We start from the raw sequence: 55,043 nt of genomic DNA on the forward strand, positions 1-55,043 counted from the left end.
CGTTGCGCGGGGCAGATTCCGTTGCGCGGGGCAGATTCCGTTGCGCGGGGCAGATGATAAAATGCTTTGTATTCATTGATGGATTCCTGACGCGAATCCCGGAATCATATCCGAACAAACCAGGATATGAGGTATTTTCAATGTTAGGTGGACTTCTCAACCCGAAACCCGTCTTGCCGCTGTTGCCGCCGCCCGTGCCGGTGGTCGAACCCGTCGCGTCGGTGGTCAAGGACGTGGCGAATGGCGTCGGCGGATTGCTGGGCGGCTTTCTCGGCGCTGGCCGCGACCAGCAGGACGATGGCTATCGCTTCGATCTTTCGGATGAGGCGGTCAGGGCCGCCGCCGGGGATGCCGCGCAGGCGGATGGCGATGGGGACCCCGTCGCCGCGCGGCCCGAAACGGGGATGCCCGCTGTCCCGCCATCGGTGGGGGTTGCGGATTCCGGCCTGCCCTTGGCCCCGCCCGTCGCAACCGGGACGGCTGATCCCGATGGCCGGGCAAGGGGTGTGGGCGCGGCCCTTCCCGCGGGTGACGGCCTTGCCGCGCAATCCCGCGCCCCCGCTGCCGCCGAGCCTGATCTGGACGAAACCGCCCGCGCCCGTGCCCGCGCCATCCGGTTGCAGGAACGCGAAAGCATCCAGAACCTGATCGCACGGATCGGTCAGTCCAGCCAGGACGCCGCCAAGGCCTATGCGGTGGCCGAGGCGCAGACCGCGCCAGCCAACCCGCAGAACGCCCCGGCGATCCAGCGCACGGTGGCCCTCGTGTAAGCACGGGTGGCCCTCGTGTAAGGCCGCGCTCTCAGCGGTCGTGCATGCCCTTGCCCGCAAGGATGCGGGCGGCGGCCTTGTCGATGCGGGCGTTCCGGGTGGCGGATTGCCTGGCCGATCCGAAATGCAGCACCCAACCGCGACGGCGGCCCGGCGTCAGCGCCTCGAAGGCGGTGCGAAACTCGGGGTCGCCGTCCAGCCGGTCGGTCAGTTCGTCGGGATATTCCAGATCGTCCTTGGGCAGGTCGACCTTGCGGCCCGACTTCTCGACCTCGATCGCCTCGGCGATGCAGGTGCGCAGGGCGGCTTTGGCTTGCGCGATCTGGGCGGTATCGGTGAAATCCGCCACGCGCGAGGAACGCGAATTCGGACCCGGCGCCTTCAGGATGCCGTGGGGGTCCGCAAGCAGCACGCCCTTGAAAAAGCCGACCGTGGCGCGGTCCCTGAACCCCCAGAGCAGCGCCACATTCGCGCCCTCGAACGTATAGACCGGCGAGGACCACTTGAAATCCTCGGTCAGCGGACTGTCCAGCAGGATGGCGCGCAGGGCCAGCAACTCGTCGCGCCAATCCGTCAGACCGGCGAAAAAGCTTTCGGCTTTCGAGGGTGCGGGCGCCTTCGTCATGGCCCCAGTGTCGCGCGCACCGGGGGCGCTGTCCAGCGGCCCGGCGCTGTCCGCGGCTTTCCGCGCGTCGATGCGCGGGCCATCCTGCGCGCAAAAAGCTTTCCAAACGGCGTGATTTGGGGTAAGTGCCGCGCATCTGCGACGTGACGCCATGCCCCGTGGCACATGCGAAGGATAGGGGCGGCGGCAATGGGGCCGCCATTTGACATGGAACAGCCGGAGGGCCGGCGTGTTCCCAGAGGATATCAGATGTTTGATGAAGTGAAGAAATCCATCCAGTGGGGGCAGGAAACGCTTACGCTGGAAACGGGCAAGGTTGCCCGTCAGGCAGACGGCTCGGTCATTGCCACGCTGGGCGAAACCAGCGTCATGGCGAACGTGACCTTTGCCAAGGAACCCAAGCCCGGTCAGGACTTTTTCCCGCTGACCGTCCATTACCAGGAAAAATACTACGCCGCCGGCAAGATTCCGGGCGGCTTCTTCAAGCGCGAGGCACGGCCCTCCGAAAAGGAAACCCTGACTGCGCGCCTGATCGACCGGCCTTGCCGTCCGCTGTTCGCGCCGGGTTTCAAGCATGAAACCCTGGTCATGTGCACCGTGCTGTCGCATGATCTGGTCAACGACCCCGACATCGTCGCCATGATCGCCGCTTCGGCTGCGCTGACGATTTCCGGCGTGCCTTTCATGGGTCCGATCGGCGCCGCGCGCGTCGGTTTCTCGAACGGCGAATATGTGCTGAACCCCGAGGTTCAGGACATGGACAAGCTGCGCAACAACCCCGAACAGCGTCTCGATCTGGTCGTCGCGGGCACCAAGGACGCCGTGATGATGGTCGAATCCGAAGCCTATGAGCTGACGGAAGACGAAATGCTGGGCGCCGTGAAATTCGGGCATGAGCAGATGCAGCCGGTCATCGACCTGATCATCGCGCTGGCCGAGGACGCCGCGAAAGAGCCGTTCGACTTCCGCTCGCCCGACTATTCCGCGCTTTACGCTCGCGTCAAGGATCTGGGTGAGGCCGACATGCGCGCCGCCTATGCCATCCGAGACAAGGCCGAGCGCCGCGATGCCATCGAGGCCGCCCAGATCAAGATCAAGGCCGGCCTGTCCGAGGAAGAGCTGGCCGATGCGAACCTGGGTTCCGCGCTGAAAAAGCTGGAATCCGGCATCCTGCGCGGCGACATCATCAACGGCGGCGCCCGTATCGACGGACGCGACAACAAGACTGTGCGTCCCATCGTCAGCGAAGTCGGCATCCTGCCGCGCACCCACGGCTCGGCGCTGTTCACGCGCGGCGAGACGCAGGGTCTGGTCGTGACCACGCTGGGCACCGGCGACGATGAACAGATCATCGACGCGCTGCACGGCAACAGCCGCTCGAACTTCCTGCTGCATTACAACTTCCCGCCCTATTCGGTCGGTGAGGTTGGCCGCGTCGGCAGCCCCGGACGCCGCGAGATCGGCCACGGCAAGCTGGCATGGCGCGCGTTGCAGGCGGTGCTGCCCGCCGCCACCGACTTCCCCTATACCATCCGCGTCGTGTCCGAGATCACGGAATCGAACGGTTCGTCCTCGATGGCCTCGGTCTGCGGCGGTTCGCTGTCGATGATGGATGCGGGGGTGCCGCTGAAGGCGCCGGTCGCGGGCGTCGCGATGGGCCTGATCCTTGAAGACGACGGGCGCTATGCGGTCCTGACCGACATCCTGGGCGATGAGGATCACCTCGGCGACATGGACTTCAAGGTCGCGGGCACGGCGAACGGCATCACCAGCCTGCAAATGGACATCAAGGTCGCAGGCATCACCCCCGCGATCATGGAACAGGCGCTGGCGCAGGCGAAAGACGGCCGGATGCACATCCTGGACGAGATGGCCAAGGCGCTGACCGAAGGCCGCAACGAGTTTTCCGCCCACGCCCCGCGGATCGAGACGATGACCATCCCCACCGACAAGATCCGCGAAGTGATCGGCTCGGGCGGCAAGGTCATCCGCGAGATCGTGGAAACTTCGGGCGCCAAGGTCGATATCAACGACGACGGCGTGATCAAGATCGCATCCGCCAATGCCGATTCGATCAAGAAGGCCTATGACATGATCTATTCGATCGTGGCCGAGCCGGAAGAGGGCAAGATCTATGTCGGCAAGGTCGTCAAGCTGGTCGATTTCGGCGCTTTCGTGAACTTCTTCGGCAAGCGCGACGGGTTGGTCCATGTTAGCCAGATCGCGGCCCGCCGCCTTCAGCACCCCAACGAAGTGCTGAAAGAGGGCCAGGAGGTCCGCGTCAAGCTGCTGGGCTTCGACGACCGCGGCAAGGTCCGCCTTGGCATGAAGATGGTCGATCAGGAAACCGGCGAAGAGATCACCGAGAAGAAAGAGGAATCGGCGGAAAGCTGATTGCTATTGCCAAATCGCAGGAAATGCCCCCAATCCTTGGGGGCATTTTTCATGGAGGCCATGCGTGGCTGAACTTGCGTCGTTCTGGGTTGGTGATCGGCTTGGGCCGATCGAAATCGCCAGCCTGCGGTCGTTTCTGCGTCAGGGCGATCATGTCACGGTTTACTCACCCGCACCGATGGAAGGGCTGCCCGAGGGCGTCCTTTGGCGCGATGCGGCCGAAATCATGCCCTGCGACCGGATCATCCGGCACCGCAGGACACAAAGCCCGGCGCTGCATTCCGACCTGTTCCGCTATCAACTGTTGGCGAAAACAGACCAGATCTGGGTCGATCTTGACATGATCGCCCTGCGCCCCTTCGAGTTCGGGAGCGAATGGGTGTTCGGCCATGAAACCCCGCAGGAGGTGAATGGCGCGGTGCTGCACCTGCCCCGGCAGTCGGAGACGCTGCGCAAGCTGCTGCTTCTGACACCCGAAACGCGCGGCTTGCCGCCATTCCTGACCGGGATGCGACGTGCGAAATATTGGCTGCGCAGCTTCGGACGGGGGTTGCCGCTTGATCGTTGGCCTTGGGGCGGGATCGGGCCGCGCGCTTTGACCTATTACCTGAAGCAAACCGGCGAGATGTCCCATGCACTTCCGGTTTCGGCCTTCTATTTCGTTCCCATGCAGGAGGCTGCGCGTTTCGTTGAGCCGGGCGGTATAAGGCGTGCCGATCTGCCGCAGGACGCATGGGCGGTCCATCTATGGGGTAAGCAGTTGCGGCAGGCGATGGCCGCATATCATTCGGGCCAGGTTCCGCGCGGCAGCTTTCTGGACCTTGCCCTGCGTGAGGAGCTTTGATGAAATTTCCCGTCTATCTGATCAACCTCGACGGTTCGGACGAGCGGTTGCAGGAAGCCAGCGCCCAGCTTGAGGCGGCGGGCATCGCGTTTCAGCGCGTTCCCGCCTTTGACGGGCGCAAGCTGCGGGTCGAGGAGTTTCCCGATTACGACGCCAAAGGCGCGCGCTCTTACATGGGGCGCCCGCTGCGGGGCGGAGAGATCGGCTGCTATCTCAGTCACCTCGATTGCGCGCGGCGGTTTCTGGATAGCGATGCGCAGGTCTGCCTCGTTCTGGAAGACGACATGAAGCTGCAAGAAGGTTTCGGTGTGGGCGTCGAGGCCGTGATCGACTGGTTCGCCCGCAGCGGCGAGGATTGGGATATCGTCAATATCGGTGCGAACCGCCACAAAATCTATTCGCCGATGTTCGGCTTCGACGCCGGGGGGCGGCATTACGAATTGACCCACGCCCATTATTTCCCGATGACGACGACCGGGCTGATCTGGTCGCGGGCGGGGGCCAGCGCGTTCCTGCGCGAACATGATCGCATCTTTGCGCCGGTGGACAATTACATGCGCCATTGGCAGACGCGCCGCAATCGGGGCTGGGCCGTCTGGCCCGCGCTGGTGGCCACGACCGGGGCGGACAGCGTGATTACGCCAAGGGCGGGTCCACGGCGGCAGGCCGGTGACCGGCATCTGCTTTACGGCTATATCAAGCAGCGCCGCCTGATGCTGGACAAGCTGGTGGCGTGGTATCACAAGCGCAAGCGCGCGCGCAAAAAGCCGTCCTGAGAAAAGGCCGCGGGCGATGCCGCGGCCTTTCGGGTTCGGTCAGGCCGGATCCTTTGCAAAGCGCAGATAGGGCAGCTTCTTGTCCAGCGTGCCGTATTTTTCTTCAGCCGCCGCGTCGTCCAGCGCCAGCGCGACGATCACGTCCTGGCCGGGGACCCAGTTGGCCGGGGTGGCAAGCGGTGCGCCGTCGGTCTTTTGCACGGCGTCCAGCGCCCGCAGGATCTCGGCGAAGTTGCGGCCCACCGACATCGGATAGGTCATGGTCAGCCGCACCTTCTTGTCCGGCCCGATGATGAAGACGGTGCGCACGGTGGCGGAATGGGCGGGCGTGCGGCCCTCGGTCGGCAGGTAGTAGTCGGCGGGCAGCATGTCATAGGCCTTGGCGACCGTCAGCGAACTGTCGTCGATGATGGCGAAATTCGCGGGGCAGCCCGCGACCTGTTCGATGTCGTGCTTCCATTTGCCGTGATCGTCCACCGAATCGACCGAGACGCCCAGAACCTTGGTGCCCCGCTTTTCAAATTCGGGAACCAGTTGCGCGACTGCGCCGAACTCGGTCGTGCAGACCGGCGTGAAGTCGCGCGGATGCGAAAACAGGATGGCGTAGCTGTCGCCAAGCCAGTCGTGGAAACGAATCTCGCCCTCGGTCGAGGGGGCGGTGAAGTCGGGTGCGATATCGTTGATGCGCAGGGACATTCGGGGGCCTTTCGAATTGCGTTGCCGGCATAACATAAGTCAGCCGGGCACGGTTTCCAAGACGACCCGCCTTGTCGTTTTTGGCGGCTTTGCGGGGTCCTTGCGAATGGCGGGCGGCAATGCCACTGTGCCCGCAGCGACGAATAGGAGGTTCGAATGAGCGGACTCGCTGACAAGCGCAAGTTTTACATCGACGGCGAATGGGTCGATCCCGTGGTGCCGAACGATCTCGAGGTGATCGACCCCTCGACCGAAGAGCCTGTCGCCGTCATCTCGCTTGGCGGGCAGGCCGACACCGACCGGGCGGTCGCGGCGGCCAAGGCGGCCTTTCCCGAATGGTCGCGGACCGCGCCCGCAAAGCGGCTGGAACATGTCCAGAACATCCTGGACATCTACAACCGCCGCGCCCCCGACATGGCCGAGGCGATTACCCATGAAATGGGCGCGCCCCGCGACATGTCGCTGAACGACCAGGTCGCGGCCGGCACCTATCACATCGAGAATTTCATCACCGCCTTCAAGAGCTTCGAGTTCATCCGCCCGCTTGGCGCCCATGCCCCGACCTCGATGGTCGCATGGGAACCGATCGGCGTCGTGGGCCTGATCACGCCCTGGAACTGGCCCATGAACCAGGTGACGCTGAAGGTCATCCCGGCGATCCTGGCGGGCAATACCGTGGTGCTGAAGCCGTCCGAGATCGCGCCCCTGTCCTCGGTCGTCTGGACCGAGATCATGGACGAGGCGGGGCTGCCCAAGGGCGTCTACAACATGGTGAACGGCGATGGCGCGGGCGTGGGCACCCAGCTTTCGACCCATCCCGACGTCGAGATGATCAGCTTCACCGGCTCGACCCGCGCGGGCATCGCGATCACCAAGGCCTCGGCTGATTCGCTCAAGAAGGTCGCGCTGGAACTGGGCGGCAAGGGCGCGAACCTGATCTTTGCCGATGCCGATGAAAAGGCGGTGGCGCGGGGTGCGCGGCATTGCTTCTACAACTCGGGCCAAAGCTGCAACGCGCCGACGCGGATGCTGGTCGAGCGGTCGTTCTACGACAAGGCCGTGGAACAGGCGGCCAAGGTGGCGCAGGACACGCCCGTCGCGCCTGCCCACCAGCCCGGCAAGCATATCGGCCCGGTGGTCAGCAAGCAGCAATGGGACAAGATCCAGGACCTGATCCAGAAGGGCATCGACGAAGGCGCGCGCCTGGTCGCGGGCGGTCCCGGCCTGCCCGAAGGCGTCAATCGCGGCTATTTCGTGCGTCCGACGGTCTTTGCCGACGTGACGAACGACATGACCATCGCGCGGCAGGAAATCTTCGGCCCGGTGCTGTCGATCATCCCCTTCGACACCGAGCAAGAGGCCGTCGCCATCGCCAACGACACGATCTATGGCCTGACCAACTACGTCCAGACGCAGGACGGCGCGCGCCGCAACCGGCTGGCCCGGAAGCTGCGCGCCGGCATGGTCGAGATGAACGGCGTCAGCCGTGGCCGCGGCAGCGCCTTCGGCGGCGTCAAGGCCTCGGGCCGCGCGCGCGAGGGCGGCGTCTGGGGGCTGGAGGAGTTCATGGACAGCAAGCAGATCTCGGGCTGGGATCCCAACGCCTGAGGCGAAGGCAACGGGCCGCCGGGACCGCCCGGCGGCTTTCAGGGGGGAAGATGAGCAAGACCATCATCATAACGGGCAGTGGCAGCGGCATAGGCCGCGTGACTGCGCGGCGTTTTCTGGACGCGGGCTGGCGCGTCGGGCTGATCGGCCGGCGCGAGGCTGCCCTGCGCGAGACGGCGGCGGACAGCCCCGCCGCGCTGGTCCTGCCCTGCGACGTGACCGACGAATCGGCGGTGGACGCCGCCTTCGACCGTGCGGCGCGTGAATGGGGCCGCATCGACGTGCTGTTCAACAATGCGGGCGCGATCCTGATTTCCCGGCTGGTGGACGAGATTTCCGTGCAGGAATGGCGCGACGTCATCGAGGTGAACGTGACCGGCATGTTCATCTGCGCCCGCGCCGCCTTTCGCCACATGCGCCGCCAAAGCCCGATGGGCGGGCGGATCATCAACAACGGCTCGGTTTCCGCGCAGGCGCCCAGGCCGGGGTCGGCGGCCTATACGGTTTCCAAACACGCGGTGACGGGGCTGACCAGGACGCTCAGCCTGGACGGGCGGCCCTTCGATATCGCCTGCGGGCAGATCGACATCGGCAATGCGCTGACCGACATGGCGCAGGCGATGGTGCAGGGCGTGCCGCAGGCCGACGGCTCGCTGCGGGTCGAGCCGGTGATGGACGCAGCCCAGGTTGCCGATTCGGTGATGCTGATGGCCGGGATGCCCAAGGGCGCGAATGTGCAGGCCATGACCGTGATGGCGACGAATATGCCGCTGGTCGGGCGCGGTTAGGCTATAGTGGACTGGCCGACATAGGGGGGACGACATGAAACTGTTGCGTTATGGGCTTGCGGGCCAGGAAAAGCCGGGCCTGCTGGATGATCAGGGCCGCATCCGCGACCTGTCCGGGCATGTCGCCGATATTTCCGACGACGCGCTGACGCCCGAGGGGTTGGCGCGGCTGGCGGCGTTGGACCCTGCCGCGCTGCCCGTGGTCGAGGGCGAGCCGCGCATCGGTCCCTGCGTCGGCAATGTGCGCAAGTTCATCGCCATCGGCCTGAACTATGCCGATCACGCCGCCGAATCCGGCATGCCCGTCCCGGACGAGCCTGTCGTCTTCAGCAAATGGACAAGCTGCATCGTCGGACCCGACGACGACGTGCAGATCCCGCGCGGCTCGACCAGGACCGATTGGGAGGTCGAACTGGGCATCGTCATCGGCGCGGGCGGCAGCAATATCGCGCAGGACCGGGCGTTGGAGGCGGTGGCGGGCTATTGCGTCGTCAACGACGTCTCGGAACGCGACTGGCAGATCTCGCGCGGGCAGACATGGGACAAGGGCAAGGGCTTCGACACCTTCGGCCCGATCGGTCCCTGGGTCGTGACGCGGGACGAGATCGCGGACCCCGGCAACCTTGCCATGTGGCTTGAGGTGGACGGGCGGCGCTATCAGGACGGCTCGACCGCGACGATGGTGTTCGGCGTGGCGGAACTGGTCGCCTATTGCTCGCAACTCATGACGCTGATGCCGGGCGACATCATCACCACCGGAACACCGCCCGGCGTCGGCATGGGGCAGAAGCCGCCGGTCTACCTGAAAGGCGGCGAGGTGATGCGGCTGGGGGTCGAGGGCCTGGGGCAGCAGCGCCAGCGCGTCCTGCCCGCGCTTTAGCCGGACAGGGGCGGAAGATGACCAGGTTCTCGGCCAATCTCGGGTTTCTATGGGCGGATCTGCCGCTGCCCGCCGCCGTTCGCGCGGCTGCGCGGGCGGGGTTCGATGCGGTCGAATGCCACTGGCCCTATGACACGCCCCCCGCCGATCTGCGCGCCGCGCTGGAGGAGACCGGCCTGCCCCTTCTGGGCCTGAACACCCTGCGCGGCAAAGAGGGCGAAAACGGCCTTGCCGCCCTGCCGGGCCGCGACCGCGAGGCGCGTATCGCCATCGACCAGGCCATCGCCTACGCGCGCGAGGTGGGCTGCGAGGCCGTCCACGTCATGGCCGGCGCCGCCGAGGGCGAGATGGCGCGGCGCACCTTCATGGGCAACCTGGATCACGCCTGCCGTTCCGCCCCCGACCTGATGATCCTGATCGAGCCGCTCAACCGCCACGACGCGCCCGGCTATTTCCTGCAAGGCTCGGCGCAGGCCGCGCGGATCATCGAGCAATCGGGCCATGACAACCTGCGCCTGATGTTCGACTGCTATCACATGCAGATCACCGAGGGAGACCTGACCCGCAGCCTGCGCCGGTTGCTGCCGCTGGTCGGCCATGTCCAGATCGCATCGGTCCCCGACCGCGGCACCCCCGATCACGGGGAACTGGACTATCGCCACATCTGCGCGCTCTTGCGCGAACTGGGCTGGACCCGCCCGCTTGGCGCCGAATACCGCCCCGACCGCGGCACCGAGCGCAGCCTGGACTGGATGGCGCCGCTGCGGGGGACCTAGCCCCCGTCCATCTCGTCCAGCGCGTTCTGGACCGCCGTCAGCAGGATGCGGGCGCGCAGATGCACCGTCTGGGACCTGTCGCCGGGCTTGTAGAGCGTGCCTTCCAGCCCGAAGCCCGTGACCCCCGCCGCCAGCCATGCCGGGAAATCGGCGGGCGTGATGCCACCGAAGGCATGGATGGGAAAACCGGCGGGCAGCAGCGCCCGGATCGCCGCCAGGGTCTGCGGCCCGGCTGCGCTTGCGGGGAACAGCCCAAGGGCCGATGCGCCCGCCTTGTGGGCCGCCAGCGCCTCGGTCACGGTCTGGGCGCAGGGGCAGGTCGCAAGCCCCAGCTTTCCGGCATGGGCGATGACCGCCCCATCCGTCGCGGGCGACATCACCCGCCGCGCGCCTGCCCGCGCCGTGCGCTCGACATCCGCCGTTGTCAGCACCGAGCCGGCGGCGATCACGGCGCGATCGCCGCAGATGTGGGCCATCGTTTCGATGTTTGCCAGCGCCGAGGGGTCGCTCAGCGGCAGCTTTATGCAATTGATACCCGCATCGACCAGCATGGCGGCAAGCTCGGCCGCTTCGGATTGCGGAACATTCCGCAGAACGGCGGTGATCGGGTCGCCTGCCTGCCTTGCATCGCGCTGCGGCAATGCGGGCCTGCCCAGGACCGCGCCAACCGGGGCGCCTGGGCCGTCTTGTCGAGACATCCTGAGGGTCATGTCGTCCCTTCTGCTTCCAAAATGCGATAAAAAGCCTGGTCGCGGAAAATTCGCGTTAAATCTGGGCCGAACCAACTCGATACTAGACAGTTCATAACGCCTTTGCGACAGGTTGCAAAATTCCGGGTGAGCAAACCGTGCCCCGCCCGATAACAGCCAACGATGTGGAAATCATCCGGTTTCGCAAAGGCGGGCAGGCTGGCGGGGGATTGCCGAAAAGGCGAAAAAGATTGGAAAAAAAACGGCCCGAGAATGCGGGCCGTTCCGTTCAGGTCATCACTTTTTCGCGATCAGGCGCGTTCGGAATATTCGAAAAGTTCGGTGTTGACGACGATGGCCTCGTCCGTGGCGATGAAGGGCGGAACCATGATGCGCACGCCGTTGTCCAGGATCGCGGGCTTGTAGCTGTTCGCGGCAGTCTGGCCTTTGACGACCGGCTCGGTCTCGGCGACCTTGCAGGTGACTTTCTGGGGCAGTTGCACCGACAGGGCCTCGTCCCCGTAATATTCGATGGTGGCGGTCATGCCGTCTTGCAGGAAGGGGCGGCGGTCGCCCAGCAGGTCGGCGTCAAGCTCGGTCTGCTCGAAGGTCTCATTGTCCATGAAGACCAGCTTGCCGTCGGTTTCATACAGGAATTGCTGGTCTTTCTGGTCCAGGCGGACCTGTTCCACGCGGTCCTCGCTGCGGAAACGCTCGTTCAGCTTGCGGCCGTCGCGCAGGTTCTTCAGCTCGACCTGGGCGAAGGCGCCGCCCTTGCCGGGCTTGACGTGGCTGACCTTGACCGCCGCCCAAAGGCCGCCGTCATGTTCCAGCACGTTGCCGGGACGGATTTCATTGCCGTTGATTTTAGGCATTTTCGGATTCCTGGAATGTTTCGCATCTCGTGCCCCGGCGGCTTGCCCGCAGGCCCGCACGAGGATCGGCGGAGCTATAGCTTCCCCCCGAAGCCGAGGCAACCAAAACGGCTTTGCCGCGTTGTCAAGCCGACCAGAGCATCGGAAGCGGTGCCGTGACGGACAAGAATTTCACGGTTTTCCCGCAGGGTTGCGCAAAACGCATGGCTGTCATGTGTTGGGGGGCATATCGAATCGGGCGATATGCCTATATCTCCGGCGCACAGCTATACGGACAGGCAACCTTCGTGTCAGACACCCTTGGGCTGTCTGTCGGCACCATCCGGTCCACTTGGGTCGGCAATAATACAGGATGATAAAATCATGCGCGATTTCGTTGATGGTTCGGCTTTCAACTTCGAACAAGGGCAGCGTGCCCGCAAGCTCTTTGCCGCGGTGGTTCTTGCCGCGCTGGACGACGCTATCGCAGACGACAAGAAATATGGCAACGGTCCTGACCAGATCGCCCGCTGGGCACGGTCGCGCGATGGGCGCGAAGTGCTGTCCTGCGCCGGTATCGACCCGAACGAACGGGTGGTGAAGGGGCTGATGGAATTCGTGTCCAAGGGCGTGCGCACCTCGGTCGCGCTGTCGCGCGAGGAAAGCGAACGCCGTCTTGCCGCCGAGGAAGCCGAAGCGGCCTGAACCCTTCCCGCGCAGCCCGATCCCCTGGCCGTCCCCCTTGGGGCGGCTTTCGCCTTACTGGAACAGGCGCAGCGCCAAGGGCGCGATGATCGCGGTCAGCACGGCGTTCAGCCCCATCCCGATCCCGGCGAAGGCCCCGGCGGTTTCGTTCACCTGGAAGGCGCGCGCCGTGCCGATTCCATGCGCCGCGACCCCCACGGCAAAGCCGCGCGCGCGCCAGTCGCGGATGCGCAGCGCGTTCAGCAGCGGCGTGACGATGATCGCGCCGATGATCCCGGTCAGCAGCACCAGCACGGCGGTGATGGTCGGCGCGCCGCCCAGACCTTCCGAGATGCCGATGGCGACCGGCGCCGTCGCCGACTTGGGCGCCAGCGAAGCCATCAGCACCGGCGACAGCCCGAAGGCATGGGCCACCGCCAGCGCCGCCACCACCGCCGTCAGCGACCCTGCGACCAGCGCCGCCAGCAGCGGCACGACCGCGTGGCGCAGGCGGCGCAGGTTGTCGTAAAGCGGCAGGCCAAGGCAGACGGTCGCCGGGCCAAGCATGAAGTGGACGAATTGCGCGCCCTCGAAATAGGTCTGGTAATCGGTCCCCGTCAGCATCAGCAGCGCCGCCAGCAGGATCACCGCGAACAGCACCGGGTTGGCCCAGCTTTGCCGCTGCGCAGCCAGCGAGGCCCGGTCGCCGATCCAATAGGCGCAAAGGGTCGCGGTCAGCCACAGCAGCGGCTCGCGCGAGAGATAGCTCCAGATCAGGGCGGCGTTATCCATCGCGGCCCCCCTCGGCGTCCCCCATCAGCCGCGCGACCCAGGCAAAGGTCAGCGCCGCCACCGCGATGGCCAGCACGGTCGAGACCAGCACCGCCAGCCCCAGCCCCGCAGCATTGTCGCGAAACTGCCCCAGGTGGGCGATGACGCCGACGCCCGCAGGCACGAAGAACAGCGACAGGTTACCCAGCAGGGCGGTCGCGGCGGGGCGCAGGAAGTCGATCAGGCGCGGGCGGCAGATCCCCGCGCCGACCAGCAGCAAAAGCCCGACCACCGGGCCGGGCACGGGCAGCGCCAGCGCACGCGAGATCAGCTCACCCGCAAGATGAAAGCACAGGATGGTGGCAAGGGCGGGGATCATGCGGTCCTCGGGGTTGTGTCGGGCCCTTATATCTTGTGGGAATGCGGGACAGGAATGCAAGATATTGACCCCGAGGGGCTTGTGCCGGAAAATCCGCCCACGGTGCCCTGATTCTGTGGATAAGTTCTTGCGCTTCGACCGGCTGCGACTGAATGGCTTCAAAAGCTTCGTGGACCCGACCGACCTGGTCATCCGCGAGGGGCTGACCGGCGTGGTCGGGCCGAATGGTTGCGGCAAGTCGAACCTGCTCGAGGCCCTGCGTTGGGTCATGGGCGAAAACCGTCCCACCGCCATGCGCGGCGCGGGGATGGAGGATGTGATCTTCGCCGGCACCGCGCGGCGCGGCGCGCGCGCCCATGCCGAGGTCGCGCTGACCATCGACAACCGCGAGCGCCTTGCCCCCGCGGTGGTGAACGACGCCGACCAGTTGGAGATCAGCCGCCGGATCACGCGCGACGCGGGCAGCGCCTATCGCATCAACGGCAAGGAAGTGCGGGCGCGCGATGTGCAGATGCTGTTCGCCGACGCCTCGACCGGGGCGCATTCGCCTGCGCTGGTGCGGCAGGGCCAGATCAGCGAACTGATCAACGCCAAGCCCAAGGCGCGGCGGCGCATCCTGGAAGAAGCGGCCGGGATTTCAGGGCTTTACCAGCGCCGCCACGAGGCCGAGCTGAAGCTGAACGGGGCCGAGGCGAATCTGACCCGCGTGGACGACACGCTGGACCAGCTTTCCGCGCAGGCCGCCAGCCTTGCGCGCCAGGCCCGCGCTGCCGCGAAATACCGCGAGATCGGCGCTGCCCTGCGCCTGGCCGAGGGGATGATCCTCTATCGCCGCTGGTCCGAGGCCGAACAGGCGCGCGAGGCCGCCTCTGCCGCGCTGGCCGAGGCCGTCCGTGCCGCAGCCCTTGGCGAGGCCGCCGCCCGCAAGGCCGCCGAGGCGCGCGAGGGCGCGGAGACCGCGCTGCCCCCCCTGCGCGAGGAAGAACAGGTCGCCGCTGCCCTTCTGTCGCGCGCCACCGTCGAGCGCGAGGCGCTGGACGAGGCCGAGACTCGCGCCCTTGCGCTGATCGAAACGCTTGAGGCGCGCATCACCCAGCTGGACCGCGACATCGAGCGCGAGGCCGCCCTGAACCGCGACGCGGGCGAGGTGGTCGAACGCCTGCTGTGGGAAAAGGCCGAACTGGCCAAGGCGGGTGAGGGGCATGATGAACGGCTGGAAACCGCCGCCGAGGCCGCCGAGGCCGCGGCTGACGCCCTGCGCGAGGTCGAGGCGCGGCTGGCCGAACTGACCGACGAATCCGCCCGTCTGGCTGCGCGCCACCAATCCGCCGAACGGCTGGTCGCGGACCTGACCGCCATGCGCGACCGCGCGCAGCGGGCCGCCGAACTGGCCGCCGAATCGGTCCGCCAGGCGGATGCGGGCGGCGATCAGGCCCGCGAGGCGCTGCAATCCGCCGAATCCGCGCTGGAAGACGCCCGCGACCGCACCGAGACCGCCGAGGAAGCCCTGCACGCCGCCGAGGAAACCCGCGCCGATCTGGAGGCACAGGAAGCCGCCGCCCGCGCCGCCCGCGCCGAGGCCGAGGGCGAGGCGGGCGCGCTGGCCGCCGAAGTCGCCACCCTGCGCCGCCTGGTCGAGCGCGGGGCCTCGGGCGGCCAGTCGATCCTTGACGTGATCCGCGTCGAAAAGGGTCATGAAATCGCCTTTGGCGCGGCGCTTGGCGACGACCTGCGCGCAGGGCTGGCCGCCGACGGCGCCTCGGGCTGGCGCGAATTGCCGGGCTATGGCACGACGCAGCCCCTGCCCGAAGGCGCCGCGCCGCTGGCTGCGCATGTCGATGGCCCCCCGGCCCTGGCGCGGCGGATGTCGCAGGTCGGGCTGGTTGCCGACGCGGGGGCCGCTCGCGCCTTGCAGCCGCAGCTTCTGCCCGGTCAGCGGTTGGTCACGCCCGCGGGCGACCTGCTGCGTTGGGACGGGCTGTGCGTGAATGCGGGCGAGGCGTCCTCGACCGCCGCGGCGCATCTGCAAAAGGTCAACCAGCTTGCCGAGGTGGGCGGGCAGGCCGACGCGGCCCACGCCCGCGCCGAGGATGCGCTGGCCGCCCACCAGTCCCTGCGCGAGGTGCTGGACGCCGCCATCGCCGCCGAAAAGCGCGCCCGCGACGCCCGCCGCGATGCCGAACGCCTGCTGTCCGAGGCCGCCCGCGCCGCCACCCGCGCCGAATCGGACCTGTCGATGGCCAGCAGCCGTGCCGAATCCGCCCGCGCCGAGATGGCCCGCCACCATGCCGATGCCGAGGACGCCACCGCCCGCCTGCGCGAGGCCGCCCGCGCGCTGGCCGACCTGCCTGACCGCGCGGCGATCGCCGAGGCGCTGGAACATGCCCGCACCGGCGTCGAGGCCGCGCGGATCGCGACCATGACCCGCCGTTCGGCGCTGGACGAATTGCGGCGCGAGGGCAATGCCCGCACCAAGCGCCTGCAACAGATCGCGACCGAGGAATCGGGCTGGCGGCTGCGGCTGGAACAGGCGGGCACCCGCGCGGCGGAACTGGCGGCGCGGCGCGACGGCTCGGCGCAGGAACTGGACGAGGCCCGCGCCCAACCCGCCATCCTGGCCGCGCGCCGGGACGATCTGTCCGATGCCGAACAGGCCGCCCGCGACCGCCTTGACCGCGCGCGCGAGGCGCTGGCCGCCGCCGATGCGATGCTGCGCAGCCGCCTGGACGCCGAACGCGAGGCGGAACGCGCTGCCTCGGACGCGCGCGAGGCCCGCGCCGCGCGCGAGGCCCGGTCCGATGCCGCCCGCGAGGCCGAGGCGGTTGCCCGCGCCCGCATCGACGAGGAAACCGAAAGCACCCCGCAGGCCCTGCTGGAATCGCTGGAGACCGACCCCGACGCCATGCCGCCCGCCAGCGAGCTGGAGGACCGGATCGCCCGCCTGCGTCAAACCCGCGACGCGCTTGGCGCGGTCAACCTGCGCGCCGACGACGACAAGCGCGAGTTGGAAACCGAGCGCGACCGGCTGGCCGGCGAAAAACACGACCTGACCGAGGCGATCCGCAAGCTGCGCGCCGGTATCGGCAGCCTCAACCGCGAGGGGCGCGAGCGTCTGCTGACCGCCTTCGACGTGGTGAACCGGAATTTCGCCACGCTGTTCACCCATCTTTTCGGCGGGGGCGAGGCGCGTCTGGTGCTGGTCGAATCCGACGACCCGCTGGAGGCCGGGCTGGAAATCATGTGCCAGCCGCCGGGCAAGAAGCTGTCCACGCTGTCGCTCTTGTCGGGGGGCGAACAGACGCTGACGGCGCTGGCGCTGATCTTTGCCGTCTTCCTGGCCAACCCCGCCCCGATCTGCGTGCTGGACGAGGTGGACGCGCCGCTGGACGATGCCAACGTGGGGCGTTTCTGCGACCTGCTGGACGAAATGACGCGGCGCACCGACACGCGCTTTCTTGTGATCACGCACCACGCCGTCACCATGTCGCGGATGGACCGGCTGTTCGGCGTCACGATGGTCGAACAGGGTGTCAGCCAGCTTGTCAGCGTCGATCTGAAGCGGGCCGAGGCGCTGGTCGCCTGAACGCGGCCCCCTTCGCCCTTGCCTCTGCCCTGCTGCGGCGCAACAATCGCGCGGATTCGAAACCAACAGCCGGGGATCATGGCATGAGCATCGACAGCAAACTTGCGCAACTGGGCATCACCCTGCCGGACGCGCCCGCGCCCGCCGCGAATTACGTGCCCTATGTGCAGGTGGGGAACCTGCTTTTCGTCTCGGGCCAGATCAGCGCGGGGCCGGGCGGGCTGATCCGCGGACGGCTTGGCGCCGACATGGCCGCCGAGGCCGGGGCGCAGGCGGCGCGGGCCTGCGGGCTGGCGCTGCTGGCGCAGGCGCGGGCGGCGCTTGGCTCGCTCGACCGGGTGGCGCGGGTGGTGAAGCTGACCGGCTTCGTGAACTCGACCCCCGAATTCACCGACCAGCCCGAGGTGATCAACGGCTGCTCGGACCTGATGGCCGAGGTTTTCGGCGACAAGGGCCACCACGCGCGCGCCGCCGTTTCCGCCGCCGCCCTGCCGCGCGGTGTCGCGGTCGAGGTCGAGGCGATCTTCGAGGTCGCCTGATGCCCGCCCTGCCGCCCGAGTTCCTGCGCCGTCCCGTCGCCCATCGCGGGCTGCACGGGCCGGGCGTGCCGGAAAACAGCCTGGCCGCCTTTCGCGCGGCGGTCGCGGCGGGCTACGGGATCGAATGCGATATCCAGCAGGGTGCGGACGGCACGCCGGTCGTCTTTCATGACGACGACCTGCACCGTCTGACCGGGCGGGACGGTCCCATCCGGGCCTGCGCGGCGGACGAACTGGCGCGCCTGCGCCTGTTGGGCAGCGACCAGCCCGTCCCGACCCTGCGGCAGATGCTGGACGAGGTTGCGGGCCGCGCCCCCCTGCTGATCGAGATCAAGGATCAGGACGGCGCGCTTGGCGCGGATGTGGGCGATTTGCAGGACCGCGTGGCCGAGGTGCTGCAAGGCTACGCCGGGCCGGTCGCCGTCATGTCCTTCAACCCCGAAACCGCCGCGCGTTTCCACGCCGCCGCGCCGGGGATCGCGGTGGGCCTGACGACCTGCGGCTTTCACGCCGACGATTGGCCCGGCGTCGCCGCGCCCGACCGCGCCCGGCTGGCGGGGATCGAGGACTTCGCGCGCTCGGGCGCCAGCTTCGTCTCGCACCAGTTCCGCGAGCTGAAGAACCCCGCCGTGCAGCGGCTGAAGGCGCAGGGCGTGCCGGTTCTTTGCTGGACCATCCGCTCGGCCCAGGATGAGGCCGTGGCGCGGCTTGACGCCGACAACATCACCTTTGAAGGCTATGCCCCGGATTTGTGATCACATCCCTTGCGGCGGTCGGTCATGACCCGGCTTGAGGTTGCCGCCCTGTCCGGTATCAGCGGGATTTCCGCCGATGAATGGGACCGCTGCGCCCACGCCCTGGGGGCCGAGGGCGACAATCCGTTCATCCGCCACCGTTTCCTGGCCGCGCTGGAGGATTCCGGCTCGGTCGGGCAGGGCACGGGCTGGCATCCGGCCCATCTGGTCGCGCGGGCCGACGGCGCGGTGGCCGGGGTCGCGCCCTGCTATGTCAAGACGCACAGCCAGGGCGAATATATCTTCGACCACGCATGGGCCGATGCCTATGAGCGCGCGGGCGGGCAGTATTACCCCAAGCTGCAATGCGCCGCGCCCTTTACCCCCGCGACCGGCCCGCGCCTGATCGCCGCCGATCCGCAGGTGCGGCTGGCGCTGCTTGGGGCGATGATGCAACTGGCCCGGCAGAATGGGCTGTCGGGGGCGCATGTCACCTTCTGCACGCAGGCCGAGGCGGATCTGGGCGAAACCGCCGGTTTCCTGCCGCGCGTCACGCATCAATATCACTGGCTGAACGACGGCTATCGCGACTTCGACGATTTCCTGTCCCGGCTAAGTTCGCGCAAGCGCAAGGCGATCCGCAAGGAACGCGCGCAGGCGCAGGCCTTCGGCGGCACGATCCGCGCCTTGCGGGGCGACCAGATCCTGCCCGCGCATTGGGATGCCTTCTGGGCCTTTTACCAGGACACCGGCAGCCGCAAATGGGGGCGGCCTTACCTGACGCGGGATTTCTTCGACCGGCTGCACCGGACCATGCGCGACGATTGCCTGCTGGTCCTGGCCGAGCGCGGCGGCCGGCCCGTCGCCGGTGCGCTGAACCTGATCGGCGGGCAGGCGCTTTACGGTCGCTATTGGGGCTGCGTCGAGGACCACCGCTTCCTGCATTTCGAACTGTGCTATCATCAGGCCATCGACTGGGCCATCGCCCACGGGCTTTCCCGGGTCGAGGCGGGCGCGCAGGGCGATCACAAGCTGGCGCGCGGCTATCTGCCGGTGCCGGTCCATTCGCTGCATTGGCTGGCCGATCCCGGCCTGAACGGGGCGGTTGCGCAATATCTGGAACAGGAACGCCGCGCGGTGGGCGAGGAAATCGAGATGGTCGCCGACTGGGGACCGTTCCGGCGCGGCCAAGGTGCGTCCTAGCCGCGTTTCAGCCCCCGGAACGCCGCCGAGGCCAGCCAGCCGGCGGCGATGGCGATGGCCAGCGACATGATGCCGTAGATGAAGGGCTGTTCCAGCGCCATGTGGTAGAGCCAGCGTTCCAGCCCGACCTTTCGCACCTCGATCGGGGCGCGGTAGGTGTCGATTACCTCGCCGTCGCGCAAGAGCAGGATGCGGGCGGAATAGATGCCCTCGACCACGTTGGCGGGCATGCGCACATCGGCGCGGAACAGGGTCTGTTCGACCAGGGTGACGACGCCTTCGTCCAGGCGATAAAGCCCGGCCTGTTCGCGCAGGCGCAGCAGCGCCTCGGTAAAGGGAACGGCGTCCGAGACGGTCAGCGCCCCCGCGAAGGCGCGCACCGCCTGCGGGATCGAGACGCGATGCCGCGCATCCTGTTCCGGCGGCAGGATCCGGTCCAGCGGGCGGGTGGTGGCGACGACATAGAAATCGGGCGCGGCGCCGATGCTGACGCTGTCGGTGTTCACCCAGACGCCGAAGCGCTGTTCCTTGCGGCGGATCGTCACCGATTTGGCCGGTCCCTGCACGGCGACGATGACGTCCAGCGGCTCACCCGGCGGGATCGGCGTCTCGCGCTTGATCGCGCCGTAGATGATGATGTCCGAGCCGTCGAAGTTCGTGGTGATGTGGACATCGTCCTGCGAAATTCCGGCGACGACCTGCTCGGTCCGCGGTGCGGACGGGGTCTGGGCCGAGTCGAAGCCGCCGCGCATCTGCGTCTGGGACAGGACGAGGCCCGGCAGAAACAGCGCCAGCGCGGCAAGAAGGGGGACGAGCGGTCTGGTCATCCGATGATCCCCGGCGTGATCGAATAAAGGTCGTCGGGGGTGACGAACAGGTCGAAAGCCAGCTTGCCGCAGACCGCCAGCACCAGCAGCGCCATGAGGATGCGCAACTGTTCCGCCCGCAGCCGGGCGCCAAGGCCGACGCCGATCTGCGCGCCGACGACCCCGCCGATGATCAGCAGGACGGCCAGCATGATATCGACCGTGTTCGACGAGATCGCATGCATCAGGGTCGTATAGGCCGACAGGAAGGTGATCTGGTAAAGCGAGGTGCCGATGACCACCTTCGTCGGCATTCCCAGCAAATAGATCATGGCGGGCACCATGATGAAGCCGCCGCCCACCCCCATGATCGCGCCAAGCACCCCCACGGCCGCGCCCACCAGCAAGGGCGGGATCGCGCTGATGTAGAGGCCCGAGGCGCGGAACTTCATCTTGCCCGGCCAGCGATGGACCCAGACGTGCTGGTTGCGCCGCACCGGCTTGATCGGTCCGCCCTTGGCGCGGCGGATGGCGCGCAGGCTTTCTTGCAACATCATCGCCCCGATCAGGCCCAGGAAGATGACATAGCAAAGCTGCACCACCAGGTCGACCTGGCCCATCCGCGACAGGATGTTGAAGGCCCAGACCCCCAGCGAGGAGCCGACCACCCCCCCCGCCAGCAGCACGCCGCCCATGCGGAAATCGACCGTCTTGCGCTTGAGATGCGCCAGCACCCCCGAAAAGGACGAGGCCACGACCTGGTTGGCGCCCGTCGCCACCGCGATGGCGGGCGGGATGCCGATGAAGAACAGCAGGGGCGTGATCAGGAAACCGCCGCCGACGCCGAAAAGCCCGCTCATCAACCCGACGATGCCGCCGAGGCCGATCAGGGTCAGGGCGTTGACCACGACCTCGGCGATGGGAAGGTAGATCTGCATGTTTCATCCGGTCAACAGGGGGCCAATCCGGATACTGCCCTTGGGATGCAGCGGCGTCAAATGGACCGGGGCCGGTTGGCGGGCCGGGGGGATATTTTCGGGATTCGGGCCGCCGGCGCCGCCGGACCGGGGCTTTGCCCCGGACCCCAGGGTATTTGGATGATGAAGAAACGGGCGAACCGATTCGTTCTTTGTCCGCTCGCGGCTTGCCGATGGGGGGAGGGGCGTTTAATCATGGGCTGGCAGGCCGTTGGGAGCAAAGGGCAGGGATGCGGATTCTGATCACGAACGACGATGGCATCAACGCCCCCGGACTGGCCGCGCTGACCGATATCGCGCGCGAGGTCGCCGGGCCCGAGGGTGAGGTCTGGACCGTCGCCCCCGCCTTCGAACAATCGGGCGTGGGTCATTGCATCAGCTATACCCAGCCCACCATGATCGCCAAGCTGGAAGAGCGCCGCTTTGCCGCCGAGGGCAGCCCGGCCGATTGCGTGCTGGCCGCGCTTTACGACGTCATGCGCGACTGCCCGCCAGACCTGGTGCTGTCGGGGGTGAACCGGGGCAACAACTCGGGCGAGAACGTGATGTATTCGGGCACGGTCGGCGGCGCGATGGAGGCTGCGCTGCAAAAGCTGCCCGCCATCGCGCTGTCGCAATACATGGGGCAGGGCACCGCGCTGCTGGAGGATCCGTTCGATTCCGCGCGTGCGCATGGGCCGCGTATCATCCGCAAGATACTGGAGCATGGCGATTGGTCGTCCGAGACCGACTACAGCCTGTTTTACAACGTGAATTTCCCCGCCTGCTCGGCGGTCGAGGTGAAGGGCACCCGCGCCTCGGCCCAGGGGCGGCGGGATGGCAGCCGCTTTCAGGTCGAGCCGGCGCTGGGTCCGAACGGGCGGCGGTTCTTCTGGATCGTCGGCGGCTCGCAAACCGTGCCTGCGACGCCGGACAGTGACGTGGACCTGAACATGCGCGGCTATATCTCGGTCACGCCGATGCGGCCGGACCTGACCTGCCGCGACAGCCTGGGCGAATTGCTGGAGGTATTCGAGAGGGGATGAGCGAGCCGGTTGATCCGTCCGAGCAGAAGATGCGCTTTCTTTTCCATCTGCGTTCGCGCGGGGTGACGGATCCGCGCGTGCTGGATGCGATGGAGCGGATCGACCGGGGCGTTTTCGTGCGCGGCCATTTCGAGGATCGCGCCTATGACGATACGCCGCTGCCCATTCCCTGCGGACAGACGATCAGCCAGCCCTCGGTCGTGGGGCTGATGACGCAGGCGCTGGCCGTGGGGCCGCGCGACAAGGTGCTGGAGGTGGGCACGGGGTCGGGCTATCAGGCCGCGATCCTGGCGCTGCTGTGCCGGCGGGTCTATACCGTGGACCGGCATCGCCGCCTGGTGGCCGAGGCCGAGGAGATGTTTCGCCATTTCGGCCTGACGAATATCACGGCGATGGTGGCCGACGGATCGCGCGGTTTGCCCGAGCAGGCGCCCTTCGACCGCATAATCGTGACCGCCGCAGCCGAGGATCCGCCCGGCCCGCTCTTGGCGCAGTTGAAGATCGGCGGTATCATGGTCGTTCCAGTGGGCCAGTCGGACGCGGTTCAGACGCTGATCCGGGTCAGGCGCAGCGAAACCGGCTATGATTACGATGAGTTGCGCCAGGTTCGCTTCGTCCCGCTGGTCGAGGGGTTGGGGCAGGCATGACCCCCGTGATGAGAACCGACTGTTAAGGACGGGCAGATGGCAAGAGCAAGGGTTTGGGCGGCGCTGACGGTAACGGCTGCCTTGGTGGCGGGTTGCGGGCCGGATGGCGAATATGTCGGGCTGAATTTGCAGAATTTCGACCCCGATCTGAGGGGCTTCGGCGGCGGGATGAGCACGTCTCAGGCGGCGGCGAGCGCCGCCCCGCGGCCGCAGCCGGATCAGCGCGGGGTAATCAGCTATCCGGGCTATCAGGTGGCCATTGCCCGGCAGGGGGATACGGTGGCCACCATCGCCTCGCGGCTTGGGCTGAACGCGGCGCAGGTGGCCAGCCATAATGCGATCGCGCCGAATGTGGCGCTGAACGCGGGCGCGGTCGTGGCGCTGCCGACCCGGGTGGCTGCCGCCGGCGCTGGGGCGGTCACGGACCCCTTTGCGGGGCGGTCCGGGCAGGCCGGCGCGCAGGCGGGTCAGCAGCCGCAGCAGCATGTGGTCGCGGCGGGCGAAACGGCCTGGTCCGTCGCGCGGCGCTATAACGTGGCGATCAACGACCTGGCCCGGTGGAACGGGCTGGGGTCGGATATGGCGGTTCGGCCCGGCCAGCGGCTGCTGATTCCGGTCAGCGGGGCGGCTGCGCCCAATGCCACGCAGGTGGTGACGCGGCCCGGTGCGGGCAGCCCGACCCCTCAGCCACCTTCGGCCGCGGGGGCCTTGCCGGATGAGCGGACGACCCCGGCCTCGGCCCCTGTGGCGGCGCCGAGCGGGCCGAACCTGGGCAATACGCGGACGGCCGCTTCGGGTAGCGGGCGGTTCCAGATGCCGGTCAACGGCTCGATCGCGCGGGCCTATGCGCCCGGACGCAATGAGGGCATCGACATATCCGCGGCGCCGGGCGCCCCGGTTTCGGCAGCGGGCGCGGGGACCGTCGCGGCGATTACGCGCGATGTCGGGCAGGTGCCGATCATCGTCATCCGGCATGAGGACAACCTGATGACGGTCTATGCCGGGCTGGACGACGTTTCCGTCACCAAGGGGCAATCCGTTCAGGCCGGAACGCCACTTGGCAAGGCGCGCAACGAGGGGCTGGTCCATTTCGAGGTCCGCAACGGCTTTGAAAGCGTCGATCCCGAGCGTTATCTGAACTAGACGCATCGCCGAAAAACCGGATGCCGGTCCGGTGCCCGGGAAGGACGCCGGAGCAAGGCGCCGCGGCATCAGGGCGATTTGCCGAAATGCGGCCCCCGGCTGGTCGGCTATGCGCTGCGGGTTGCCTCTTTCAGGGCGGCGGTGATTTCGCTGCGGACAAGCTGGCGCAGGTTGCGGGTCATGCGCGTGCCAAGTTCGCCCTGCATTTCCTGCACCAGCGCATCGCGGATCAACCCGCGCAGCGGGGCTTCGTCCGGCATGTCGCGCTGTTCCATCGAGAAAAGATTCATGTCGTCGCCTGCCGTGGGGCCTGCCGCAGGGGCGGGCTGGGGATGCGTGGCGGTTTCCTTGGCGGAATCGAAGGCGGTGGTCAGCAGGGCGTGGTTCATGTCGTGTTCCTTGTCGAGGGGGGTGGTTTCGGTATCGGCCTTGGCAGCGACCATTTCGTCGCTGGTCAGCCGCAGCGGCTCGGACACCGGCTTTTGCGCCGCGCGGGCCTGCGCCTGCGTGATCGCCTGACGGCGCAGGCCGTCCAGCATTCCGTCGGAATCGCTGCCGGTTTCGTCCTGCGCGATCAGGCGCCGGATCGACGCCAGCACGTCGCCGATGTTTTCCGAATTTTCAGGGGAGGAAGCGTTTCGGGCCATCTCAGCCATGAGGGCACCCCCCGGCTGAGATGGGATTCTTCAGGCCGGGCTTACTCTCGCCCGATCGAGCGCAGCACGCGATCCAGGCTTTCGCCCTGCCTGCTGGTGAACGGCGCGTCGCGCACCGCGTTGTAATAGGCCGTTGGGTCATAGGTCGGAATTCCCAGTTGAAGGTTCTCTACCGTCAACAAACCCATAGCGGCCAAAAGTTGATAATGTGCTAATTGCAGTTGCGCTTCGGCGGAAATCTTGTCTGCGCGGGCCTGCAGCAGGTCCTGTTCGGCGTCCAGGACGTCCAGCGTGGTGCGTGCGCCCAGTGTCGCCTCTTCCCGCACGCCGTCATAGGCCTGCTGGGCTGCGGCGATCTGCTGGTCGATGGCCACGATCTGGGCGCGGGCGACCTCGATTCCCGCCCAGGCGGTGCCGACGGCCTGATTGACCTGGCGCGATGCACCCAGAAGCTGCGCGCGCGCCGAATCACGCTGCGCCATCGCCTGACGATGCACGGCGGGCAGGCGGCCCCCCGAATAAAGCGTCTGCGACATGCTGATCGAGGCGGACAGCGAATCGCTCGTGCTGTTGCCGGTAAGGTTCTGGGGCGAGTTGCCGCTGCTGCGCTGCGTCGATGCCCCGACCGAGCCGGTCAGCGTCGGATTGCGTTCGGCAGCCGCCGCGGAAACGCCCAGTTCGGCGGCTGCGGCGGATCGCTGCGCCTGCGTGATCGCGGGATGGGTGCGCTGCGCGATGGCGCGGGCCTCGTCCGTGTTGGGGGGCAGGCGCGGCGTCGGCGGGGGGGCGGCCAGCGCGCCCGGACGGCGGCCCGTCACGGCCATGTAGTTTTCCCGCGCGATTTCCAGCGACCCCTCGGCCGAGGCCAGCCCGGCGCGGGCCGAGGCCAGCGCCGCATCGGCCAGCGACACGTCGGTCTGGGTGATCTCGCCCACCTCGAAACGGTCGGCGGCGGCCTGGCGTTCCTCGGACAGGACGCGGACCGAGTTTTCCTGCAACTCGACCTGTTCAATCGAGCTGCGCACGTCCAGATAGACCTCGACCGCGCTCAGCAGCACGTCCTGCTCGATCCCCACCAGCGCGGCGCGGGTGGCCAGCACGGCCTCTTTCGCGCGGTCGATGGCGAACTGGCTGCGGCCGAAGTCGTAAAGCGTGATCTGCGCCTGCAACGCCAGCGAGGACTGGCGATTGTGATAGCCCTCGACCTTTTGATAGCTGTGCTGGGCGACCCAGTTGATGACGGGGCGCAGCGCCGACATCGCCACCGCGACATCTTCGTCGGCGGCGCGCAGCACGGCGCGGTTCTGGTCCAGCAGCGAGGAATGGCGATAGGCCGCGATCATCGTATCCGCCAGCGATTCCGCTGTCGCCGGCATGACCGAGGCGCCAAGGATCATCGCGGCGATCACCGGGCGGCGCAGGGCGTTGAGGGTCTTGCGAAACATTATGACTGTCTTTCTCAAATCGCTTTACAGGGCGAAGCTGCGGACCTGTCCGAACCCCGCAAGAAGGGGGGCCGAGGCGTTGCAGACGTAACGCCAGCCGATCGCGCCGTCGGTCTTGTAGCCTATTTTGCAGATGCCGAGACGGTCCTCACGGAAAAGTGCGACCACGCGGCCCCCTTCGCGAAGCTGATCGGCAAGCGCGTCGGGAAAGACCTCGATCGCGCCGTTGACCAGCATGGCGTCGTAGGGGGCCTGTCCGGGCCAGCCGCCGGTCAGCGGAGCCTGCGTCACCGCGACGTTGAAGACCCCCTGGGCGGCCAGCCGGGCCTGGGCCTGATCCGCCATGCCGGGGATGTCGTCGACGGCCACCACGGCCTCGGCCACGCGGGCGATCAGGGCGGATGCATAGCCGTAGCCGCAGCCCAGATCCAGGACCAGGTCCGTGTTCTTCAGCGCCAGTGCTTGGAGCATCCGCCCCAGCGTGCGCGGGGCCAGCATGTGCCGGCCATGCCCCAGGTCCAGGTCGTTTTCGGCATAGGCGACGTCGTGGAGGGCGTCGGGCAGATAGGCCTCGCGCGGGGTGTTCAGCATGGCGTCGATGACGGGATAGCTGGTGACATCGTTGGGCCGCACCTGCGTGTCCACCATCATCGTCCGGCGCTGTGCGAAATCGGTCATGGGCAAACCTTGGCTCCCGGTTGCTTTTGGCACCTATTGCCACGAAAATCGCGGCTGGGCAACGGCGCTCGGGGCGGTTTTCCGCCGCGTCCGGGGTGCCGTCCGCCAAAGCCGATCAGGAAGGAAAGCCGGAAGATGACAGAATATCTCTTTGCCCCGCCCGCCTTGCCCACGCTGGCGCTTGCGGGGCAGGTGGCGCGGGTGCCCGTGGGGCGGCTGTTCTGCGTGGGGCGCAACTATGCCGCCCATGCCGCCGAAATGGGCAACGAGGTCGACCGCGAGGCGCCTTTCTACTTCCTGAAATCGCCCCATGCGGTGGTCGAAAGCGGCGCGGTGCTGCCCTATGCGCCCGGCACGCAGGACCTGCATCATGAGATCGAATTCGTCGTGGCCATCGGTGCCCCCGGTTTCCGGGTGACCCCCGATCAGGCCGGGGCGCTGGTGCTGGGCTATGGCTGCGGGCTGGACATGACCCGCCGCGACTGCCAGGCGCGCGCCAAGGCCAGAAGCCAGCCCTGGGACGTCGCCAAGAACTTTGAAGGTTCCGCGGTGCTGACCGGCCTGACCCCGCGCGCCGAGTTCGGCGAGATCGCGGACCAGCGCATCCATTTGCAGGTCAACGGGCAGGAACGCCAGTCGGGCCGCCTGTCGGACATGGTCTGGAGCGTGCCGGAACTGATCGCGGACCTGTCGCGCTTCTACCACCTGCAACCGGGCGACCTGATCATGACCGGCACCCCGGCGGGCGTCGGCGCGGTCCGCCCCGGCGACGAACTGACCGGCGGCGTCGAGGGGCTGGAAACCCTGCGCGCCAGTTTCACCGAACCCGAATAGGGATCAGCCGCCGTTCGGCTTCCACTCCATCACCATCTGGGTCTGGGTGGTGATGGCGGCGGCCTTGCCGTCCGGGCGCAGGATCGTGGTCTGGACGATCATGGTCTTGCGCCCCCGGTGCAGAAAGACCGAAACCAGCCGCACCACGTCCCCGATATGGACCGGGCGCAGGAAGTTCGTCTTGCTTTCGATGGTGGTGGTGGACATGTCCTCGGGCAGGTTCAGGATGGTCGCGGTCCCGCCCATGTTGTCGGCCACGCCCATGATCGCGCCGCCGTGCAGCACGCCGTTGCGGTTGGACAGCGCATCGGTCACCGGCATTTCGGCCACCACCTCGTCCAGCGTGGCCGAGATGACCCGGATCTGCAAAAGCCGGGCGAAATTGGGTTGGCTGTCCTGGGCTTCCTTCAGCAGGTCGCGGTCTGGCATCTGGCTGGCATTCCCTTTGGTTCGTGCGGCGCATTTCTAGGCCGGGGACGGGGGGAAGGGAACCTCTGACACGCCGCCCTTGCCGATTGGGTGCTGGACGAGGGGGCGCGTATCGCTATTCTGGCACACCCTGAAGCGCGTTTCGTGCCGGGCGGCCTTGGTGCCGGCCCGTCGGGGCGCGACGATCCGCAGCGAAAAAGAGAGCAAGCCCATGCCCGAGATCGACGCCCATTGCCAGTTCCGCAAGGCCGAAGGCGCGGCATCGCCCGACTCCTCGGACCCTTCCGACCCCGGCGGGTCAGCCCCCGAAACGCCTTCGGGCGATTTCCTGCCCGCCGACCTGCCCGCCGCCGTTCCCGTCATCGCCATCGGCTCGGCCCCCGATACGCGGGACACCGATTTCCTGCTGTCGCTGTCCGATCCGCGCATCTGCGGCGTGGTCGGCTGGGCCGACCTGACCGCGCGGGGCTGCGTCGGGCATCTGGCCGACCGCGCCGTCAGCCCGCGCTTTCGCGGGGTCCGGGTGATGCTGGACGCCATCGAGGATACCGGCTGGCTGACCGCCGCCCCCGCGCCCGAGGTGCTGGCCGCGCTGGTCCGGCTGAGCCTTGTCATGGACGTGCAGCTTGACCTGCACCATCTGCCGGTGCTGGCCGAATTCGCTCAGGCCAATCCCGACCTGCCCATCGTCATCGACCACGCCGCCCGGCCCCGCCTTGCGCGCGGGGGCGAGGACCCCGAATGGTTCGACGCGATCTCGCGGCTGGCGCTGCATGGGAATGTCCATTGCAAGCTGTCGGACCTCATGTCGCTGATGACGCCCGAACAGCGCGCGGATCCGATGCCGCTGCTGCGCCCGGTGATGGGGCGGCTGCTGGATGTCTTTGGTCCCGCGCGGCTGATCTGGGGCAGCGGCTGGCCGAGCCTGCCGCTGGCCGCCGATTACCACGCATGGCGGGCGCTGACCGGCGAATTGCTGGCCGGGCTGGCGCCGGACGAGGCCGAGGCGATCATGGGCGGCAATGCCGCGCGTTTCTACGGCGTCGCGGTCGGCTGATTTCCCTGCGGCCCGGCGGCGGCGCTTGCCTGCGCCGCCGTGCCCTGGGGGTGCCTCAGGCCCGCGCCTGTCCCGCTTTGCCGCGCCGGGCGGAGAACTGGCGCACCACCACATAGAAGCCGGGCACGACGAAGATGCCAAGGAAGGTCGCCGCGATCACGCCGCCCACGACGCCGATCCCGATCGAGTTCTGCGCCGCCGCCCCGGCCCCGGTCGCGATGGCCAGCGGCAGCACGCCAAGGCCGAAGGCGAAGGAGGTCATCAGGATCGGGCGCAACCGGCGGCGGGCGGCCTCGACCGCCGCGTCGATGGTGGCGCGCCCGCCGTCTTCCAGGCTGCGGGCGAATTCCACGATCAGGATGGCGTTTCGCGCGGCAAGGCCGATGGTCGTCAGCACCCCCACCTTGAAATAGACGTCGTTGGCCTGGCCGAAGGTCAGCGCCGCGATGACCGCGCCAAGCACGCCCACCGGCACGGCAAGGATGACCGAAAACGGGATCGACCAGCTTTCGTAAAGCGCGGCCAGCGAAAGAAAGACCACCAGCACCGACAGCGCGTAAAGGAAGGGCGCCTGGTTGCCCGCCTGCCGTTCCTGGTAGGACAGTCCCGTCCATGCCGCGCCGTAGCCGCCGGGCAGTTGGGCGACCAGTTCCTCCATCGCCAGCATGGCGGTGCCGGAACTGGCGATCTCGCTTTCCTCGCCCGAGATTTCCAGCGCGTTGATGCCGTCCATGCGCGACAGGCTTGGTTCGACCGGCTCCCACCGGGTGGTCATGAACGAGGTGAAGGGCACCATCTCGCCGCTGGCGTTGCGGGCATACCACCTGTCGATATCCTCGGGCTGCATCCGGTTTTCGGCATTGGCCTGCACGATCACCGGGCGAAGCTGGGTGCCAAGGGCGAAATCGTTCACCTCGGTCCCCGCGAAGATGGTGGACAGCATCGCGTTCACCTCGGTCAGGCGCAGGCCGAAGCTTTCGGCCTTCTGCTGGTCGATGTCGATGCGCAGCGCCGATTCCTTGTCGGTGCCGCGCGCCTCGACATTGTCCAGCCGGGGATCGGCGGCGGCGGCCTGCTCCAGCGATTCGGCGGTCTGGATCAGCGCCTCGGTGCCGTGGCTGGCCTGGTCCATCAGATACATGCTGAACCCCGACGAACTGCCAAGTCCGGGGATCGCGGGCGGTTGCAGGAAGGTGATCCGCCCGGCCCGGTTGTCGCGGAAACGGTCGTTGGCGCGGCTGGCCAGCGCCTGTGCGGACTGGTCCGTGCGGGGGCGGTCGTCGAAGTCGTGCAGCTTGATGAACATCGACCCGCGCGCCTGCGACGAGCCCGCGAAACTCCACCCCAGGGTGGCAAAGACCGATTCGACGGTGTCCTTTTCCTCGGTCAGCAGGTAATCCTCGATCTGTTGCATCACCGCCAGCGTCTGCTGCGAGGTGGTGCCCTCGGACAGGTTGATCTGGGCCTGGATGACGCCCTGGTCCTCGGTCGGGATGAAGGTCGAGGTCATGCGCCCGAACAGGTCCCACACCCCGAAGCTGATCGCGGCCAGCACCACCATGACGATGAAGGGCCTGCGCAGGATGCGCCGGACCGAGGCGCTGTAGCCCGCCGTCGCGCGGTCGAAACCGGCGTTGAACCAGCGGGCGGGCGCGAAGCGCGGCGGCCCGTGCGAGGCGCGCAGCATCGAGGCGCACATCGCCGGCGTCAGGATCAGCGCGACCGCCAGCGACAGCGCCATCGCGGTGATGATCGTCACGGAAAACTGGCGATAGACCACCCCGGTCGATCCCGGCATGAAGGCCATCGGCACGAAGACCGCCGACAGCACCAGCGCGATGCCGACCAGCGCGCCGGTGATCTGGGACATGCTGCGCTCGGTCGCCTCGACGGGGCCGAGCTTTTCCTCGGCCATCACCCGCTCGACGTTTTCGACGACGACGATGGCATCGTCGACCAGCAGGCCGATGGCCAGCACCATCGCGAACATGGTCAGTGTGTTGATCGAATAGCCAAGCACCGCCAGCACCCCGAAGGTGCCCAGAAGCACGACCGGCACCGCGATGATCGGGATCAGCGTCGCGCGCCAGCTTTGCAGGAAGACCAGGATGACCAGAAAGACCAGCACGATGGCCTCGATCAGCGTGTGATAGACCTTGTTGATCGACTTTTCCACGAAGGGGGCGGTGTCGTAGGCGACGCGGATCTCGACCCCCTGGGGCAGGGCGCCGGTCAGGTTGTCCAGCACCGCCCGCACGCCTTCCGCCGTATCGACCGCATTCGCGCCATTGGCCAGGCTGACGCGAAACCCCGAGGCGGTCATGCCGTTGAAGCGCGAATCGGCGCCGTAGCGTTCCTGCCCGATCTCGACCTCGGCCACGTCGCCAAGGCGGACGGTGGCGCCGTCGGTGCCGGTCTTCAGCAGGATGTTGGCGAATTCCTCGGCCGAACCCAACTGGCTTTGCGCGGTGATCGTGGCGGTGAACTGCTGGCCCGGCACCACCGGCTGGTCGCCCAGGCTGCCCACCGAAACCGTGGTGTTCTGCGCCGCCACCGCCGCGGTGATGTCGGCGGGCGTCAGTTGGAACTGCGCCAGCCGCAGCGGGTCCAGCCAGATCCGCATCGCATAGCCCGAGCCGAAGGCCGCGACCTCGCCCACGCCCTCGACGCGCTTGACGGGGCCTTCGATGACCTCTTCGATCAGGTTGCCAAGCTCGATCCGGCTATGGGCGTTCTGCGTGGACACCAGCGAGCCGACCAGCAGGATGGACGAACTTGACCGCGTGATGTTCACCCCCTGCGTCTGGACCGGGGTGGGCAGCCGCCCCTCGACCGAGCGGACCTTGGACTGCACCTCGTTCAGCGCATCGACCGGGCGCACGCTTTCGTCGAAGATCAGCGTCAGCGAGGCCCGCCCCTTCGATGAGGTCGAGGTCGTGTATAACAGCCCGTCCAGCCCGGTCAGCGAATCCTCGATCGGCGTGGTGACCGAGTTCTGGACCGCCACGGGCGTCGCGCCGGGATAGCTGGCGCTGACGCGGATCGTGGTGGGGGCGATGTCGGGATATTGCGACACCGGCAGCGTCAGGATGGAAAAACCGCCGGCCAGCATGGTCACGATGGCCAGGACCCAGGCAAAGACGGGGCGGTGGATGAAAAATCGCGCCATGATGTCAGTCCGCGCCCGCGCCGGGGACGTCGGCGGGCGCATCGTCGGCGGGCACGTCCTGCACCACGCCCTCGGCGTTGATCATGACGGGGACCGGCGCGATCCGGGCGCCGCTGCGCAGGTTTTCCAGCCCGTCGAGGATCACCTGCTCGCCCTCGGCGATGCCTTGCGTCACGATCCACGAATTGCGCCAGGTCCCGGTTTCGGTCAGCGTCACCTGCTGGGCCTGCCCGTCGCGGGCGACGAAGGCGGTCAGCGTGCCGTCCGCTGCGCGCCGCGTCGCGCGTTGCGGGATCAGCACGGCGCGGGTGGTGCCCAGTGTCATCTCGACACGCAGGAACTGGCCGGGCAGGATCATCTGGCGCGCATTGTCGAATTCCAGCCGGATCGGCACGGTTCCGGTGGTGGGCGAAACGGTGATGCCGGGGCTGACCAGCCGCCCGGTGTCGGGGTGCATCTCGCCCGTTTCCAGGATCAGCCGGGTATCAAGCTGGCCGTTGCCGGTCAGCGTGCCCGCCTGCACCCTTTCGCGGGTGCGCAGCAGGCGGGCGCTGGATTCGCTGACATCGACATAGATCGGGTCGAGTTGCGTGATGGTGGTCAGCGTCAGCGACTGGTTCGCCGTCACGATATCGCCGACCGAGACCGCCGGAACGTCGGGCACGCCCGCGATGGGGCTGACGATTTCCGTGCGGCGCAGGGATAGCTGGGCGGCGTCGCGGGCGGCCTCGGCGGCCTTCAGGTCGGCCTCGGCGCGGGTCAGCGCGACCTCGGCGTTCGAGCGTTCGACGGCGCTGACGCCCGAACCCTCCAGCCTGCGGTAACGCTCGACCGTGGCCTGTGCCGAGGTCAGGCTGGCTTCGGCGCCCGCAACGGCGGCCTCGGCGGCGGCAAGGGCGGCGGCAAGGGTTTCGGGGTCGAGGCGGAACAGCACCTCGCCTTCCTGCACCGGGCGGCCGGGTTCATAGACGATCTCGCGCACCTCGCCGCCGACCTGGGGGCGGATGCCGGTTTCCTGATAGGCGACGGCACGGCCGGGCAGGGTGACGATATAGGGCACGCTTTCCTCGGCCACGGTCATGACGCCGACCTCGCGCGGGCCTTGCGTGCCGCCGGGTCCCGTCTGGCCCCCCGTCTGGGCAGCGGCGGGCAATGCCATCGCGATCAACAGCGCGGCGGCCAGCCGCCAATCGGGGGTCTTCCCGCAAGCCATGCGTCGTCGTTCCTTGTCAGGGCAGGGTCTTTGTCGCGCAGCTTTGACGCAGTTGGGTAAACGGCAGGTAAACAGTGCGGGTCAATCCTGTCACGCTTTCGCGAGTCGGTGTGAAAAGCCCCCTGCCTCAGAAATCGACAGCGATGCCCTTGCGTTCGTAATCGCCGAAGCGGACCGGCTCGGGGCCGTCGCGTCCGCCAAGTTCGGTCGGCAGGTTCAGGGGGGCGGCCTTGCGGCGGCGTTCCTCGGCCTCGGCCAGGGCGCGCTGCGCTTCGGGCGGCAGATCCTTGCGGTCGGTCATGGCGAATTCCTCGGGCAGGGGCTAGATGAGGGACCAGTGTAAGGCAAGAGGCGGAACTTGGACAAGCGACACGGAAAACCCCCGCGCGTGGATGAGGTCAGGCTGGCCGCGCTGCGGATCTTGCAGGCGGTGGCCACGGGCGCGACCCTGGACGAGGCGGCGGCGGTGGCCGAGGCCCTGCCCCCCGCCGGTCGCGCAAGGGCGCGGCGGCTGGCGGCGGAAACGCTGCGCCGGGTCGGGCGGGCCGATGCCGCGCTGGCGCCCCTGCTGGCGCGGCGGCCCCGGCCTGACGTGATGTGGCTGCTGCGCCTTGCCACGGTCGAGATGCTGGCCCTGTCCGAGGCCCCGCATGGCGTCGTCAACGCCGCCGTGGGCCTTTCGCGCGCGCTTGGCCGCAAGGGCCAGGCGGCGGCGGGCATGGTCAATGCGGTCTTGCGGCGTGTGCCCGCGCTGGCCGACGAATGGGCGGCGCTGGAACCGCAGCGGATGCCCGAATGGCTGCGCGGCCCGGTCGTGGCGCAATGGTCCGAGGACGTGGCCCGCGCCATCGAGACCGCGCATGAGGCCGGTCCCCGGCTGGACCTGACCGCCCGGCCCGGCGCGGCGGCTCCGGGGCAGGGGCTGCCCAACGGGTCGTGGCGCCAGCCCGCGGGGGCGCAGGTGACGGCGCTGCCGGGCTACGACCGGGGCGAGTGGTGGGTGCAGGACGCGGCGGCCTCGATGGCGGTGCGGCTGCTGGACCCGCAAGCCGGGGAACGCATTGCCGATCTTTGCGCCGCGCCGGGGGGCAAGACGCTGCAACTGGCTGCCGCTGGGGCAGAGGTCACCGCCATCGACATCTCGGACACCCGCTTGCAGCGGGTGGCGCAGAACCTTGAACGCTGCGGCTTGCAGGCCGCGCTGGTTGCGGGCGATGCGCTGGAATGGCGCCCGGACACGGCCCTGGACGCGGTGCTGCTGGATGCGCCCTGTTCGGCCACCGGCACCATCCGCCGCCACCCCGAGCTGCCCCTGATCCGCGACGGGGCGGGCCTGGCCGATCTGGCGGCGTTGCAGGCGCGGCTGCTGGATCACGCGCTGGACCTGCTGCGCCCCGGCGGGCGGCTGGTCTTTGCCACCTGCTCGTTGCTGGCCGCCGAGGGCGAGGACCAGCTTGCCGCCGCCCTTGCCCGCCACCCCGGCCTGACCGTAGAGCACCCCGGCCTGCCGGGGGTTGCGCCGGAATGGATCACGCCGCAGGGCGGGCTGCGGTTGCGTCCCGACCATTGGCCCGAACTTGGGGGGATGGACGGCTTCTTCATCGCCTGCTTGCGAAAACCGGGCGGCGCGACCTAAGCTGAAGGCCGGTTTCGGCAGGGATGGGGCAGATGGGTGTTTCCGACGAATACCGGCCCGATTCGCGCTTGCCGCGCTGGCCGGAACCCAGGGCGATCGGCCAGCCCGGCCGCGGGCGGCGCATCCTTGAGGGCACGCTGACTCTTGCCGGGCAGCGCCTGACGGGCGATCCCTTCGCCTGTCCCGACCTTCCCCTGGACTGCCTGATCGAATTGCACGGCTTTGCCTGGCTGGACGATCTTGCCGCCGTCGCGGGCGGTGCCGCGCGCGACCTGGCGCGGCGCCGCGTCATGGGCTGGATCGCGGCCCATCCCGACCCCGTGCCCCGCACGGTCCAATGGCTGCCCGAGGTCGCCGCCTGCCGCCTGCTGCGCTGGCTGTTTCATGCCGGGCTGATCCTGCCCGGCAGCGGCAAGGACCACGAGCAGGCCCTGCTTGCGTCCATGCACCGGCACCTGGGCTGGATCTCGGACGGGTGGTCCACCTCGCCCGACGGGCTGGCGCGGATCCTGTCGCTGAGCGCGCTTTTCATCGGCGCCGCCCATCTGCAAGGGGGCGAACTGGCCCGCCTGGCCCTGCTGACGCTGGCCGAGGAATCCGAGGCGATGGGGCTGGACGTGCTGACCGCGCCGCGATCCCCCGAGGGCGCGCTGGAGGCGCTGTCCTGCCTGACATGGGCCGCCGAGACCGCGACCGCCACCGGGTCCGAGCCGCCCCCGGCCTTGCAGAAGGTGCGCGGCGATCTGGCCGGGCTGCTGCGCGGGCTGCGCCATGCGGATGGCGGGTTGCCGCAGTTCCACGGCAGCGGGCGGGGCGATCCGGGGCGGCTGGATCATGCGCTGGCCGCAGCCCCCGGCCCTGCGGCGACGCCGCCGGGCCAGCCGCTGGGCTATGCCCGGATGGCGCGGGGACGCACGACGCTGGTGCTGGACGCGGCCCCGCCCCCGGCCATCGCGGCGGACCGCGCCCATGCCTCGGCGCTGGGGATCGAGCTGGTGGTGGCCCGCCAGCCGCTGGTGGTCGGCACCGGGTCCGGCGCGCGGATCGGCCCGCCGTGGTCCGAGGCCAGCCGGCGCACCCATTGCCACTCCACGCTGTCGCTGGCGGGGCTGTCGTCCTCGCATTTCCGGCCCGGTGCGAAATGGCCCGAACCCCTGGCCCCCGACCTGCTGGACGGCGGCGCGCGAAACGTCTGGGCGGGCGATTACGACGATGCGGGGGACCTGATCTCGACCGATTGCGGGCGCGCCCATTCGCCGGACCCCGCCCATCTGCTGGCCGCCCATGACGGCTGGCAGCAAAGCCACGGGCTGACCCATCTGCGCGAATTGTGGCTGGCCCCCGGCGGCCACATGCTGAGGGGCGAGGATTCGCTGGCCGCGCTGGACCCCGCCGCGCGGGCGCGGCTGGCCGGGCTGATCGGGGAAGAGGGCTGGGCGACCGGCATCGGCTTCGACATCCGCTTTCACCTGCACCCCCAGGTCGTGCCGCAGATGCAGGGCGACGGGCTGCGGCTGGCCCTGCCGGGGGGCGACTGGCTGTTTGGCCATGACGGGACCTGGGGAATGCGGCTGGAACCCTCGGCCTGGCTGGATCCTGCGCAGGGGGTGGCCGTGCCCTCGCGCCAGATCGTGCTGAGCGGGCTGCTGACGGATCATGCGGTTCAGATCGGCTGGACCTTCGCGCGGGCAGAGGGTAGTTGAGCGGCCAGCAAAGAACCGGGGGCCTTGCCATGAGTGACCGCATTCCAATGCGCCGCGCGCTGATTTCCGTATCCGACAAGACCGGGCTGATCGAATTCGCCCGCGACCTGTCCGCGCGGGGGATCGAGATCCTCTCGACCGGCGGCACCGCCAAGGCCCTGCGCGAGGCCGGGCTGACGGTCGTGGACGTGGCCGATGTGACGGGTTTCCCCGAGATGATGGACGGCCGCGTCAAGACGCTACACCCCGCCGTTCACGGCGGGTTGCTGGCCCTGCGCGACAGCGACGAACACATGGCCGCCGCCGAAAGCCACGGCATCGGGATGATCGACCTGCTGGTGGTCAACCTCTACCCGTTCGAGGAAACCGTGGCGGCGGGCGGCGACTATGCGGCTTGCGTCGAGAATATCGACATCGGCGGCCCGGCGATGATTCGCGCGGCCTCGAAGAACCACGCCTTTGTCACCGTGATCACGGATGTTCAGGATTACGCGGCGCTGCTGGCCGAGTTGAACGCCAACGACGATGCGACGACGCTGGGTTTCCGCCAGCGGCAGGCGCAGATCGCCTATGCGCGCACGGCGGCCTATGACGCGGCGGTCTCGGGCTGGATGGCGGGGGCCATCGGGCAGGAAACGCCCCGCCGCCGCGCCTTCGCGGGCACGCTGGCGCAGGGGCTGCGCTATGGCGAGAACCCGCATCAGGCGGCGGCCTTCTACACCGACGGCACGAGCCGTCCCGGCGTCGCCACGGCGAAGCAATGGCAGGGCAAGGAACTGTCCTACAACAATATCAACGACACCGACGCGGCATTCGAGCTGGTGGCCGAGTTCGACCCCGCCCAAGGCCCCGCCGTCGCGATCATCAAGCACGCCAACCCCTGCGGCGTGGCGCAGGGCGACAGCGCGGCGGATGCCTACCGGCGGGCCTTCGACTGCGACCGGACCTCGGCCTTCGGGGGAATCATCGCGCTGAACACGGAACTGGACGGCGACACCGCCCGCGCCATCACCGAGATCTTCACCGAGGTCGTCATCGCCCCTTCGGCCAGCGACGAGGCGCGCGAGATCTTCGCCGCCAAGAAGAACCTGCGCCTGCTGACCACCGGCGGGCTGCCCGATCCCAAGGCGGGCGGCGACGTATTCCGCCAGGTCGCGGGCGGCTTTCTGGTGCAGACCCGCGACAACGGCGTGATCCTGCCCGCCGATCTGAAGGTGGTGACGCAGCGCCAGCCCTCGGACGGCGAACTGGCCGACCTGCTGTTTGCATGGACCGTCGCGAAACATGTGAAATCGAACGCCATCGTCTATGCCAGGGACCTGGCCACCGTCGGCATCGGCGCGGGCCAGATGAGCCGGATCGATTCCACCCGCATCGGCCAGCGCAAGTCGCAGGACATGGCCGAGGCGCTGGGTCTGGCGCAGGCGCCCACCGATGGCGCGGTGGTGGCCTCGGACGCCTTCTTCCCCTTTGCCGACGGGGTCGAGGCGCTGGCGGCGGCGGGGGCGAAGGCGGTGATCCAGCCCGGCGGCTCCATGCGCGACGCCGAGGTGATCGCGGCCGCCGACCGCCTTGGTCTTGCCATGGTCTTTACCGGCCAGCGCCACTTCAGGCATTGACGGCACCATGACCGGCGACACCCCGCAAGACCAGCCTGCCCCCGAGGCCCTCAGGGCCGCGCCCGCAAGGCGCGCGCCCCCGGCACCGCGCAAGCGCAGGCCACGCAAGCCGCCCCCACCCGGCATGCGGCTGATGGTCATGGTCGCGGCGGCGATCCTGCTGCTGGACCAGGCACTGAAATATGTCGTCATCCATGTGCTGAACCTGGACCGCGTGCGGGCCATCGACCTGATCGACCCCTGGCTGAACCTGCGCATGGCATGGAACCAGGGGATCAACTTCGGGCTGATGTCCAGCGACACCGACCTGATGCGATGGGTGCTGATCGGCATCGCGCTGGTGATCTGCCTGTGGGTGGTGCTGTGGCTGCGCAATGCGCGGCGGACGCGGCTGCTGCTGGTCTCGGCGGGGTTGCTGGTGGGGGGCGCGTTGGGCAATGTCATCGACCGCGCGATCTATGGCGCGGTGGCGGATTTCCTGAACATGTCGCTGCCGAACTGGCGCAATCCCTACAGCTTCAACGTCGCCGATATCGCGATCTTCGCGGGTGCCATCGGGCTGTTCCTGCACCCGCCCGAGAAACCGGCCAAGGGCAAAAAGCGCAAGCCCGCCCCGCGCAAGCCGCGCGAAAAGCCGCCCGTGCCGGTGGCGGACGACAAGACCCGTGACGCCGGGCAGAAATGACGCTAGAAGGGCGCAAACGGGCGAAGGGGACCTTGAAGATGCGGATGCGGGCAACTCTGCTGGTGATGACCATGCTGACGGTCGCGGCCTGTAGCTCGGACCCCCGGCTGATGAATATCAGCGCCGGGCAGAACTCGCCGGACGAATTCGCCATCGTGCCGACGCGCCCCTTGCAGATGCCGCCCGACCTGAACGTGCTGCCCGCGCCGACGCCGGGCGGGGCCAATATCACCGATCCCACGCCCCATGCCGACGCCATCGCGGCGCTTGGCGGCAATCCCGGCCACCTGGCGCAGCGCGGCGTGGGCGCGGCGGACGGCGCGCTGCTGGCGCATACGGGCCGCTTTGGCCGCGATCCCGCGATTCGCCAGGTCACCGCGCAAGAGGACGTCGCATGGCGCAGCCGCCATTCGCGCCGCGCGCTTGAGATCCTGGCCCGCACCAATGTCTATTACCGCGCCTACGAACCCATGACGCTGGATAGCTGGGCCGAGCATGAGCGGTGGCGCCCGACCGGGGTGCAATTGCCTGCGGCGCCTCCGCGCGGCTATGGCATAGACGGGACGGTGCCGGTCCGCCGCGCGCCGGTGGAAACGCGGATGCCCGACTAGGGACAGCCGCGTCATCACGCTTTCCTGAATCGGGCGGGGTTGCCCTGCCCGCGCCGCCGGGCCAATTTCGCATCGCCCGACCCCAACCCGGAGCCTGCCCCTCATGCGTCACGCCCTTGCCGCGCTTGTGCTGTCCGCAGCCCCCGCCCTTGCCGACATGCCCCCCGGCATCACCCATTTCACCTTGCCCAACGGTCTGGAAACCGTCGTGATCGAGGATGACCGCGCCCCGGTCGTGGTGCAGATGCTGTGGTACAAGATCGGCTCGGCGGACGAACGGCCCGGCAAGTCGGGCATCGCCCATTATCTGGAACACCTGATGTTCAAGGGCACCGACAAGCTGGAAGCGGGCGAATTCTCGCGCACGGTGACGGCGAACGGGGGCATGGACAACGCCTTTACCAGCTACGACTACACCACCTATTTCCAGCGCATCGCCAGCGACCGCCTGCCCCTGATCGTCGAGATGGAGGCCGACCGGATGGCCAACCTGCGCATCGGCGAAAACGACTGGCAGGCCGAACGCCAGGTCGTGCTGGAAGAACGCGCGCAGCGCACCGACAGCGACCCCGCCGCGCTTTTCGCCGAGGAACGCAATGCGGTGCAGTTCTACAACCATCCCTATGGCCGCCCCGTGATCGGCTGGCCGCAGGAAATGGCGGCCCTGACGCGCGAGGATGCCATCGAATGGTATGACCGCCATTACGCCCCGAACGAGGCCGTGCTGATCATCGCCGGCGACGTCGCCCCAGACGAGGTGCGCGAACTGGTCACGCAGCATTACGGCCCCGTCCCGCCCAAGGAAGGCGCCGCCCGCGCGCCCCGCCCGCAGGAACCCCAGCAGCTTTCCCCCCGGCGGATGGAGCGCAGCGACCCGCGCGTGCCGCAGCCCTCGCTTCGCCGCTCGATCCTCGCGCCGCAGCGCAAGGCGGGCGATCAGGCGCGCGCGGCGGAACTGACGCTGCTGGCGGCGCTGCTTGGCGGGTCGTCCCAGACCTCGGTCCTGGCGCGCGACCTGGTGCAAGGGGGCAAGGCGCTTTATGTCAGCGCGGGTTACGGCGGGCTGTCCGTCGATCCGACGACCTTCAACCTGGCGCTGGTGCCCGCCCCCGGCGTGTCCACCACGGATGCCGAGGCCGCGCTGGACCGGGCGCTGGCCGATTTCCTGCGCGACGGTCCCGACCCCGCGCAGCTTGAGCGGGTCAAGACGCAGATCCGCGCCTCGGAAATCTACAAGCAGGATTCGGCGCATGGCCGGGCCTATGAATACGGCATGGGGCTGGCGACCGGCCTGACGATCGAGGATGTCCACGACTGGCCGCAGATCCTGGACGCCGTGACGGCTGACGACATCCACGCCGCCGCGCAGGACATCCTGACCAGCCCGGCCAGCGTGACCGGCTGGCTGCTGCCCGCGCAGGCCGATGACGCGCCCCCGGCCGATCAACCCGCACTGGAGGTTGCAGAATGATCCCCCGCATCTTGCCTGCCCTGATTTTCGCCAGCCTTGCCGCGCTGCCCGCCCGCGCGGTCGAGATCGAGCAGATCACCTCGCCCGGCGGGATCGACGCCTGGTTGGTGCAGGACGACACGATTCCCTTCGTCTCGGTCACGATGATGTTTCGCGGCGGGGCCAGCCTTGATGCGCCTGAAACCCGCGGCGCGGTGAACCTGATGACCGCGCTGCTTGAGGAAGGCGCGGGCGATCTGGATTTCACCGGCTTTGCCGAGGCGACCGAGGCGCTTGGCACCGATATCGGCTTCAGCGTGGGTGACGACGCGCTGGTCGTGTCCTTCCGCGCGCTGAGCGAAAACCGCGACGAGGCCGCCGATCTGCTGCGCCTCGCGCTGGTTCAGCCGCGTTTCGACCCCGACCGGGTGGAACTGGTCCGCGCGCAGGTCCAGACCGTGATCCGGGCCGAGGACACCGACCCCTCCGCCATCGCCGCGAAGGAGATGGCGCGGCAGGCATGGGGCGAGCATCCCTATGCGAGTTCGATCAACGGCACGCTGGAAACGGTGGGCGCGCTGACCCGCGACGACCTCTTGGCCGCCAAGGACCGCGTGCTGGCGCGCGACCGCGTCGTCGTTGCGGCGGCGGGCGACATCGGTGCCGAGGCGCTTGGTGCGATGCTGGACCATGTCCTGGGCGATCTGCCCGCGACGGGCACGGCGCCCCTGCCCGAACCGGCCAAGCTTGGGCTGACGGGCGGCGTCACGGTCATCGACTGGGACAGCCCGCAGACCGTCGTCGCCTTTGCCGGGCCGGGCCTGCCGATGGAGGATCCCGACTATTTCGCCGCCTTCGTGGCCAATCACGTCCTTGGCGGCGGCGGCTTTTCCGCCCGGCTGATGGATGAGATCCGCGACAAGCGCGGGCTGACCTATGGGGTGTGGTCGCAGGTCTCGAACCAGCTCTACGGCGACACCTGGGGCGGCGGCATGGCCAGCGGGAACGAGCGCGTGGCCGAGGCCGTCGAACTGGTTCGCCAGGAATGGGACCGGATGGCCGAAAACGGTGTGACCCGGCAGGAACTGGACGATGCCAAGACCTATCTGACCGGCGAATATCCCTTGCGCTTCAACGGCAACGGGCGGATCGCGAATATCCTTGCCGGGATGCAGTTGATCGGCCTGCCCGCCGATTACGTCGATACCCGCAACGACCGTGTGCAGGCGGTGACGCAGGAAGACGTCCAGCGCGTCGCCGCGCGGCTGCTGGATTCGGGGGCCTTGCGATTCGTGCTGGTCGGGCGCCCGCAGGGGATCGAGGTCGACCAGTAACGGCGACCGCCCGCGACGTGCGGGCGGTCCGTTCATGTCAGGGCGTGTTGACGCGCACCGCGCCGCTGCCGCCTGCCGCCGCGCCCGCGACGGCGCCCACGGGTCCGGCGACGACCGCCCCCGTTGCCGCGCCGGTGGTCGCGCGGGTGGCTGCATTCGGGCCGCAGGCGGCCAGCGCCAGCGTCATCCCACAAAAAACCAGGGCAATGATTTTCCGCATATCCTTGTCTCGCATCCTTTTCATAACCTGAAGAAACAAGCGCCGAACCCCGCCCAGGGTTTCGCCGATGCGCCAAATTTCCTTTCCCCGCCGCGCAACCCTGCTATATCTGGGGGCGTGAGCAGCCAGGACACCAATATCCGCCCCGTCATCCGGCAACTGGATGAAACCGTCGCGAACCGTATCGCGGCGGGCGAGGTGGTCGAACGCCCCGCCTCGGCGGTCAAGGAACTGGTCGAGAATGCGCTGGACGCGGGCGCCTCGCGCATCCGGGTGACGATCTCGCAGGGGGGAAAATCGCTGATCCGGGTCGAGGACGACGGCTGCGGCATGGCCGCGCAGGACCTGCCGCTGGCGCTGTCGCGGCATGCCACCTCGAAGATCGACGGCAGCGACCTCTTGGACATCCGCAGCTTCGGCTTTCGCGGCGAGGCGCTGCCCAGCCTTGGCGCGGTGGGCCGCCTGACCATCACCAGCCGCGCCGAGGGGGCCGGGGCCGCGCAGATCCGCATCGCGGGCGGCAAGCTGGAACCGCCGCGCCCCGCCGCCGGCAATCGCGGCACCGTGGTCGAGTTGCGCGACCTGTTCTTTGCCACCCCCGCGCGGCTCAAATTCCTGCGCAGCGACCGCGCCGAGACGCAGGCCATCGTCGAGGTCATCCGCCGCCTTGCGATGGCCGAACCCTACGTCAGCTTCCTGCTGGCGGACGAACCCGAGGACCGCATCCTGTTCCGCGCCGATGCCGAACAGGGCGAATTGTTCGACGCCCTGCAAACCCGCCTGTCACGGGTCATGGGGCGCGAGTTCATCGAAAACGCCATTCCCATCGACGCCGAGCGGGACGGGATCACCCTGACCGGCTTTGCCGCGCTGCCCACCTATTCGCGCGGCGCGGCGGTGGCGCAGCACCTTTACGTCAACGGCCGCCCGGTCCGCGACAAGCTGCTGACCGGCGCGCTGCGGGCGGGCTATATGGACGTGCTGGCGGGCGGGCGGCATCCGGCGGCGGTGCTGTTCGTCACCTGCGACCCCCATCAGGTCGATGTGAACGTCCACCCCGCCAAGGCCGAGGTCCGCTTTCGCACGCCCGAGATCGCGCGCGGGCTGGTCGTCGGCGCGCTGCGCCATGCGCTGGCGGGGGCGGGGCATCGCGCCTCGTCCACAGTGGGGACGGCTGCGCTGGCGGCGATGCGGTCTGAGCCCGCCGCCCCGACGCCCCGGCCCGCCTATCAGGCGGATTACGGCAATCGCGCATGGGCCGCGCGGCCCTCGGCTCAGGCGGTCGGGGCGGCGCTGGCCTTTCAGTCCCCAGCCTTTCAGGCCCCCGGTTTTGCCGAGGCGCCAAGCGGGCGGGTCGAACCCGAATTGCCCGCGCCCGAGGACGCCCCCCTGGGTGCCGCCCGCGCGCAACTGCATGAAAACTGGATCGTGGCGCAGACCGCGCGCGGCATCGTCATCGTCGATCAGCATGCCGCCCATGAACGGCTGGTCTATGAACGGCTGAAGGCGCAGGCCGAGGCCAACGGTATCGCCAGCCAGGCCCTGCTGATCCCCGAGATCGTCGAACTGTCGCAGCCCGACGCCGAGCGCATCCTGTCCATCGCCCCCCAGCTAGAGGCGCTCGGGCTGGTGGTCGAGGCTTTCGGCGGCAGCGCCGTCGCCGTGCGCGAGGTGCCCGCGCTGATCCGCAAGCTGGATGCCACGGCGCTGATTCGCGATATCCTGGACGACCTGACCGATCAGGGCGCTTCGGACCGCTTGCAGGCACGGGTGGATGCGGTGCTGTCCTCGATGGCCTGCCACGGCTCGGTCCGCTCGGGCCGCAGGATGAGCGCCGAGGAAATGAACGCCCTTCTGCGCGAGATCGAGCGGACCCCGCGTTCCGGCCAATGCAACCACGGCCGCCCGACATGGATCGAGCTGAAGCTGTCCGATATCGAAAACCTGTTCGGGCGCTGATCGCGGTTGACGCGGGCACGATTTCCCCCGATCCTTGGCCGCAGGAGTTTCAACATGATCGACATCACACCCGACAAGGTTGCGCAAGTCATTGTTCTTGCGCGCGAATATCAAAGCGGTATCGACGCTTGGGCGCATCAGGGCAGCCGCCGCAAGCAGCACGGCAACCGGACCGAGCTGCATGATTTCATCGAGGCGATGGATGACGACGAAAAGGCCTCGCTCGTGGCGGTGATGTGGATCGGGCGCGACACCTTCGACGCCAGCGAAATCGCCGAGGCGATCGCGACTGCCCGCAGCCAGAGCCATACGCCGACCGAGGATTACCTGATGGCCGACCCGCAACTGGCCGATTACCTCGAAGCGGGGCTTGAGGCGCTTGGCATCTCGCCCGAGGATGAGACCGAGGCGATCCAGCGCCCCGTCTGAGACCCGCCCGGCAGACAGGCCGCGATCAGGGCGGCGTGGAAACCCGGCCCCGCCGAACGGGACCGGGCATCCCTCATTGCCGGGTCAGGCGGACAAGCTGGCCGCTGTCCTCGACCAGAAGATAGATCGAGCCGTCGCCGGCGACCTCGACATCGCGGACGCGGCCGATGCCCTGCGCCAGGTGCTGCTCGCCCGTGACCATGCCGTCTTCCAGCACCAGACGGACCAGCGCACTCGCCTGCAACCCGCCGATCAGGATATCGCCCTGCATTTCGGGAAACATCTCGCCGTCGTAAAAGGCCATGCCGCTGGGTGCGATCACGGGGTCCCAGTAATAGACCGGCTGTTCCATCCCGTCCTGCGCGGTCTGGCCCTCGCCCACCGGGCCGCCCCGGTATTCCTCGCCATAGGTGATGACGGGCCAGCCGTAGTTCTTGCCCGCTTCGGGCCGGTTCAATTCGTCGCCCCCCTTCGGGCCGTGCTCGACCGTCCAAAGCTGGCCGGTGGCGGGGTCGAGGGCCGCCGATTGCAGGTTGCGGTGGCCGTAGGACCAGATCTCGGGCAGGGCCTCGGCCTCGCCGAAATCGGGGCCGTTGGCGGCTGGCGCGCCGGTTTGCGGGTCGATCCGCAGCACCTTGCCGAAATGGGTCGTCAGGTCCTGCGACAATTCGCGCGGCTCGGGGTCCGAGCGTTCGCCGGTCGTCACGAACAGCATCCCGTCCTGATCGAAGACCAGCCGCGAGCCGAAATGCTTGTCCGAGGCCCATGCGGGTTGCTGCTGGAAGATCACGCGCACATCGTCCAGCGCCGTGCCCTCGGCGTTCAGCGTGCCGGTGGCGACGGCGGTGGCATTGGTGCCGTCGCCGCGCGGTTCGGCATAGCTGAGCCAGATCTGGCGGGTTTCCTCGAAGTCGGGGGCGATGGCCACGTCCAGCAGGCCGCCCTGGCCGCGCGCATCGACCTCGGGGATGCCCTCGATGGGGTCCGAGACGTGGCCATCGGTGCCGACAAGCCGCAGGTTGCCGGACTTCTCGGTCACCAGCAGCCAGCCGTCGGGCAGTTCGGCCATGCCCCAGGGCGAATCCAGCGCGTCGGTGACGACGGCCTGCGCGACCTCGAACTGGGGCGCGATCTCGGGCGCGCGGGTCTGCTGCTCGAATGCGGGTTGCTGATCGGGCGCATTGGGTGGCTGGCTGTTGAGCTGCGCCGAGGCGCAACTGGCCGCGAATATCGCCGCGAGGGTGATCGGGCTGGCGTATTTCATCCCATGTCCTTTCCGTCCGAAATCAATACGCAACGGAAACGGGCAGGCCGCACCGGGGGTTCCCTGCCGCGGTCAGGGAAAGGCGGTTCTGCCTGCCGGACCGGGCCGCCGTGCGCCCAGGAAGGGACCTTCCCCCTGCGCCTCGATGCGGGTGATGGCGTCGCGGATCGGCTCGACGGTGACGGCCATGACATTGGCGGTCGCGTGGACCATCTGCCGGTCGTCCAGCGCCATCGCGACATGGCCGGGCCAGAAAAGCAGGTCGCCGCGCCGGATTTCCGTGACTGCCGGGAACGCCTTTTCCTGCATGTCGCTGTCGCCGGGGCAGGCGATGGCGCAAGCCGCCAGCGCGCCCTGCGCCAGACCCGAGCAATCGATTCCCCGGCGGCTGTTGCCACCCCACAGATAGGGCGTGCCCAGCAGCGACAGCGCGACGGCGGCGGGGTCGGTCGCGGGTTCGGCGCCAAGATGCATCATCGGGACCCAGCCCCCGCTGCCAAGGCGCGCAAATCGCCCCTGCGTCCCGATGACCGAGACGCGCGCGCCAAGCGAAAGCCCCGCCGTCTCGGGCAGTTTCAGGTCGGGACCGGGATAGACATGGGTGGCGGGGGCGGTGACGCGGTGGGTGATCTGCGCCACGTCCTCGGCCAGCGTATCGTCGCGCAGCCAGCCGCAATAGCCGTCCAGCGCGGCCTGGACAAAGCTGAACCCGTCGCGGTTGTCGATCACCGTCACATCGGCGCCGAAATTCACCTGCCGGTCGCGCTTGCCGCCCGGTTCGCGCAGCAGATCGGCCAGCGGAACCGCCAGCCGCGCGGGCCGCCCGGCGGTATAGGCGGGGCGGTCCAGCCGCCCGCGCAGGCTGTCCAGCGCGATGCGCTCGGTGGCCGGGGTCAGGCGGGGGTCGGTCATTTCAGCACCTCGGGCAGGGTGTTCAGGACGGCGCGCATCGCCTGCCCGGTGCCCCCCTTCGGCCTGCCGGGCGCGGCAGAGGGTTGCCAGCCGTAGATGTCGAAATGGACGTAATGCCCTGCCTGCCCGACGAAGCGGCGCAAGAACAGCGCCGCCGTCACCGAACCCGCGAAACCGCCGCCGGGGGCGTTGTCCAGGTCGGCGGTGGCGGGTTCGATCATCTGCTCGTAAGGGTCCCACAGGGGCAGGCGCCAGACCGGGTCGGCGCTGGTCAGCCCGACGCGCTGGATCGTCGCGGCCAGATCGTCGTCGTCGCAGTAGAAGGGCGGCAGATCCGGCCCCAGCGCCACCCGCGCCGCGCCGGTCAGCGTCGCCATCGAGACCAGCAGGTCGGGCGATTCCTCATCCGCCCATGCCAGCGCATCGGCAAGGATCAGGCGGCCCTCGGCGTCGGTGTTGTTGACCTCGACCGTCAGGCCCTTGCGGCTGCGCAGGATGTCGCCGGGACGGAAGGCATTGGCGGATATGGCGTTTTCCACGACCGGCAGGATCACTCGCAAGGACATGTCGCGGGTGCGGCCAAGGCGGCACAGCATCTCGGCCAGGCCCAGGACGCTGGCCGCCCCGCCCATGTCCTTCTTCATCAGCGCCATCGACGACGGGGGCTTGATGTCCAGCCCGCCGGTGTCGAAGCACACCCCCTTGCCCACCAGCGTCACGCGCGGCCCCTTGCCCGCAAAGCGCAGGTCGATCAGCCGGGGCGCCTGTGCCGCCGCCCGGCCCACCGCGTGGATCATCGGGAAGCCCTGCGCCAGCAGGTCGTCGCCGGTGACGACCGCGATTTCGGCGCCGTGGCGGGCGGCCAGCGCGCGTGCGGCTGCCTCGAGATCGTCCGGCCCCATGTCCGAGGCGGGCGTGTTGATCAGGTCGCGCGCCAGATATTCACCCCAGGCAAGGGCCAGCACATGATCGGCGTCCACGCCCTGGGGGCAGACCAGCCGGGCGCGGGCGGCCTCGGCCTGCTTGTAGCGGTCGAAGCGGTATTCGGCCAGCAGCCAGCCAAGCGCGCCCAGCGTCAGGTCCAGCCCCCGCGTGTCGCCCTGCAAGCGCCAGTTGCCTTCGGGCAGCGTTTCCGCCGCGCGGGCCAGCGCATGGCGGATGCGTGGCGCGCGGCCCTTGGCGGGGGGCTTGCCCAATCCGTAAAGCGCCCCCGCCAGCCGCCCGTCGGGGCCGGGCAGCGGGCAGACCTGGCCCGCGCGGGCGGCAAAGCCGTTGTCCCCGGCCCAGGCGATGGCGCCATCCGGCAGGTCGCCGGGCCAGAGCGGGCCGTCCTCGCCCGGTCTGACCAGCCAGAGCGGCAGGCTGTCCTGATCGGGTGGGGCGAATTCCGGTTGCATCTTCAACACCTGTCCTGACTGTCCGGCGCAGCCTATCGCGCCTGCGGGCGACCGCAACCCCCGGCCTCAGGGGGGATCGGTCCCGTCCCAGATTTCCGTCAGCGAGCGGTTGCCGATCCGTTCCAGCCGCGCCAACACCGCCTGCAACGCCAGGCGGTCGCCCCGTTCGGCGCATTGGCCGGCATCGACGGCGACGGCGGCCAGCGTCACCAGCCCCACCTGCCAGGCCAGCCGCGACAGCCGGTCGGCATGGGCCGCGACCCGCGCGCAATCGTCCGCCGCCGCCGCGTGCAGCGTTTCGCGCAGGCCGATGGCCAGTTGTTCCAGCGCCGCGCCGATCAGTTCATGCGCGGCGCGGCGGCCCAGTTCCGCCACGATTTCGTCCAGCCGGCGCTGGTCGATCCTTACATCTTCATCCACGGACAAGACCGCGACCTTGAGCATGGGGCACCCGCCATGATTGCTTGCAACACGGCCTTGGGTGACATGATTGCGTCAAGAATTCGTTATGATGCGCGGAATAAACCTCTCGAACTTTATGCATTTCGGGGCTATCCAAGGCGCAAATCAGATGAGTCCCGATGATGTCGATCCGCCCATTGCCCCAATATCTCGTCCAGCGTTATCACGGATGGAAAGCCACGACCTACAGCGAAAATCGCGCGTGGTTCCGGCGACTTGAGGAAGGCGGGCAGCGTCCGCGCGCCATGGTCATCGCCTGCTGCGACGCGCGCGTCCACGTCACCACCATCTTCGGCGCCGAATCGGATGAGTTCTTCATCCACCGCAATATCGCCAACCTCGTCCCGCCCTATGCGCCCGACGGGGAACAGCATGGGACCTCGGCGGCGGTGGAATATGCGGTCAAGACGCTGAAGGTGCCGCACCTGCTGGTGGTGGGCCATTCGAATTGCGGGGGCGTGCGCGGCTGTCATGCGATGTGTTCGGGCAGCGCGCCCGACCTTGAGGAAAAGACCAGCTTCGTCGGCCGCTGGATGGACATCCTGCGCCCCGGCTATGAACGCGTGACCGACCTGCCCGCCGAGGACCAGATTTCCGCGCTGGAACGCGAGGCGGTGCTGATCTCGCTGGAAAACCTGATGACCTTCCCCTTCGTGCGCGAGGCGGTCGAGGCCGAGGAACTGTCCCTTCACGGCGTCATCCACCTGATCGGCGAGGGCGGGTTGCTGCATTACGACGCTGAAAAGGGCGAATTCGTCCTGGTCTGATCCGCCGCCTGCCCGATCAGCCCGGCAAGGCCCCGCCTGGTGCGCGGGCTGGCCAGCGCGCCCGACAGCGACAGGATGCCGGGGTTGACGATCTCGGCCACCGTGGCGGGGTCCAGGTCGATGGGCTGGGGCGGGATGCGCCGCGTCGCCATCCATTCCGCGACGCCCTGCCAGACCTTGGCGCGGGCGGCGGTGCGGGCGGGGCTGAGATAGCCGCTGGCCTCGGATTGCGTCAGGGAATCGGCGGTTTCGATCTTGGTCAGCAAGGGTTCCTCGATGATCCAGACAAGCTGGCCGGACAGGACGATGCGGTTGCGGAATTCCCGGTCCTCCTCGATCGAATCGGCATAGCCGCCAAGCTGGGCGAAGATGCGCGGGTGAAACAGGCCCGAGTTGACATGCAGCCAGTCCCCCGGCACCCGGTCGCCCATCTGGACGTTGGGAAAGACGTCGTCGACGATCGAGATATCGCGCCGGATCGTCACCTGCCGCCCGTCGGGCAGGATCAGGTCGTGATGGGCAAAGACCGCGCCCAGTTCCATCCGTGCCGTTGCGGGCCGGTCCAGGATGTTCCAGTTCAGGCAGGGATCGGGCCGCAGCCCGGTCCGGCCAAGCGCGCGCGCCTGGCGCAGCAGCTTGTCGGGATGGGGCCGGTCGTCGGAATCGTGGAAGGTGACGGCCCGCGTCCCCGCCAGCATGATGCCCATGTTCTTGGCCGGTCCGGTGCCGGTATTCTTCGCCAGCCGGATCAGCGCCAGTTGCGGATGGCCCGCGAATTCCCCCATCGCCTGCCATGTCCCGTCGGCCGAGCCGTCATCCACCGCGATCACGATGCAATCGGGGTGCGACTGTTCCAGCGCGGCGCGGATCGCCTTGCCGATCAGGTTGCGCCGGTTCAGCACGGGGATCACGATGGCGGCGGGCAGGTCATGGCTCATGTCGTTTCGGCACCTTTCCCGCCCTCTTTACCGCACGAGGTCTTAAGAAAAGGTAAACCCGTCAGAACATCTGCGTCGCCGCCACCGCCGCCTGCCAGCGGGCATAGCGGCGCTGGCGTTCCTCACCCTCCATCGCGGGCTGGAAACGGCGGTCGAGTTGCCACGAGCGCGCGTATTCCTGCGGACCCGGCAGCAGGCCCGCGCGATAACCGGCCAGCCAGGCGGCGCCCTGCGCGGTCGTCTCGACATTGCGGGGGCGGTCGACGGGGGCGCCCAGCATGTCGGCCAGGAACTGCATGGTCGCGTCCGACGCGCTCATCCCGCCATCGACGCGCAGGATGGTATCGGCGGCGCCGGGCCAGTCGCTTTGCATCGCCTGCCACAGGTCGCGCGTCTGGAAACCCACGCTTTCCAGCGCCGCGCGGGCGAACTCTGCCGGGCCGGTGTTGCGCGTGATCCCGAAGACCGCACCGCGCGCCGAGGCGTTCCAGTAGGGCGCGCCAAGCCCGGTAAAGGCGGGAACCATGACGATATCCTGCCCGGCATCGGCGCGGGCGGCCAGGTCCTGCGTCTGCGCGGCCTCGCGGATCAGGCCAAGCCCGTCGCGCAGCCATTGCACCACCGCGCCGGCGATGAAGATGCTGCCTTCAAGCGCATAGGTGGGCTGGCCGTCCAACTGGTAGGCGATGGTGGTCAGCAGGCGGTTGGCGCTGCGCACGCGCTGGCCGCCGGTGTTGAGCAGCGCAAAGCAGCCGGTGCCATAGGTCGATTTCATCATGCCGGGCGAAAAGCACGCCTGCCCGACCGTCGCCGCCTGCTGGTCGCCCGCGACGCCGCGAATCGGGATCTCGGCCCCGAACAGGTCGGGACGAGTCGTGCCGAAGTCGCTGGCGCTGTCGTGGACCTGCGGCAGCATGGACATCGGCACGCCGAACAGGTCGCACAGATCCGCGCTCCATTCCCCCTTGCCGATGTCGTAAAGCATGGTGCGCGCGGCATTGGTCGCGTCGGTGACATGGGCCTTGCCGCCGGTCAGGTTCCAGATCAGCCAGCTATCGACGGTGCCGAAGGCCAGCTCGCCCGCCTGCGCGGCCTGGCGGGCGCCGTCCACGTTGTCCAGCAGCCAGCCGATCTTGGTGGCGCTGAAATAGGGGTCCAGAAGCAGGCCGGTGGTGCCCGAGATCAGGTCCTGGTGGCCCGCCTCGCGCAGGCTGTCGCAGGTCGCGGCGGTGCGGCGGTCCTGCCAGACGATGGCGCGGTGGATGGGCCGCCCGGTCTTGCGGTGCCAGATGACGGTGGTTTCGCGCTGGTTGGTGATGCCGATGGCGGCGATATCGGGACCGCGCAGGCCCGCGCGCTCGATCGCGGAACGCGCCGTTGCCGCCGTCGTGGCCCACAGGTCGCCCGCGTCATGTTCCACCCACCCCGAGGCGGGCATGTGCTGGGCGAATTCCTCTTGCGCGCTGGCAAGCGGGGTCAGGCCGCCGTCGAAGACAATGGCCCGTGAAGACGTGGTGCCCTGATCCAGCGCGAGTATCGTCATGGATTTTCCCCCTTACCCGAATGTTCCGCGTGGGCGCGGGCCTGTCAACCGGCGGCGTTTTCGCGCATCCAACCGTCCACGGCCTGCGCCTGCGCCTCGTCCAGCCGCAGCCCCAGCTTCGAGCGGCGCCACAGCGCGTCCTCTCCGCTGCGGGCGAATTCGTGGCGGACCATCCAGCGCAATTCGGCCTCGGACAGGGTGGCGCCGAAATCGCGGCCCTGCGGAGCGTCCAGGATGGTGCGGGCGTCGGTGCCATAGGCGCGCACCATGCGCAGCGCATGGGCGGGGGTAATGGCGTGACGCTCCTGCAATTCCTGCGCCAGCCGGTCCACGCCATCCACGGCGAAATCGCCGCCGGGCAGGGGAACGCCCGCCGTCCATGCCGGGCTGGCCGCCGGAAAGAAGGGCGCCAGCCTTTCCAGCGCATGTTCGGCAAGGCGGCGGTAGGTCGTGATCTTGCCGCCGAAGATATTGAGGCAGGGCGCGTCATCCCCCCCCTGATCCAGCGCCAGCGTATAGTCCCGCGTCGCCGCCGTGGCCGAGGACGCCCCGTCGTCGTAAAGCGGGCGCACCCCCGAATAGGTCCAGACGATCTGGTCGCGCGTCACCGGGCGCTTGAAATAGCGGCTGGCGAAATCGCACAGATATTGCTGTTCCTCGGGCGTGCAGGTCGGCGGGGCCGAGGCGTCGGGATGGTCCTGATCGGTGGTGCCGATCAGCGTCAGGTCGCCCTGCCACGGAATCGCAAAGATGATGCGCCCGTCGGGTCCCTGGAAGAAATAGGCCTTGTCGTGGTCGAAAAGGCGCGGCACGACGATATGGCTGCCGCGCACCAGCCGCACCGACTGGCGGGTGGGCAGGTCGATCACGTCATGGATGACATCGCCGATCCACGGCCCGGCGGCATTCACCAGCGCCCGCGCCCGATATGTCCGGCCATCGTGCAAGGTGACATGCCACAGCCCGTCCCGGCGCCGGGCCTGGGTGACGCGGGCGCGCGTCAGGACCTGTGCGCCCCTTTGCGCCGCGTCGCGCGCATTCAGCGCCACCAGCCGCGCATCGTCCACCCAGACGTCGCTGTATTCATAGGCCCGCGCCAGCCGGTCCTGCAACGGCGCGCCCTCGCGCGCGCGGCGCAGGTCCAGCGCGGTGGTGCCGGGCAGGATCCTGCGGCCGCCCAGGTGGTCGTAGAGAAACAGCCCCGCCCGGATCAGCGCGGCGGGACGGCGGCCCCGCGCCCAGGGCATCACCCGCGCCAGCATCCGCGAGACCGGCGTATCGGATTCGAAGCGCATCTCCGGGTCCAGCGGCAGCACGAAGCGCATGGGCCGCGCGATATGGGGCATGGCGCGCAGCAGGACCTCGCGTTCGCGCAGGGCCTCGCGGACGAGGCGGATCTCCAGGAATTCCAGATAGCGCAGCCCGCCGTGGAACAGCTTGGTCGAGGCGCTGGAGGTCGCCTGCGCCAGGTCGCCCTGCTCGGCCAGGGTGACCGACAGGCCCCGCCCCGCCGCGTCGCGGGCGATGCCGCAGCCGTTGATGCCGCCGCCGATGATGAAGATATCCGATGTCACGTCCTTGCCTTTGCGCGAATGGCCTTCCACCAAGGTAGTCCAACGCGGCGAAGGAAATGTCAAAACGAACCTTGTCCCGGCCGGGCGCCTTGCCGTGATCCGGGGCCGGTTCCCACGGGTCGGCAACGCCGTCCGGGTCCGCCTGCCGCCCGCCTGCGAAAAGGCCCCGCCAAAAGGGGCGGGGCCTTGGGCAATCAGCGGATCCTGACGGGAATCGCCATGTTCGTTTGCTGCCCGCTTGGCGGCGGCGGCAGGCGGGGAAGCCGCTGCGCCTGGCGGGCCAGCACCGCATCCAGTTGCGCATCGCCCGTCGATCCGGCGATCTGCGCCCCGACCACGCTGCCATTGCCCGAGATGGTGACGTTGACCGTAGTGGTCAGCCCGCGCGCGCGTCCGACATTGGCGCGCTGCATGTGGCGCGCGACGCGGCCCTGGATCTGCTGCTGCCAGTTTGCCCGCTGTTGCGCGGTCGGTGCGTTGCCCTGCTGCGGGGCGGCGCTGCGCTGGCCCTGCGGCGCCTGCACCTGCGTCGCCGCGGTCGAGGCGCGTTGCTGCTGCTGGCGGCGTTCGGGCTGGGGTTCGCGGCGTTCGACCTGACGCGGTTCGGGCGGCTGGCGGCGCTCGGGGCGCGCGCGCGGACGTTCCGAGCGATGCAGCACCACCGCATCCGGCGGGGGCGGCAAGATTGAGCTCATGTCCGGCATCGGTTCCAGTTCGGGCAGTTCCAGCGGTTCGACGAGTTCTTCGGGTTCCGGCTCCGGTTCGGGTTCGGGTTCCGGTTCTTCCTCGACCACCTCTTGCAGATCCTCGGATTCGTGGTCGTCCAGGGGGGCGGCGGCCTCGGCATAGGGGGCCAGGTCGACGAAGA

Annotated in this window: 52 protein-coding genes (1 of these 52 running past the window's edge); 28 read left to right on the plus strand and 24 right to left on the minus strand. The window is 68.4% G+C overall.

Features of this window, described 5'->3' with window-relative positions:
• The first annotated feature begins 140 nt into the window (after positions 1-140).
• Entirely contained in the window at positions 141-770 is a 630-nt protein-coding gene (locus Q0O97_RS07815; protein WP_294926972.1) for a hypothetical protein, read from the plus strand.
• 31 nt (positions 771-801) lie between these two features.
• Here Q0O97_RS07815 and Q0O97_RS07820 read toward each other — a convergent pair whose 3' ends face one another.
• Positions 802-1,395, minus strand: a complete 594-nt coding sequence (locus tag Q0O97_RS07820; RefSeq protein WP_294926975.1) for a YdeI/OmpD-associated family protein — start codon at positions 1,393-1,395, stop codon at positions 802-804.
• A 249-nt stretch (positions 1,396-1,644) separates the two neighbouring features.
• Here Q0O97_RS07820 and pnp point away from each other — a divergent pair, with 249 nt between their 5' ends.
• The 3 genes from pnp to Q0O97_RS07835 all read left to right on the plus strand — a co-directional run bounded on the left by pnp (position 1,645) and on the right by Q0O97_RS07835 (position 5,409).
• Positions 1,645-3,789, plus strand: coding sequence for a polyribonucleotide nucleotidyltransferase (gene pnp, locus Q0O97_RS07825; RefSeq protein WP_294926978.1), 2,145 nt, complete (start codon positions 1,645-1,647; stop codon positions 3,787-3,789).
• Between the two features lie 64 nt (positions 3,790-3,853).
• Positions 3,854-4,633, plus strand: a complete 780-nt coding sequence (locus Q0O97_RS07830; protein ID WP_294926981.1) for a hypothetical protein — start codon at positions 3,854-3,856, stop codon at positions 4,631-4,633.
• Positions 4,633-5,409 carry a glycosyltransferase family 25 protein gene (locus tag Q0O97_RS07835; protein WP_294926984.1) on the plus strand — a complete coding sequence of 259 codons (777 nt, stop codon included), beginning with the start codon at positions 4,633-4,635 and terminating at the stop codon, positions 5,407-5,409. The genes Q0O97_RS07830 and Q0O97_RS07835 overlap by 1 nt, the downstream gene beginning before the upstream one ends.
• Positions 5,410-5,448: 39 nt before the next feature.
• Here the strand turns inward: Q0O97_RS07835 and Q0O97_RS07840 are convergent, their stop codons facing one another.
• The gene (locus Q0O97_RS07840; protein ID WP_294926987.1) at positions 5,449-6,105 is read right to left on the minus strand and encodes a peroxiredoxin; all 657 of its coding nucleotides are present in this window, start codon (positions 6,103-6,105) and stop codon (positions 5,449-5,451) included.
• Positions 6,106-6,261: 156 nt separating this feature from the next.
• On the opposite strand from Q0O97_RS07840, the gene Q0O97_RS07845 reads away from it, so the two are divergent.
• The 4 genes from Q0O97_RS07845 to Q0O97_RS07860 are packed head-to-tail and all read left to right on the plus strand — an operon-like array spanning position 6,262 to position 10,157.
• Positions 6,262-7,713, plus strand: a complete 1,452-nt coding sequence (locus Q0O97_RS07845; RefSeq protein ID WP_294926990.1) for an aldehyde dehydrogenase family protein — start codon at positions 6,262-6,264, stop codon at positions 7,711-7,713.
• Between the two features lie 50 nt (positions 7,714-7,763).
• Positions 7,764-8,501: an SDR family oxidoreductase gene (locus tag Q0O97_RS07850; protein ID WP_294926995.1), complete on the plus strand. Its 738-nt coding sequence runs from the start codon at positions 7,764-7,766 to the stop codon at positions 8,499-8,501.
• 34 nt (positions 8,502-8,535) lie between these two features.
• Positions 8,536-9,381 (plus strand): ureidoglycolate lyase, encoded by an 846-nt coding sequence (locus Q0O97_RS07855; protein WP_294926998.1) that lies wholly within the window; start codon positions 8,536-8,538, stop codon positions 9,379-9,381.
• Positions 9,382-9,398: 17 nt separating this feature from the next.
• On the plus strand, positions 9,399-10,157 hold the full coding sequence (locus Q0O97_RS07860; protein WP_294927001.1) for a TIM barrel protein: 759 nt from the start codon (positions 9,399-9,401) through the stop codon (positions 10,155-10,157).
• Here the strand turns inward: Q0O97_RS07860 and Q0O97_RS07865 are convergent.
• On the minus strand, positions 10,154-10,798 hold the full coding sequence (locus Q0O97_RS07865) for a 2-dehydro-3-deoxy-6-phosphogalactonate aldolase (protein WP_294927003.1): 645 nt from the start codon (positions 10,796-10,798) through the stop codon (positions 10,154-10,156). The two genes, Q0O97_RS07860 and Q0O97_RS07865, sit on opposite strands and share 4 nt — an antisense overlap.
• Before the next feature lie 359 nt (positions 10,799-11,157).
• Entirely contained in the window at positions 11,158-11,721 is a 564-nt protein-coding gene (gene efp / locus Q0O97_RS07870; RefSeq protein WP_294927006.1) for an elongation factor P, read from the minus strand.
• 363 nt (positions 11,722-12,084) lie between these two features.
• Between efp and Q0O97_RS07875 the strand changes: the two genes are divergently transcribed.
• Positions 12,085-12,405: a DUF6280 family protein gene (locus tag Q0O97_RS07875; protein WP_294927009.1), complete on the plus strand. Its 321-nt coding sequence runs from the start codon at positions 12,085-12,087 to the stop codon at positions 12,403-12,405.
• 54 nt (positions 12,406-12,459) lie between these two features.
• On the opposite strand, the gene Q0O97_RS07880 is transcribed toward Q0O97_RS07875, so the two are convergent.
• On the minus strand, positions 12,460-13,176 hold the full coding sequence (locus Q0O97_RS07880) for an LrgB family protein (RefSeq protein WP_294927012.1): 717 nt from the start codon (positions 13,174-13,176) through the stop codon (positions 12,460-12,462).
• On the minus strand, positions 13,169-13,534 hold the full coding sequence (locus Q0O97_RS07885) for a CidA/LrgA family protein (protein WP_294927015.1): 366 nt from the start codon (positions 13,532-13,534) through the stop codon (positions 13,169-13,171). The genes Q0O97_RS07880 and Q0O97_RS07885 overlap by 8 nt, the downstream gene beginning before the upstream one ends.
• Before the next feature lie 127 nt (positions 13,535-13,661).
• Here Q0O97_RS07885 and Q0O97_RS07890 point away from each other — a divergent pair, with 127 nt between their 5' ends.
• The 4 genes from Q0O97_RS07890 (at position 13,662) to Q0O97_RS07905 (ending at position 19,593) form a co-directional block, all read left to right on the plus strand.
• Positions 13,662-17,117 (plus strand): AAA family ATPase, encoded by a 3,456-nt coding sequence (locus tag Q0O97_RS07890; RefSeq protein ID WP_294927149.1) that lies wholly within the window; start codon positions 13,662-13,664, stop codon positions 17,115-17,117.
• A gap of 83 nt (positions 17,118-17,200) precedes the next feature.
• On the plus strand, positions 17,201-17,656 hold the full coding sequence (locus Q0O97_RS07895) for a RidA family protein (protein WP_294927018.1): 456 nt from the start codon (positions 17,201-17,203) through the stop codon (positions 17,654-17,656).
• Positions 17,656-18,411 (plus strand): glycerophosphodiester phosphodiesterase family protein, encoded by a 756-nt coding sequence (locus Q0O97_RS07900; protein WP_294927021.1) that lies wholly within the window; start codon positions 17,656-17,658, stop codon positions 18,409-18,411. The genes Q0O97_RS07895 and Q0O97_RS07900 overlap by 1 nt, the downstream gene beginning before the upstream one ends.
• A 24-nt stretch (positions 18,412-18,435) precedes the next feature.
• A complete protein-coding gene (locus tag Q0O97_RS07905) occupies positions 18,436-19,593 on the plus strand; it encodes a GNAT family N-acetyltransferase (RefSeq protein WP_294927024.1) in 1,158 nt (385 codons plus the stop codon).
• Here Q0O97_RS07905 and Q0O97_RS07910 read toward each other — a convergent pair.
• Positions 19,590-20,420, minus strand: coding sequence for a TIGR02186 family protein (locus Q0O97_RS07910; protein ID WP_294927027.1), 831 nt, complete (start codon positions 20,418-20,420; stop codon positions 19,590-19,592). The genes Q0O97_RS07905 and Q0O97_RS07910 overlap by 4 nt on opposite strands.
• Positions 20,417-21,337: a sulfite exporter TauE/SafE family protein gene (locus Q0O97_RS07915; RefSeq protein ID WP_294927030.1), complete on the minus strand. Its 921-nt coding sequence runs from the start codon at positions 21,335-21,337 to the stop codon at positions 20,417-20,419. The genes Q0O97_RS07910 and Q0O97_RS07915 overlap by 4 nt, the downstream gene beginning before the upstream one ends.
• Before the next feature lie 269 nt (positions 21,338-21,606).
• On the opposite strand from Q0O97_RS07915, the gene surE reads away from it, so the two are divergent.
• The 3 genes from surE to Q0O97_RS07930 are packed head-to-tail and all read left to right on the plus strand — an operon-like array spanning position 21,607 to position 24,191.
• Positions 21,607-22,401 carry a 5'/3'-nucleotidase SurE gene (gene surE, locus Q0O97_RS07920; protein WP_294927033.1) on the plus strand — a complete coding sequence of 265 codons (795 nt, stop codon included), beginning with the start codon at positions 21,607-21,609 and terminating at the stop codon, positions 22,399-22,401.
• Positions 22,398-23,048: a protein-L-isoaspartate(D-aspartate) O-methyltransferase gene (locus tag Q0O97_RS07925; RefSeq protein ID WP_294927036.1), complete on the plus strand. Its 651-nt coding sequence runs from the start codon at positions 22,398-22,400 to the stop codon at positions 23,046-23,048. The genes surE and Q0O97_RS07925 overlap by 4 nt, the downstream gene beginning before the upstream one ends.
• A 36-nt stretch (positions 23,049-23,084) precedes the next feature.
• Complete coding sequence (locus tag Q0O97_RS07930; RefSeq protein ID WP_294927040.1) at positions 23,085-24,191, plus strand: LysM peptidoglycan-binding domain-containing protein; 1,107 nt, start codon at positions 23,085-23,087, stop codon at positions 24,189-24,191.
• 107 nt (positions 24,192-24,298) lie between these two features.
• On the opposite strand, the gene Q0O97_RS07935 is transcribed toward Q0O97_RS07930, so the two are convergent.
• The 3 genes from Q0O97_RS07935 to Q0O97_RS07945 are packed head-to-tail and all read right to left on the minus strand — an operon-like array spanning position 24,299 to position 26,970.
• Positions 24,299-24,847 carry a hypothetical protein gene (locus Q0O97_RS07935; protein ID WP_294927043.1) on the minus strand — a complete coding sequence of 183 codons (549 nt, stop codon included), beginning with the start codon at positions 24,845-24,847 and terminating at the stop codon, positions 24,299-24,301.
• Between the two features lie 41 nt (positions 24,848-24,888).
• A complete protein-coding gene (locus Q0O97_RS07940; protein WP_294927046.1) occupies positions 24,889-26,292 on the minus strand; it encodes a TolC family outer membrane protein in 1,404 nt (467 codons plus the stop codon).
• Between the two features lie 24 nt (positions 26,293-26,316).
• Positions 26,317-26,970: a protein-L-isoaspartate O-methyltransferase gene (locus Q0O97_RS07945; RefSeq protein WP_294927049.1), complete on the minus strand. Its 654-nt coding sequence runs from the start codon at positions 26,968-26,970 to the stop codon at positions 26,317-26,319.
• Positions 26,971-27,105: 135 nt separating this feature from the next.
• Here Q0O97_RS07945 and Q0O97_RS07950 point away from each other — a divergent pair, with 135 nt between their 5' ends.
• Positions 27,106-27,804, plus strand: coding sequence for a fumarylacetoacetate hydrolase family protein (locus Q0O97_RS07950; RefSeq protein ID WP_294927052.1), 699 nt, complete (start codon positions 27,106-27,108; stop codon positions 27,802-27,804).
• 3 nt (positions 27,805-27,807) lie between these two features.
• Here Q0O97_RS07950 and Q0O97_RS07955 read toward each other — a convergent pair whose 3' ends face one another.
• Entirely contained in the window at positions 27,808-28,233 is a 426-nt protein-coding gene (locus Q0O97_RS07955) for a PaaI family thioesterase (RefSeq protein WP_294927055.1), read from the minus strand.
• A 211-nt stretch (positions 28,234-28,444) separates the two neighbouring features.
• Between Q0O97_RS07955 and Q0O97_RS07960 the strand changes: the two genes are divergently transcribed.
• On the plus strand, positions 28,445-29,290 hold the full coding sequence (locus Q0O97_RS07960) for an amidohydrolase family protein (protein ID WP_294927058.1): 846 nt from the start codon (positions 28,445-28,447) through the stop codon (positions 29,288-29,290).
• Positions 29,291-29,345: 55 nt separating this feature from the next.
• Here the strand turns inward: Q0O97_RS07960 and Q0O97_RS07965 are convergent, their stop codons facing one another.
• From Q0O97_RS07965 to Q0O97_RS07975, 3 genes are all read right to left on the minus strand, one after another.
• On the minus strand, positions 29,346-32,459 hold the full coding sequence (locus tag Q0O97_RS07965) for a multidrug efflux RND transporter permease subunit (RefSeq protein WP_294927061.1): 3,114 nt from the start codon (positions 32,457-32,459) through the stop codon (positions 29,346-29,348).
• Between the two features lie 4 nt (positions 32,460-32,463).
• Positions 32,464-33,672, minus strand: a complete 1,209-nt coding sequence (locus tag Q0O97_RS07970) for an efflux RND transporter periplasmic adaptor subunit (RefSeq protein ID WP_294927064.1) — start codon at positions 33,670-33,672, stop codon at positions 32,464-32,466.
• A 127-nt stretch (positions 33,673-33,799) separates the two neighbouring features.
• Complete coding sequence (locus Q0O97_RS07975) at positions 33,800-33,973, minus strand: DUF1674 domain-containing protein (protein WP_294927067.1); 174 nt, start codon at positions 33,971-33,973, stop codon at positions 33,800-33,802.
• Between the two features lie 57 nt (positions 33,974-34,030).
• Here Q0O97_RS07975 and Q0O97_RS07980 point away from each other — a divergent pair, with 57 nt between their 5' ends.
• From Q0O97_RS07980 to Q0O97_RS08010, 7 genes are all read left to right on the plus strand, one after another.
• On the plus strand, positions 34,031-35,308 hold the full coding sequence (locus tag Q0O97_RS07980; protein ID WP_294927070.1) for a transcription antitermination factor NusB: 1,278 nt from the start codon (positions 34,031-34,033) through the stop codon (positions 35,306-35,308).
• A 32-nt stretch (positions 35,309-35,340) separates the two neighbouring features.
• On the plus strand, positions 35,341-37,011 hold the full coding sequence (locus tag Q0O97_RS07985) for a heparinase II/III family protein (protein WP_294927073.1): 1,671 nt from the start codon (positions 35,341-35,343) through the stop codon (positions 37,009-37,011).
• Between the two features lie 29 nt (positions 37,012-37,040).
• A complete protein-coding gene (purH, locus tag Q0O97_RS07990; protein ID WP_294927076.1) occupies positions 37,041-38,630 on the plus strand; it encodes a bifunctional phosphoribosylaminoimidazolecarboxamide formyltransferase/IMP cyclohydrolase in 1,590 nt (529 codons plus the stop codon).
• Positions 38,631-38,637: 7 nt separating this feature from the next.
• Positions 38,638-39,315 carry a signal peptidase II gene (gene lspA / locus Q0O97_RS07995; protein ID WP_294927079.1) on the plus strand — a complete coding sequence of 226 codons (678 nt, stop codon included), beginning with the start codon at positions 38,638-38,640 and terminating at the stop codon, positions 39,313-39,315.
• A gap of 44 nt (positions 39,316-39,359) precedes the next feature.
• On the plus strand, positions 39,360-39,926 hold the full coding sequence (locus Q0O97_RS08000) for a DUF3035 domain-containing protein (RefSeq protein WP_294927082.1): 567 nt from the start codon (positions 39,360-39,362) through the stop codon (positions 39,924-39,926).
• Positions 39,927-40,029: 103 nt separating this feature from the next.
• On the plus strand, positions 40,030-41,397 hold the full coding sequence (locus Q0O97_RS08005) for a pitrilysin family protein (protein ID WP_294927085.1): 1,368 nt from the start codon (positions 40,030-40,032) through the stop codon (positions 41,395-41,397).
• The gene (locus tag Q0O97_RS08010; protein WP_294927088.1) at positions 41,394-42,710 is read left to right on the plus strand and encodes a pitrilysin family protein; all 1,317 of its coding nucleotides are present in this window, start codon (positions 41,394-41,396) and stop codon (positions 42,708-42,710) included. Before Q0O97_RS08005 ends, Q0O97_RS08010 begins: the two co-directional genes overlap by 4 nt.
• 37 nt (positions 42,711-42,747) lie before the next feature.
• Here Q0O97_RS08010 and Q0O97_RS08015 read toward each other — a convergent pair whose 3' ends face one another.
• Positions 42,748-42,930, minus strand: a complete 183-nt coding sequence (locus tag Q0O97_RS08015) for a hypothetical protein (protein WP_294927091.1) — start codon at positions 42,928-42,930, stop codon at positions 42,748-42,750.
• A 117-nt stretch (positions 42,931-43,047) separates the two neighbouring features.
• On the opposite strand from Q0O97_RS08015, the gene mutL reads away from it, so the two are divergent.
• Both mutL and Q0O97_RS08025 read left to right on the plus strand, forming a co-directional pair.
• A complete protein-coding gene (mutL, locus tag Q0O97_RS08020) occupies positions 43,048-44,889 on the plus strand; it encodes a DNA mismatch repair endonuclease MutL (RefSeq protein WP_294927094.1) in 1,842 nt (613 codons plus the stop codon).
• A 54-nt stretch (positions 44,890-44,943) separates the two neighbouring features.
• Positions 44,944-45,318 carry a DUF3775 domain-containing protein gene (locus tag Q0O97_RS08025; protein WP_294927097.1) on the plus strand — a complete coding sequence of 125 codons (375 nt, stop codon included), beginning with the start codon at positions 44,944-44,946 and terminating at the stop codon, positions 45,316-45,318.
• Between the two features lie 73 nt (positions 45,319-45,391).
• Here the strand turns inward: Q0O97_RS08025 and Q0O97_RS08030 are convergent, their stop codons facing one another.
• The 4 genes from Q0O97_RS08030 to Q0O97_RS08045 form a co-directional block, all read right to left on the minus strand.
• Entirely contained in the window at positions 45,392-46,582 is a 1,191-nt protein-coding gene (locus Q0O97_RS08030) for a PQQ-dependent sugar dehydrogenase (protein ID WP_294927099.1), read from the minus strand.
• Positions 46,583-46,654: 72 nt separating this feature from the next.
• The gene (locus Q0O97_RS08035; protein ID WP_294927101.1) at positions 46,655-47,494 is read right to left on the minus strand and encodes an NlpC/P60 family protein; all 840 of its coding nucleotides are present in this window, start codon (positions 47,492-47,494) and stop codon (positions 46,655-46,657) included.
• Positions 47,491-48,891 (minus strand): leucyl aminopeptidase family protein, encoded by a 1,401-nt coding sequence (locus tag Q0O97_RS08040; protein ID WP_294927104.1) that lies wholly within the window; start codon positions 48,889-48,891, stop codon positions 47,491-47,493. The genes Q0O97_RS08035 and Q0O97_RS08040 overlap by 4 nt, the downstream gene beginning before the upstream one ends.
• Before the next feature lie 66 nt (positions 48,892-48,957).
• Complete coding sequence (locus tag Q0O97_RS08045; protein WP_294927152.1) at positions 48,958-49,311, minus strand: hypothetical protein; 354 nt, start codon at positions 49,309-49,311, stop codon at positions 48,958-48,960.
• A gap of 161 nt (positions 49,312-49,472) precedes the next feature.
• Here Q0O97_RS08045 and Q0O97_RS08050 point away from each other — a divergent pair, with 161 nt between their 5' ends.
• Positions 49,473-50,120 (plus strand): carbonic anhydrase, encoded by a 648-nt coding sequence (locus Q0O97_RS08050; RefSeq protein ID WP_294927107.1) that lies wholly within the window; start codon positions 49,473-49,475, stop codon positions 50,118-50,120.
• On the opposite strand, the gene Q0O97_RS08055 is transcribed toward Q0O97_RS08050, so the two are convergent.
• The 4 genes from Q0O97_RS08055 to Q0O97_RS08070 all read right to left on the minus strand — a co-directional run.
• Positions 50,084-51,058 (minus strand): glycosyltransferase family 2 protein, encoded by a 975-nt coding sequence (locus Q0O97_RS08055; protein WP_294927110.1) that lies wholly within the window; start codon positions 51,056-51,058, stop codon positions 50,084-50,086. The genes Q0O97_RS08050 and Q0O97_RS08055 overlap by 37 nt on opposite strands.
• Before the next feature lie 61 nt (positions 51,059-51,119).
• Complete coding sequence (glpK, locus tag Q0O97_RS08060) at positions 51,120-52,601, minus strand: glycerol kinase GlpK (protein ID WP_294927113.1); 1,482 nt, start codon at positions 52,599-52,601, stop codon at positions 51,120-51,122.
• Between the two features lie 44 nt (positions 52,602-52,645).
• Positions 52,646-54,175 (minus strand): glycerol-3-phosphate dehydrogenase, encoded by a 1,530-nt coding sequence (glpD, locus tag Q0O97_RS08065; protein ID WP_294927116.1) that lies wholly within the window; start codon positions 54,173-54,175, stop codon positions 52,646-52,648.
• Positions 54,176-54,369: 194 nt separating this feature from the next.
• On the minus strand, positions 54,370-55,043 hold the 3' portion of the coding sequence (locus Q0O97_RS08070) for a TonB family protein (RefSeq protein ID WP_294927119.1). Its footprint extends 145 nt past the window's final position; only the last 674 of its 819 coding nucleotides appear in the window; the start codon falls outside the window, past its right edge — the gene reads right to left on this strand; the stop codon is at positions 54,370-54,372.

Source organism: uncultured Paracoccus sp. (assembly GCF_945915435.1).
Lineage (GTDB): Bacteria > Pseudomonadota > Alphaproteobacteria > Rhodobacterales > Rhodobacteraceae > Paracoccus.

What these genes read in the sequence shown, in the direction of transcription:
- Q0O97_RS07815 (WP_294926972.1), top strand. Translation starts at nt 141, where the DNA reads ATGTTAGGTGGACTTCTCAACCCGAAACCCGTCTTGCCGCTGTTGCCG.
- Q0O97_RS07820 (WP_294926975.1), bottom strand. Translation starts at nt 1,395, where the DNA reads ATGACGAAGGCGCCCGCACCCTCGAAAGCCGAAAGCTTTTTCGCCGGT.
- pnp (WP_294926978.1), top strand. Translation starts at nt 1,645, where the DNA reads ATGTTTGATGAAGTGAAGAAATCCATCCAGTGGGGGCAGGAAACGCTT.
- Q0O97_RS07835 (WP_294926984.1), top strand. Translation starts at nt 4,633, where the DNA reads ATGAAATTTCCCGTCTATCTGATCAACCTCGACGGTTCGGACGAGCGG.
- Q0O97_RS07840 (WP_294926987.1), bottom strand. Translation starts at nt 6,105, where the DNA reads ATGTCCCTGCGCATCAACGATATCGCACCCGACTTCACCGCCCCCTCG.
- Q0O97_RS07845 (WP_294926990.1), top strand. Translation starts at nt 6,262, where the DNA reads ATGAGCGGACTCGCTGACAAGCGCAAGTTTTACATCGACGGCGAATGG.
- Q0O97_RS07850 (WP_294926995.1), top strand. Translation starts at nt 7,764, where the DNA reads ATGAGCAAGACCATCATCATAACGGGCAGTGGCAGCGGCATAGGCCGC.
- Q0O97_RS07855 (WP_294926998.1), top strand. Translation starts at nt 8,536, where the DNA reads ATGAAACTGTTGCGTTATGGGCTTGCGGGCCAGGAAAAGCCGGGCCTG.
- Q0O97_RS07860 (WP_294927001.1), top strand. Translation starts at nt 9,399, where the DNA reads ATGACCAGGTTCTCGGCCAATCTCGGGTTTCTATGGGCGGATCTGCCG.
- efp (WP_294927006.1), bottom strand. Translation starts at nt 11,721, where the DNA reads ATGCCTAAAATCAACGGCAATGAAATCCGTCCCGGCAACGTGCTGGAA.
- Q0O97_RS07875 (WP_294927009.1), top strand. Translation starts at nt 12,085, where the DNA reads ATGCGCGATTTCGTTGATGGTTCGGCTTTCAACTTCGAACAAGGGCAG.
- Q0O97_RS07880 (WP_294927012.1), bottom strand. Translation starts at nt 13,176, where the DNA reads ATGGATAACGCCGCCCTGATCTGGAGCTATCTCTCGCGCGAGCCGCTG.
- Q0O97_RS07885 (WP_294927015.1), bottom strand. Translation starts at nt 13,534, where the DNA reads ATGATCCCCGCCCTTGCCACCATCCTGTGCTTTCATCTTGCGGGTGAG.
- Q0O97_RS07895 (WP_294927018.1), top strand. Translation starts at nt 17,201, where the DNA reads ATGAGCATCGACAGCAAACTTGCGCAACTGGGCATCACCCTGCCGGAC.
- Q0O97_RS07900 (WP_294927021.1), top strand. Translation starts at nt 17,656, where the DNA reads ATGCCCGCCCTGCCGCCCGAGTTCCTGCGCCGTCCCGTCGCCCATCGC.
- Q0O97_RS07905 (WP_294927024.1), top strand. Translation starts at nt 18,436, where the DNA reads ATGACCCGGCTTGAGGTTGCCGCCCTGTCCGGTATCAGCGGGATTTCC.
- Q0O97_RS07910 (WP_294927027.1), bottom strand. Translation starts at nt 20,420, where the DNA reads ATGACCAGACCGCTCGTCCCCCTTCTTGCCGCGCTGGCGCTGTTTCTG.
- Q0O97_RS07915 (WP_294927030.1), bottom strand. Translation starts at nt 21,337, where the DNA reads ATGCAGATCTACCTTCCCATCGCCGAGGTCGTGGTCAACGCCCTGACC.
- surE (WP_294927033.1), top strand. Translation starts at nt 21,607, where the DNA reads ATGCGGATTCTGATCACGAACGACGATGGCATCAACGCCCCCGGACTG.
- Q0O97_RS07925 (WP_294927036.1), top strand. Translation starts at nt 22,398, where the DNA reads ATGAGCGAGCCGGTTGATCCGTCCGAGCAGAAGATGCGCTTTCTTTTC.
- Q0O97_RS07930 (WP_294927040.1), top strand. Translation starts at nt 23,085, where the DNA reads ATGGCAAGAGCAAGGGTTTGGGCGGCGCTGACGGTAACGGCTGCCTTG.
- Q0O97_RS07935 (WP_294927043.1), bottom strand. Translation starts at nt 24,847, where the DNA reads ATGGCTGAGATGGCCCGAAACGCTTCCTCCCCTGAAAATTCGGAAAAC.
- Q0O97_RS07940 (WP_294927046.1), bottom strand. Translation starts at nt 26,292, where the DNA reads ATGTTTCGCAAGACCCTCAACGCCCTGCGCCGCCCGGTGATCGCCGCG.
- Q0O97_RS07945 (WP_294927049.1), bottom strand. Translation starts at nt 26,970, where the DNA reads ATGACCGATTTCGCACAGCGCCGGACGATGATGGTGGACACGCAGGTG.
- Q0O97_RS07950 (WP_294927052.1), top strand. Translation starts at nt 27,106, where the DNA reads ATGACAGAATATCTCTTTGCCCCGCCCGCCTTGCCCACGCTGGCGCTT.
- Q0O97_RS07955 (WP_294927055.1), bottom strand. Translation starts at nt 28,233, where the DNA reads ATGCCAGACCGCGACCTGCTGAAGGAAGCCCAGGACAGCCAACCCAAT.
- Q0O97_RS07960 (WP_294927058.1), top strand. Translation starts at nt 28,445, where the DNA reads ATGCCCGAGATCGACGCCCATTGCCAGTTCCGCAAGGCCGAAGGCGCG.
- Q0O97_RS07965 (WP_294927061.1), bottom strand. Translation starts at nt 32,459, where the DNA reads ATGGCGCGATTTTTCATCCACCGCCCCGTCTTTGCCTGGGTCCTGGCC.
- Q0O97_RS07970 (WP_294927064.1), bottom strand. Translation starts at nt 33,672, where the DNA reads ATGGCTTGCGGGAAGACCCCCGATTGGCGGCTGGCCGCCGCGCTGTTG.
- Q0O97_RS07975 (WP_294927067.1), bottom strand. Translation starts at nt 33,973, where the DNA reads ATGACCGACCGCAAGGATCTGCCGCCCGAAGCGCAGCGCGCCCTGGCC.
- Q0O97_RS07985 (WP_294927073.1), top strand. Translation starts at nt 35,341, where the DNA reads ATGGGTGTTTCCGACGAATACCGGCCCGATTCGCGCTTGCCGCGCTGG.
- purH (WP_294927076.1), top strand. Translation starts at nt 37,041, where the DNA reads ATGAGTGACCGCATTCCAATGCGCCGCGCGCTGATTTCCGTATCCGAC.
- lspA (WP_294927079.1), top strand. Translation starts at nt 38,638, where the DNA reads ATGACCGGCGACACCCCGCAAGACCAGCCTGCCCCCGAGGCCCTCAGG.
- Q0O97_RS08000 (WP_294927082.1), top strand. Translation starts at nt 39,360, where the DNA reads ATGCGGGCAACTCTGCTGGTGATGACCATGCTGACGGTCGCGGCCTGT.
- Q0O97_RS08005 (WP_294927085.1), top strand. Translation starts at nt 40,030, where the DNA reads ATGCGTCACGCCCTTGCCGCGCTTGTGCTGTCCGCAGCCCCCGCCCTT.
- Q0O97_RS08010 (WP_294927088.1), top strand. Translation starts at nt 41,394, where the DNA reads ATGATCCCCCGCATCTTGCCTGCCCTGATTTTCGCCAGCCTTGCCGCG.
- Q0O97_RS08015 (WP_294927091.1), bottom strand. Translation starts at nt 42,930, where the DNA reads ATGCGGAAAATCATTGCCCTGGTTTTTTGTGGGATGACGCTGGCGCTG.
- Q0O97_RS08025 (WP_294927097.1), top strand. Translation starts at nt 44,944, where the DNA reads ATGATCGACATCACACCCGACAAGGTTGCGCAAGTCATTGTTCTTGCG.
- Q0O97_RS08030 (WP_294927099.1), bottom strand. Translation starts at nt 46,582, where the DNA reads ATGAAATACGCCAGCCCGATCACCCTCGCGGCGATATTCGCGGCCAGT.
- Q0O97_RS08035 (WP_294927101.1), bottom strand. Translation starts at nt 47,494, where the DNA reads ATGACCGACCCCCGCCTGACCCCGGCCACCGAGCGCATCGCGCTGGAC.
- Q0O97_RS08040 (WP_294927104.1), bottom strand. Translation starts at nt 48,891, where the DNA reads ATGCAACCGGAATTCGCCCCACCCGATCAGGACAGCCTGCCGCTCTGG.
- Q0O97_RS08050 (WP_294927107.1), top strand. Translation starts at nt 49,473, where the DNA reads ATGATGTCGATCCGCCCATTGCCCCAATATCTCGTCCAGCGTTATCAC.
- Q0O97_RS08055 (WP_294927110.1), bottom strand. Translation starts at nt 51,058, where the DNA reads ATGAGCCATGACCTGCCCGCCGCCATCGTGATCCCCGTGCTGAACCGG.
- glpK (WP_294927113.1), bottom strand. Translation starts at nt 52,601, where the DNA reads ATGACGATACTCGCGCTGGATCAGGGCACCACGTCTTCACGGGCCATT.